Below are 55,624 nucleotides of genomic sequence, written 5' to 3'. Positions count from 1 at the left end.
ACCGGCATAGGAAGCCCCACCTCTGCCAGGAAGCGGCCACTTACCTCAGCCCCGGATGGCAACCATGCCGGCGGTTGCACCTGGGTGAACGTGCGGGCGTAGTCGGCGTCGCCGGGGGCCGGGAAAATGGCCTGCACCATGTAGGAACGCCCGGGGTCGAGGCCCGGAATGGCCACGCGGCCGGGTTGTTCGGCGAATGACGTCCGGGTGCTGACGACGGCGAACAGTGCGGACCCGCCGTCGTCGGACACGACGCCGTGCAGCATCAGCGAGTCGTCCGGGACGTCCGCGCGGACCATCCGCCCGCTGTGGATGAGCCCGCGGTGCTCTTTGTAGAGTTCGATGAAGCGTTTGAGTTCCTCGCGTTCGGCACCCTGCACCTGGCGGACATCCCATTCCATGCCGAAGTGCCCAAACAACGCAGTGATGGCGCGGAAGGAGAGATCGTGGGTGCGGGCCGTGGTGTGTGAGGTGGTGGGGCCGATGTGCCCGCCCACTAGTTCCGGTGGAACCACGACGCCGGTCCAGCGTTGGATGGTCTGCCTCTCGAGGGCGTCGTTGCAGTCCGATCCCCAGATCCGGTCGGTTCGCTCAAGGATGCCGAGGTCCACCCGGGCCCCACCGGAAGAGCAGCTTTCGATCTCGACGCCGGGGTGGGCCTTGCGGAGCTCGTCGAAGAGCCGGTAGGCGGCCAGGGTCTGCGCGTGTACGGATGCACGGCCTGCATGGCCGTGCTCGCTGAGGTCCCGGTTCTGGTCCCATTTGAGGTACTTAATGTTGTTTTCCCCAAGCAGGGCGTCGATCCGCTCGAAGACGTACTGCCAGGCCGCGGGGTTGACGAGGTCGATGATGTGCTGGTGGCGCCATTCCAGGGGGAGGCGGCCGCCGTCCTTGTGGGAGAGGGCCGCGGGGCCCACGATCCAGTCGGGGTGCGCTCGGGCAACATCGGAATCCAGGTTGATCATTTCCGGTTCCACCCAGAGCCCGAATTCCATGCCGTGGGAGTTCACGGCCTCGACGAGCGGCGTCAGGCCATCGGGCCAAAGGGTTTCGTCGACGTACCAATCGCCCAAGCCGGCATGATCGTCGCGGCGCCCGCGGAACCAGCCGTCGTCGAGCACGAAGCGCTCAACGCCCAGCTCCGCCGCGGACTCCGCGAGCTCGATCAGGGTGTCCAGCTTGTGGTCGAAGTACACAGCCTCCCAGGTGTTGAGGACCACGGGACGGGGCTTGCCGGTGGGGAGGCCCGTGGAAGCCGCGGGAAGGACGTGATGCGGGCGGGACCGGAACCAGCTGTAGAAGGCTTCGCTGATGCCATCCAGGCCGCGGTCCGAGTAGGCGGCAAAGAGTGCGGGCGTGGTGTAGCCCTCGCCGGGCTCAAGCACTACTTCGGCCGGGCCCAGGAGCTCAGAGCCGCCGATCATGGTGCGGCCATCGGCCACGGTGTCGGCGAATTGTTCGTGGTTGCCGCTCCAAGCCAAGTGGGTGGCCCAGACTTTCCCGTGGCGGTTGCCGAATCCGGCTGTACCCGCCGCGAAAAGCAGCGAGGAATCGTGCCCTGTGCGGCCGTGGCGTCCCGTGCGTACCCAGGTGCCTTGCTGGACGGGCCGGCGCTGCGGGTGGCGTTCGCGGCACCAGCGCCCGGTGAGGTCGAGGAGTTCGACGGCGTCGGGCCCCACCGGGAGGACGGTGGCCAGTTCGTCGAGCTGGAAGGGGGACGTGCCGTCGTTGACTGCCGTGTGGCGCAGTTCGAGAAGGCCGCCGGGGTGAAGCGTGAGGTTGGACGTCACGGTGATTCCGGCGTCGGGATCCCTCTGGACAATCGCTGCAGAGGCGACGCCGGAGCTGCCGTCAGCCTGCACTTCCACGACGCGAAGCCGGACCGAAAAGTCCAGTCCCGGGACGCCGTCGGCGATTCGCTGGCCTCGCAGGCCCGGGCGGCCCTGCCATGCGGAGGAACCTTGCGGGAGGAGCGTCGCCGGTACGTTGGCGTCGGCGGCGGAGTGCGGGATGGGTTCGCCCAGAATGGCGAGGTCCGGGAGGGTGCTGCCGAGATCGGCACCCCAGTGGATGACTTCGGCCTCTCCGTTATCGAAACTGACCACCAGGCTTGTGCCGGCGGAACGGAGGTGGAGCGGGTCCATGGGCTGGTTCTCTTTTCAAGGGAGTCGTTGTGTCGCGTTACGGGGAAGTGGAGAGTCCGGGCGCCGCCGTCAAAGGAGTGAAGCGGCGGCGTCCGGACTGGTTCGGAGGTCTGCAGCGTGAAGAACTTGCTGATCAGGATAGCGGGAGCCCGGCCGCTGCAGGGCTCCCGCGGGGGACTATTTCGAGAAGAGGGCGTTGACCTGGTTGTTGGCGTCGGTCAGTGAGCTCGCCGGGGACTTGCCCGCGATGACGGCGTCCATGGCCGGCTTCATGATGCCCGCAACCTTGGCGGCGTTGTCCGTGATGGGTAGCAGGAAGGTGGACTTGTCCTTGACGTGCTCGGTGAAGGCGGAGACGTCAATTCCCTTTGCCGCGAAGGCCGCGGCGGCCTTGTCGGTGGAGGTCTTGATTGCGGGGAAGACGACAGCCTTGGAGGCCACGACGTCCTGGCAGGCCGAGGAACCGAGGTACTCGACCCACTTGATGGAAGCGTCCTTCTTCTTGGTCCCGGCCCAGATGGAGTCGGCCAGACCGTTGAACATGGAGGCGTTCTTGCCGTCAACTCCGGTTGGGGTTGGGGCGATGCCGAGGTCGATGCCCTTGTAACCCTTGTACTGGCCGATCATCCAGTCGCCATTGGCGTTGATAGCGGCCTTGCCGGCGCCGAAGGCGTCAGGTGCGTTGGCACCCACCGTAGTCTCGAGCTTGGGCATGTAACCCTTCTGGGCGAGCGAAGCCCACCAAGCGATGGTGTCCTGGACGCGCTTGTCATCGTAGTTGAAGTGCGAGCCCCAGGGGGTCTTGTCCGTGGCGCTCCAGCCCGTGGTGGCTGAGAGGAAGCTCCACTGGGTCTGTCCGGCGTTTTCGGCATCAGAACCCGGCAGGCCGAGCCCGAACACCGCGACGTTGTTCTTGTCGAAGCCTGCCTCGTCGCCGCGCTTGCCGTTCTTATCGACGGTCAGGTGCGCGATGGCCTTCTCGTAGCTTCCGCCGTCCTGCGGGTTCCAGCTCAGGGAGGCCATTTGCGCAGGCGAGAGGCCGGCGTCGGCGGCCATCTTCTTGTTGTAGAAGAGGCCAACGGTGTCCCAGTCCTTCGGGAGGCCGTAGCGCTTGCCATCTTGGCCCACCCAGAGGTTTGCAAGGCCGTCGTTGTACTGGGTGAGGTCCACCTTGTCCGTGGACACCGCGTCATCGAGCGGGACGAGCTGTTTGGTCTTGATGAAGTCCGGGAACTTGGAAAGGTGGTCGGTGAAGACATCCGGGGCGGTGCCGGAGGCCATCCCGTTGGTGATCTTGCCCCAGTAGTCATCCCAGCCCGTCTGGGTGATCTTGACGGTGATATCCGGGTTGGCCTTGTGGAAGTCATCGGCGCACTGCTGGTAGGCGGGAAGCTGGTTGGAGTCCCAGAGCCAGTAGCTGATCTCGCCCTTGGCGGAATCGGCACTGCTACCTCCTCCGCTCCCGCAAGCGGTGAGGGCGAGGGTGGCCACAGCGGCCGCGGCGACGGCGCCGAGTACTTTCTTTTTCATGGTGGGTCCTTTCGGGTGGGGAGGGCTGGGCACACGGCATGAGCCAGCCCGTTGGGGACGTGATGGAGGGAAGGATTACTTGGTACCGCTGAAGCCGATCGAGTTGACGATCTTCTTGCCGAAGATCGAGAACAGGATGAGGACCGGAAGGGCGGAGATGAGGGTCGCGGCCATGAGGCCGGACCAGTCCGGGGCGCCCTGCGGGGACTGGGACTTGAACACGCCCAGTCCCACCGTGAGCACGCGCGATTCCTCGGAGGTCCCGACCAAGAGCGGCCAGAAGTATTCGTTCCACTGGCCCATGAAGGTGAGCAGGGCGAGGGTTGCGATGGGGGCGGCCGCGTTGGGCATGACGATTTGAAAGAAGATCCGCCAGTGCTTCGCGCCGTCGAGCATTGCGGCTTCCTCCACCTCGCGGGACATGTTGAGGAAGAACTGGCGCATGAAGAAGATCGCGAATGGGGTCATGAACAGGTAGGGCAGGACCAAACCGAGCATTGAGTTAAGCAGGCCGAGGTTTTTCACGAGGAGGAAGTTCGGCAAGGCCGTGAAGATCGGCGGGACCAGCATGGTGCCGAGGAAGAGGGTGAAGACGCCGTCGCGGCCTTTCCAACGCAGCCGGGCGAAGGCGTAGGCGGCCATTGAACTGAAGAACACGGCACCCGCGGTGGTGATGCTTGAGAAGAGTAGGGAGTTCAAAAGATATTGAAAAAAGTTGATGGAAGCGCCGGAGCCGCCCTCGGCGATGGCTTCGGAGGCGGTCTGGAGGCCGAAGACGCGTTTGAAAGCACCAAGGTTGAAATCGGCGGGGAGGATGCTTGCCGAGTTGGCGGCAAGGGATCCGTTGGTGGAGAAGGCCGTGCGCAGAACCCAATAGAAGGGCAGGACGCTCACGGCAATGGCGAGGGCAAGCAGCACCCAGGCGCTTGTGCGGCGCCAGTTGAACGGACGACGGCGGGCGCCCGCCTTGGGGGAGGAAATGGTGGTCATGGAGTGTCCTTAGTCCAGGTCCGACTGGTTGCCGCGCAGGAACTTCATCTGGATGAAGGCCACGATCGCGAGGATGAGGAAGAGGATCACGGCGAGGGCCGAGCCATAGCCGAAGTCTTGCTCGTTGAAGGCACGCTGGTAGATGTAGTACTGCAGCACGCGGGTTGCGTTGATGGGGCCACCCTGGGTGGTGACGGCAACGGTGTCGAAGACCTGGAAGGAACCGATGACGGTAACGACGAGCACCAAGGCGAGAACGGGGCGCAGCAGCGGGAGGGTGATCCGCCAGAAGGTGCTGACCGCCTTGGACCCGTCAATGCTGGCGGCTTCGTACACCGTGTTGGGGATGGCTTGCAGACCTGCGAAAAGTAGCAGCGCGGTGTAACCCATATGCCGCCAGGTGTTGATAAGCGCCTGCGTGGGGATGGCCCATTGCTCACTACCGAAGAAGGCTACGCGGGGCAATCCGACCCACTCGATGAACTGGTTCACGATGCCGATCTGGTAGTCGAGCATCCAGAACCACAGGAGTGCAGCGATGACGTTCGCCATGAGGTACGGAAGCAGGAGCGCACCGCGGATCAGGGTGGACTTGGCGACACGGTGCATGAGGATTGCGAGGCCAAGGGCCAGGACCGTCTGGAGCACGATGTTGATCACGACGTATTCCGAGGTCACCCCGAGTGCGTTCCAGAAAAGCGGATCCTTGGCGATCTGTTGGTAGTTCTTGACGCCGATCCATTCCGGGTCTCCGAGGATGCTGTACTCGGTGAAGCTCAGATAGATGCCGCGGATGGTCGGCACCAGATAGAAGAGCACGAAGCCGATCATCGCCGGGAAAATGAAGAGCAACGCGATCTTGAGATCGCCGATGCCGCGGAAGCCGGCACCAGGCTTTCCCCTTTTTTGCGATTTCCGTGACTTCCGCGACCGGCCGGTTGCGGAGAGCTCCGGATCAGGATGTTTGGTGAGCGTGGTCATCTTCGACCCTTCTTGAGTGTGACATGGCTAACATCTGCCCTGAATCTACACGAGTAGATCTGAAGGGGTCAAGTAAGTCTGTGAAGTTTTGTTCGATTATTTTGGATTTATTGCGTTTTGTTGACTCGAGTAGATCCCAGTGATTCACTGGCATGAGCCACTCGTCGAGCCCCTTCCGGCCCAGCGAGGGCATTCTGAAGCCACCCACCTGAATCGAAGGGCTAACAATGACGTTTTCAATGGGAGTAGTAGGCCTTGGCCAGTTCGGCGGCCAATTTGCCCACCTCTTCAAGCTCCACCCCGGGGTTTCCGCGGTCTACGCAGTGGACGAGCTCCCTGAACGGGCGTCCAAAGCTGTTGAACAGCTGGGGCTGGACGGCACCATGGAAAGCTTCGACGAGTTGCTGGCCTCCGACGTCGACGCCGTCGCCATCTTCACGCAGCGCTGGACCCACGGGCCGTTGGTGATCAAGGCGCTGCGCGCCGGAAAGCACGTCTATTCGGCCGTTCCCATGGCAATTTCCGAGGACCAGATCGCCGGAATCATCGACGCCGTGCGTGAAACCAAGCTTGTCTATGCCATGGGCGAGACCAGCTTCTACAACCCCGCCACCGTGTATGCCCGCAAGCAGCACGCCGCCGGCAAGTTCGGCCGCATCTTCTACACCGAAGGCGACTACGTTCACGACATGGACCTGGGCTTCTACGAGGCCTACCAGTACAGCGGCGGCGAAAACTGGAAAGCAACCGCCAGCTACCCGCCCATGCTGTACCCGACGCACGCCATCGGAGGCGTGCTGGGCGCCGTACCGGGCCATGCCGTGAGTGTCAGCTGCATCGGCGTCAAGGACGATCGCGGCGACGGCGTCTTCGACAAGGAAGTCAGCATGTTCGACAATGACTTCTCCAACGCCACGGCCCTGTTCGAAATGAACGACGGCGGCGTGATGCGCACCAACGAGATGCGCCGCGTGGGCTACCCCTCGCATATCCGCGAATCGCGCTTCCGCTTCTTCGGCACCGAGGCAAGCTTCGAACAGCTGGCCACCACCACACTGTGGCAGGACAAGAAGGGGGTCTTGGATGTCTCGGACCAGGTGGAGACCAAGCCGAGCATGTCGGCCGATGACCCCTCGTTGGCGGACGTCGCGCCCGAACTTCGCGGCGCTTTCATCTCCGGCCTCGCTCCGGTGCACGACGCCGGCCGGCTCCCTGTTGAATTCGAGGGGGCTCCCACAGGGCACGAAGGCAGCCACCAGTTCCTGGTGGACGACTTCGTCACGGCCGTGAACAAAGGAAGCCTTCCGCCGGTCAACGCGTGGGTGGCGGCCCGCTTCACGCTCCCCGGCGTCGTGGCCCACGAGTCCGCGCTCCGCGGCGGCGAACGGCTCCCCATCACGGACTTCGGAGATGCACCCGAGGCTTTGTAGCTAGCATGATCCAATGACTACTTCGGCAGTGCACACCCCGCGCGGACCGGTAACGCGCAAAGACGTGGCCCGGTACGCCGGGGTGAGCACCGCCGTCGTGAGTTACGTGGTGAACGGTGGTCCCAAGAGAGTGGCGCCGGCGACGGAAGCGAAGGTCCAGGAAGCCATCCGGATCCTGGGGTACCGGCCGAATGCCGCCGCGCGTGCGCTCAAAATGGGGTCCAACCAAACCCTCGGCCTGGTGATTCCGGACTCCAGCAACCCGTTCTGGGCGCTGCTGGGACACGCCGTGGAAGTGGCTGCCGCCGAGCGCGGATATGCCCTGTTGCTGACGAATTCCGACAACAATCTGGACTCCGAACGCCGCCACATCCGCAACCTCGCCGCCCGGCAGGTTGATGGAGTGGTCCTGGCAAGCGTCATGTTTGAACCCGATCTACTGGAGCTTTTTGGCGCGGAAATCCGCTCGGTCCTGCTGAACCATGCCTCGATTGCTCCTGGATTCAACAGCGTAGGCGTGGACCTAGAGGCCGGAGCCCGCCTGGCCGTGGAACATTTGATTGGGCACGGCCACACGAACATCGGACTGGCCATGGGGATCACGGCGGACAACGAGGCCGACGGGCGTGAGGAGGGTTGGCGGCGGGCGCTCGAAGCTGCCGGCCTGGCGGTTGGGCCGCTCGCCCGCGACGGGTTCGACCGCCCCGGGGGCTATGCTGCCGGACAACGCCTCCTGGCCGCGGACAACCGTCCGACGGCGATCTTCGCCAGCTCCGATATGCAGGCAATCGGGGTTCTGCGGGCAATCCGCGAGGCCGGCTTGTCCGTTCCTGACGATATTGCCGTGGCGTCCTTCGACGGTTCGGTTGAGGCCGAGTACAGCTGGCCGGCGCTGACCACTGTGGAGCAGCCGGTATGGGAGATGGCAGAGGCCGCAGTATCCGCGCTGGTGGGCGAGAATCGAAACGAACCCCCGCAGCACAGGCTCTTCCCCACCCAGTTGCGGATCCGGCAATCGTGTGGGTGCCCTTAGCGCTCTCCCATGCCCAACTGGCTCGCATTTGTTGTCGTTTTCATGGCTCATAACGACAACAAATGCGAGTCAGTTGGGCCTCCGACCCTATGCTGCGGCGATCCTGAGCTTCCCGACGCCATCGGCGAGAATGCGCCGGGCATCCTCGCCGAGATGCGAGTCCGTCACGAGCACGTCGGCTTCTTCCAGCTGGGCAATCGAGGCGATGCCCACCGTTCCCCACTTGCTGTGGTCCGCCAAGACCACCACGTTGCGGGCCGCACTGATGAAGGCCCGGTTGGTTTCGGCTTCCTGCAGGTTCGGCGTGGTGAATCCGGCGTCCGCATCCATGCCGTGGACACCCAGGAACAGGGTGTCCAAGTGGAGTTGCTTCAGCGCAGCCGTGGCGATGGGACCCACCAAGGCGTCCGACGGCGTGCGCTCGCCACCCGTCACGATGACCGGGAAACCCTCGCGGGAACCCGAGGCATTGTGGAAGAGGTCCGCGATCCTGATCGAGTTCGTCACCACCGTGATCCGTGGGCCTTCCAGGAGTACCTTGGCGAGCTCGTAAGTGGTGGTTCCGGCACTCAGGCCCACAGCCATGCCTTCATGGACCAGGGTGGCGGCGTCGACGGCGATCGCGTGCTTTTCCTCGATCAGCTGGGTGGATTTCAGCTCAAAGCCGGGCTCGTGGGTCCGGGCATCACCGGGTATCTTGGCCCCGCCATGGATACGCTCGACGAGCCCGGACTCCTCGAGCGACTCGATGTCGCGCCGAACGGTCATGGCTGAGACGCCCAGCAGTTGCGCGAGATCCGAGACACGGACAACCCGTTCGCGCTGGACGGCGTCGACAATGGCGGTGTGGCGGGCTGCCTGAAGCATCGGAGCCTTTCTGGAGGGACGGCGGGTTGTTAGGCGGGAGTGGCGACGACGGCGACGCCTCCGGCAGTAAGGTTTAGCGTACCTCCGGTGGGTGTCCCGCTCAGGAGCTCGACGCCGTCGAGCGGCACCTCCGCGTCCTGCGCGCTGTGGTTGATGACGAAGGTCCAGTCCTTGGTGCCGTTGCTCCTGCGGACGATTTCCACGTCTTCCGGAGGCTGAACGCCGAGGACCGGCTCCACCCCGGCGTCCGCGCAGAGGAGCTGGACCAGTTCGGCCAGCCCCTCGCGGCCCAAGCTGGTGGCCACGTAGTAGGCGGCACCGCGTCCGGCGGATCCCGCCCGGCGGGTCACTGCCGGCGAGCCGTCGACGCCGGACCCGAGCAGGTCTGCGCCGGCGTCGAACGTGGCAAGAACCTCCGCCCCGGTTGCCTTCCCCAGCTCGCTCCAGACCGTCCCGGAGCCGAAGCGGCTCAAGCCCACGGCATCGCCGGAGCGCAGGGGGAAGAATTCCTCCATGCTCACGCCCAGCAGTTCCGAGAATGCCCCCGGGTAGCCGCCGCCGTTGACCGGGTCCATCCGGATGTGGTCGTTCTGGTCGACGATCCCGGAGAAATACGTGATCACCAAGGTTCCGCCGGACTCCACGAAACGATGGAGCTTCGCGGCGGCCTCGTCCGTGACCAGGTACAGCATGGGCGCGATCACCAGTTTGTAGCCGGAAAGGTCATCGGTGCTTTGCCGGATATCCGTGGTGACGCCGGCCCGGTAGAGGGCGTCGTGCCAACGCCGCGTTTCCGGGAGGTTCCGGGCGTCCTCACTGGGGTGCGAGTCCAGTTCGGTGCCCCAGCGGGCGTCGGTGTCGTGGATGATGCAGGCTTCGGCCTGGACGGTGGAGCCGGCCACCTCCGAAATGCTCTCGAGCGCACGGCCCAGCTCCACCACTTCGCGCCACACTTTGCTGTCGCGGCCAGCGTGGGGGACCAGTCCGGAGTGGTATTTTTCGGCCCCGGCGCGGGATGCGCGCCATTGGAAGAACAACACGCCATCGGTTCCGCGGGCCACGTGCTGCAGGGAGTTACGCAGCATTTCGCCCGGCGCTTTGGCCACATTGCGGGGTTGCCAGTTGACTGCAGAGGTGGAGTGTTCCATCAGTAGCCATGGTTTGCCCTGTGCCCAGCCGCGGGTGAGGTCCGCCGTCATGGCCAGATCCTGGAAGTTCCGTTCATCGGCGGCAATCAGATAGTGGTCATTGGACACGACATCCATGTGTCCGGACCAGCGCCAATAGTCCACAGGGGCGTTCAGACCCATGTTGAAGCCCATGAAATTGGTGGTCACGGGGTGCTTCGAATGTGCCTTGATGATGTCTGCCTCTGCGTTGAAGCACTCAAGGAGGGCGTCGGAGGAGAACCTCGCGAAATCCAGTTGCTGTGTGGGGTTCACCCACGTCCCGGAGCGGCGCGGCGGCAGGATTTCGGCCCAGTCGTAGTAGTGCTGGGACCAGAAGGCCGTGCCCCAGGCTTCATTGAGCGCGTCCAGGCTCCCGTACCTGGCCTGGAGCCATTCCTGGAAGCCACGCTCAGCATGGGGGCCGAAGTCCGGCTGGTTGTGGCAGCCGTACTCGTTGTGGACATGCCACATCACGACGGCGGGGTGCCCCGCGTAACGCTGCACGATTGCCGTCGTCAGGGCTGCTGCAGCCCGGCGATAGTCCGGCGAGCACGCCGCGAAGGCTTGCCGCGAACCGTAACTTTGCCGGACGCCGTCGGCATCCACCGGGAGTGAATCGGGGTACTTGCGGCTGAACCAGGGCGGGGGAGAAGCACTCGCGTTTGCGAGATCCACACTGATGCCGTTGCTGTGGAGCAGGTCAAGGATCCTGTCCAGCCAGCCGAATTCGTACCGGCTTTCTTCGGGCTCCAGAAGGGCCCAACTGAAGATGCCGACACTGACCAGGTTCACCCCTGCTTCCTTCATGAGGGCGACGTCGTGTTTCCAGACCTCTTCGGGCCATTGTTCGGGGTTGTAGTCGCCGCCGAACGCGATCCGGCCGCCCAGCTTGTCGACGATGTAGTCCATGGTCATGCGTTTTTATCCTTTGCTGGAACCGAGCGTGAGACCGGCCACGAATTGGCGCTGCAGCACGAGGTAGATGATCAGGGTGGGTATCACGGTGATGGTGGCGCCCGCCGCCAGCAGGTTGTAGTTGCTGAGGAACTCGCCCTGCAGGTTGTTGATGGCCGTGGTGATTGGCAGCCGGCTTCCGCTTTGGATGAAAAGCAACGGCCAGAAGAAGTCGTTGTAGATGAAGATGACTTGCAGGGTTCCGAGCGCCGCGAGGGCGGGCCTGCACAGCGGCAGGATGATGTTCCAGTACTGCCGCCAGATCCCGGCGCCGTCCACCAGCGCGGCCTCCGTCAGGTCGGACGAGAGGGCCTTCATGTAGTTGGAGAGCACGAAAGTGCAGAACCCGATCTGGAACGCCGTGTCCACGGCGATCACCGAGATGTAGGTGTTGAGCAGGTTGCCGGAATCGCTGAAGGAGTAGGGCAGCGTGACATGTTTGAACATCTCGAACAACGGGGCTGCAAGGACCTGCGGGGGCAGGAGGTTGCCGGCCGTGAACATGATCAGGAGCGTGATGTTGAATTTCCAGCTCACCCTGGAGACGGCGAACGCCATCATCGAGGCAAAAAAGAGGGTCAGGAGTACCGAGGGGACGGTGATGATCACCGAGTTCAGGAGGTACTTCGAGAATCCGCCTTGGGTCCAGGCCTGGATGAAGTTGTCGAAATTGAAGGTGCCGCCAAGGCTGAAGTAGCCGTACTTGTCCGTATCCGCCTTGGGACGCAAAGCCGTGAACAAGGACCAACCCAGCGGAATCAGCCACATTATTGCCATGACGGTCAGGAAGATATGGGTCCCGTAGTGGCGCTTGCCGGAGTTCCGGGTTGAGCCTGCGGCTGCTGTTGTGCGCGGGATGGGGTTGGCGAGGGTGCTCATGCCTTGCTCTCCTTGCCGAAGGTGCGGATGAGGTAGAAGACGATCGGGATCAGCGAGATGACCAGGAGGATCACCGCGAGGGACGAGCCGACTCCGATCACCTGGCCTTCGCCGATCAGGTTCTGGATCACCAGGGCGCTGATCAATTCAAGGCCGTTGGTCCCTCGGTTGATGACGTACACAATGTCGAAGGCACGTAGCGACTCGATGATCGTGATCACCACGATCACGATGTTCACGGGGCGCATTGCCGGGAAGACAATGCGGAAGAACGTCTGCGCCGCGTTGGCACCGTCGATCGAAGCCGCTTCCCTTAGCGAGGGGTCCACGCCCTTGAGTCCGGCCAAATACAGGATCATGACGTAGCCCGCGTGACGCCACGTAGCTGCAACCAGGGCCGCCCAGATATTGACGTTGGAATCTCCAAACCAGTCCACGGCCTGCGGTGTGCCGGCCGTGCCCAGGAGGTAGTTCAGCAGCCCGCTGTCCCTGTTGTAGAACAGCTGCCAGATGATGCCGATGAGGGCCAGCGACAACATGACCGGTGTAAAGAAGATGCTCTGGTAGATCTTGCTGCCGCGGATCTTCTGGTCCAGGAGCACGGCCAGCAGCAGGCCCAAGGGCGTTGCGATAACGGCCAGGAAAACGAGCCACAGGATGTTGTGTTGGATGGCCGGCCAGAACGGGGGATAATCCTGGACCACGAAGCGGTAGTTGTCCGTCCCCGCGGCCTTGATGTCCTTCAGGTCCAGGCCGTTCCAGCGGGTGAAGCTCAGCGCAATGGAGAAGAGCGTGGGCAGCCAGACCAGCAGAAGCTGGATCAGCGTAGGCACGCCCACCATGATCGCGAGGATGAATTTGTCACGGCGGGTGAGGCGGCGGACCTTGCCGGCTTTGCCGGTCCGCCTGCCGGCGCTGGGCTGGCTCTTGCCGGCCGTGGTTCGCCCGGCCGCACCTGGTTCGCTGTCCGGTGCGGCCGGTTTCTCGGCGGTAGTACTCATGGGGATTCCTTCAGCTACTGGGCTGCGTAAAGGGTTTTGGCCTGTGCTTCAAGGTTCTTGACGTCCACGGTGCCGTCCTTGATGAAGGTCTGCAACGCGGGGATCATCACGTTGTTGGCCATGGCGGGGAGGGCATCCCGGTCCAGGAACTGGCTGATGTACTTGGCATTGGCGATGGTGTCCGCGCACTTCTTGTTCAACGGCGTGAACTTTGACGTGTCGGCGCCCTTGACGGTGGCGATGTTGGACGTGTCCACGGCTGCGTAGGCGTTCTGGCCTTCGGCGGATCCCATGAAGGCCAGGAAATCGTGGGCTGCCTTGTTGTCGCCGCCCTTCTTGGAGAGGAGCAGCCCGTCGATGGGGGCTTCGACGGCGTCGGTGCCTTCCATGGCGATTTCCGGGAACGGGAAGAAGTCGATGTCCGCGAGCACCGCGGGATCCGTGAATTGCTGGGTCACGAAGGAGCCCAGGAGATACATGCCGGTCTTCTTGGCTTCGAGCGCCTTGGCCGCATCCTGCCACGTCTGACCGAGGGCAGCGGGGTCCTGGAATGGTAGGAGGGCCTTCCAGGTGTCGAAGACGTCGCTGACTTTCTTCTGGTCCCAGCTTTCCTTGTGGGCGGTCAGGTCCACGTGGAATTGGTAGCCATTGAGGCGCATGTTGATGTAGTCGAAGGTGCCCATGGCCGGCCAGCCGTCCTTGTCCGCGAAGCCGATGGGGATGATGCCGTCGGACTTCATCTTGGTGGCCAAAGTCTTCAGGTCATCGAACGTCTTGGGGACTGCGTAGCCCTTTTCGGCCCAGAAGCTCTTCCGGTAGAAGAAGCCCCACGGGTAGTTGTAGTTGGGGACCAGGTACATCTTGCCGTCCGGCCCAGTGGAGGCCTTCTTCATGGCGTCGGAGAAGTTGCTGCCGATCGTTGCCCATACATCATCCACGGGAGCCAGGAGGCCCTTGCCCGCGTAGTACTGCATGCGGTAGCCGGCGAACCAGGTGAAGGCATCGTCCGGGCTGCCCTGGAGGTAGGAGTTGATCTTGTTCTGGAAGTCGTTGTGCGGGACCACGTTGGTGGCCACCGTGACGCCGGACTTCTTGGTGAAGGCATCGGTGACGGCTTTGTAGGCGGCCTTGGGAACGTCGTCCGAAGAACCCGAGCCGAAGGTCAGGCTGTTCGAGGAGGCTCCGGGAGCTGGTCCGGAGCCTCCGGTGCAAGCAGCCAGCAGCGGAATGCCGGCGAGCCCCGCAGCGCCGATTCCGAGCGTTTTCAGGATGGTGCGGCGTCCAGGGCCAGCATTGTGGGCTGCCTGGAACGGGTCAAGATTCGCTGCCATGTTCTCTCCCTTGAAAGCGTGGTGCTTGTGAGTTTTCTCACGTAGAACTCGACTATAACCGCTCAAAAGAGAACATGAAAGAACTAAATATAACATTCTTGCGACGGAGGGTTTTAAGACAAAAGCGGCGGTCCTCTTTGGAGAGAACCGCCGCTTTAGCCTGCTGGCCATAGGGGCTTTGCTTGGTTGGGCAGAGCCTACTTCTTCAGCGACTCCGCGATCTGGGCCATGATGGTGGGGTCGGAGAGGGTGGTGGCGTCGCCGACTTCGCGGCCTTCGGCGACGTCCTTGAGGAGGCGGCGCATGATCTTCCCGGACCGGGTCTTGGGCAGTTCGGGGACCACGAGGATGTGCCTGGGTTTGGCGATGGGACCGATTTCCTTGCCGACGTGGTTGCGCAGTTCCTGAACGGTTGTGTCGCCGTCGTCCTGTCCCGACGGGGCGGATTCGCGCAGGATGACGAACGCGACGACGGCCTGGCCGGTGGTTTCGTCGGAGGCTCCGACGACGGCGGCCTCCGCCACCCAGGGGTGGGAGACCAGGGCGGACTCGATTTCGGTGGTGGAGAGCCGGTGCCCTGAGATGTTCATGACGTCATCCACCCGGCCCAGGAGCCACACGTCGCCGTCTTCGTCCTTCTTGGCGCCGTCGCCGGCGAAGTACATGCCCTCGAAGCGGGACCAGTAGGTGTCCTTGAACCGCTCCGGGTCGCCCCAGATGCCGCGCAGCATCGCGGGCCAGGGTTCGCGGACCACGAGGTAGCCGCCGTGCCCGTCCGGGACGGACTCCCCGGCCTCGTCCACGACGTCGATCGCGATGCCCGGCAACGGAACCTGCGCCGATCCCGGCTTCGTCGCCGTGACCCCGGGCAGGGGTGCGATCATCTGGGCGCCCGTCTCGGTCTGCCACCAGGTGTCCACGATCGGCGCCGGGTGTTCTTTCTTCTCGCCGTTCTTGCCGGCGTTGGCGCCGATGACGTCGCGGTACCACATCCAGGCCTCGGGGTTGATGGGCTCACCCACGGAGCCCAGGACCCGGATCGAGGACAGATCGTATTTGGCCGGGATGTCCCGGCCCCACTTCATGAACGTCCGGATCGCGGTGGGTGCGGTGTACAGGATGGAGACCTTGTACTTCTCCACGATTTCCCACCAGCGGCCCTGGTGCGGGGAGTCGGGGGTGCCTTCGTACATGACCTGGGTGGCGCCGTTGATGAGCGGGGCGTAGGCGACGTAGGAGTGGCCGGTGACCCATCCGACGTCGGCGGTGCACCAGAACACATCCGTTTCCGGGTGCAGGTCGAAGACCGCCTTGTGCGTGTACGCGGTCTGGGTGAGGTAGCCGCCGGTGGTGTGCAGGATGCCCTTGGGCTTGCCCGTGGTCCCGGAGGTGTACAGGATGAAGAGCGGGTGCTCGGCGTCGTGCCCGACGGCGGTGTGCTCACCGGAGGCGGCGCCGACGGTGTCCTCCCACCACTGGTCCCGGCCCTCGTGCCAGTCCACGGGCTGGTTGTTGCGCTTGACGACCACGACGTTCTGCACGCTGTGGCCGGCCGCGGACAGGGCCTGGTCCACGGCGGGCTTGAGCGGGCTGGGCTTGCCGCGACGGTAGGTGCCGTCCGCGGTGACCACGAGCTTGGCCTCGGCGTCATCAATGCGGGAGCGCAGGGCGTCGGCGGAGAAGCCGCCGAACACCACCGAATGCACGGCCCCGATCCGGGCGCAGGCCAGCATCGTGATGACCGCTTCGGGGATCATGGGCAGGTACACGGCCACCCGGTCGCCCTTGGCGACGCCGAGGGACTCGAAGGCGTTTGCGGCCTTCTTAACCTCTTCGGTCAGCTGGGCGTAGGTGTAGGTGCGGGTGTCGCCGGGTTCGCCCTCGAAGTAGATGGCCACACGGTCCCCGAGCCCGTTCTCCACGTGCCGGTCCAGGGCGTTGTAGGCGGCGTTGACCTGGCCGCCGACGAACCACTTGGCGAACGGCGGGTTGGACCAGTCCAGGGCCTGGTCGAAGTCCGTGTCCCAGTCCAGCAGTTCCCGGGCCTGCTTTGCCCAGAACGCGGGACGGTCCGCATCCGCTTCGGCATAGACTCCGGCGCCGACTACCGCGTTCGCGGCGAACTCAGCGGTGGGCGCGAACTTCCGGTTCTCATGGAGAAGATTTTCGAGGGCATCGCCGTTGCCTGCCCCGTCAGATCCGGGTGCAGCGGTGGTCGTCGATCCATTGGCGTCCTGGGACATGTGAACCTCATCATTCATCGATCTCTGCCGCGCGGTTGTCCCGTAGCGGGGCCGCCCCCCGCGCCAATTCGTGCACGGCGTTGGGCAGCGGCACCTTACGGGATTCCGCAAAGAGCTTTTCCGGAACCCACCTTAGCGTTTTGAGCCGACAACAAGTGTCTGCGGTCACAATCTGGACCGTGAGCGGCGGGTGATTCGCGTTGAACGGCGCCGAAGGCTCTGGGCTGGCTCCCGACGTGGGGAATATTACGCTGCGGAATCCCTGCCTCCGCGCTCGTGCCAACTAGTGGACTGTCAGACGGGTGGCATAGGCTGAAGAGGTCTCGAGACGCGAAAACTTGCCGCCAGTCCGGCCCGGAAAATACCGGGTGCAGGCTTGGGCAGCAGCGTCCGGAGCACCGCCGTACTAAGGAGATTTGCACATGAACCAGACGAGCCTAGGTCCGAAGAACGGCGCGCAGGCGCCCGGATCGGCCCCCGAAGCAGCAGCTGGATCCGGGGCGCCAAAGCCCGGCAGCATGACCTCCCCGAAGTACCAAGCCGTGCTGGGTCCGTTCACTATCCGGGACGTGACCGTTTTCGGCTCCACCTTGCTGATGTTTGTGGGGTCCCTCCTGCCAATGTTTGGCGGGCGCTACAACCTGTGGAACCTGGATAACCTCTTCTTCCTTGCACTGGGCGTCATTCTTCCCCTCGTTGTCGCCGCTTTGTTCGTTGCCCGGCGCCTGCAGCCCGGGAACATTGTGAGGATCGGCTCCCTCTCGACTGACCAGTTCGCTTCCGTCGTGGCGTCGTTCGCCCTGACCCTGTTCTTCCTGTCCGCAGCAGGCGCGTTTACCGTTTTCGTGCTCGTCGGACTTATCGGCTCGGTGGGCCTTCTGGCTGCGACGGTCCTGGCTCCGCACTTGCCGCTCCTCCGCGACGATTTCAAGGACCGGGCCGAACAGCCCGCGCACGTTGTGGCCCGCGAATCGGCCATTCCAAGCCGCAAGCCTGCCGCGCCGAAGCCGCCCAAGCCGGAGCCGGTAGCGCCGGTCGCCGCTTCCGTGCCTGACACTTCTGTACCCGCCGCTGCGGCGCGCTGGGCTCCTGCGGCTGCGGTCCCGACGTCGTTCGGAGCCTCAGGCGATGCGCCATCCAGCCCGGCGCCAGCAGACGCCCCTGCCGAGACGGCCGCTGCCCCCGCGGCTGCTCCCGAACCCGTGGCGGCCCCTGAAGCCGCCGCCGTCGTACCTGCCGAACCCGCCGAAGCACCGGTAGCCGACGCCGAGCGGGCGCCGGCGCCCACCCCCGAGGAGCCCCGGCACATGCCTGCTGCCACCATGGCTACGCCGATCGTCGGAGGCGTAGACGCCGGCGCGGGGCCTGCCACCCAGCACATCGGCACGGTCAATGAGGCCAACCCTGATCAGACCCGGGTGCACCAGACCATCGGCGCCACCGTTGATCCAGCCACGCGAAGGGATGAATCCCAGTACGACTCCGGGCACGAGGCATTCTGGTTCGCCGTGGCCCATCCCCGCGTCGTTGTCGACGAGCACACAGGAATGCCCGCGTTCACCATCGAACCGGGCGCGTGGGTCCTGGCCCTCGAAGACCGCGGCGAGGAATTCCTCGTACAGGATGCTGGCGGCAAAGTGGGCGTCCTGCGCGATCTCAGCCACATCGAACGCGGCTAGCCGGGCCGGCCGTGGACACCGTCGTCGAAACCCCGCTGGCTTTGAAGCGGCGTGCGCGCAAAATCAACAAAGAGCTTGCCGAGCTCTATCCTTACGCCCACGCTGAGCTTGATTTCCGGAACCCGTTCGAGCTGGTAGTGGCCACCGTGCTGTCGGCCCAGACCACGGATGTGCTGGTCAACCAGGTCACCAAGATCCTGTTCGCACGCTATCCGGACGCCCGGAGCATGGCGGAGGCGGAGCTTGCCGAGCTGGAGGCGATCCTGCAGCCCACAGGTTTCTTCCGTGCCAAGGCGAAGAACGTCCTGGCGCTCAGCACGCGCTTGGTGGACGAGTTCGACGGCGAGGTTCCCGGCCGGCTGGAAGATCTGGTGACGCTTCCCGGCGTCGGGCGCAAAACGGCAAATGTGGTGCTAGGCAATGCGTTCGGCGTTCCTGGAATCACTGTGGACACGCATTTTGGCAGGCTGGCGCGCAGGTTTGGCTGGACGACGTCCGAGGATCCTGTGAAGATCGAGTTCGATGTCGCGGAGCTGTTCGAGCCCAAGGACTGGACCATGCTGTCCCACCGCGTGGTTTTCCACGGGCGCAGGGTTTGCCATGCGCGCCGGCCGGCGTGCGGAGCATGTGCGGTGGCCAATTGGTGCCCGAGTTACGGCGAAGGCGAAAAGGATCCCGTCAAAGCCGCGAAGTTGCTCAAATATGAACTGGCGCCGGGCAACGAAGCGCTTCTGGCAAAGCTGCTTGCCGAGACCCACCGCGCTGCCGAGATCCGGATGGAATCACAAAGGAGACCGGGATGACCGCGCTCGAGGACTTAGTCTGCCTGATCACCAGGATTGATTCCGGCCTGCATCCCGGCCCTGATCCGCGGATTGCCGCTGCAACCGTAGATCCGGACAAGGCGCGAAAAGCGGCCGTGCTCATGCTCTTCGGCGTCTTGGACGACGTCCCCGCCCACTCCGGGAAACCCGTGGCCCCGGCGGACTTGGACGTGTTGCTTCTGGAACGCGCCCACACCCTGGACGATCATCCGGGACAGGTGGCGTTCCCCGGTGGCAGTATCGATCCCGGGGATGAGTCAGCCGTAGCGGCAGCCCTCAGGGAAGCGGTGGAGGAGACCGGCCTGGACAGCGGGGGCGTGCAGGTGCTGGGTGTCATGCCGGAACTCGGCCTGATCCGCAGCAATTTTGTGGTCACTCCGGTCTTGGCTTGGTGGGCGTCGCCCTCGCCTGTCAGGGTGGTGGACTACGCCGAATCCGCCCAAGTGTTCCGGGTTCCGGTGCGTGACCTCTTGGATCCCGGCAACCGATACACCGGGACGCTCACGCGACTCGGCCGGACATTCTCAAGCCCGGTCTTCCAGGTCAACGAACTCGTGGTCTGGGGTTTCACCGGGATGGTGCTTAGCGGCCTGTTCGACGCCTTGGGGTGGACCGTCCCGTGGGACGCGGAGCGCCTGCTTGAGATCGAGATTTAGCCCGCGCCGGCGTTCTGCTTGCAGGCCCGCTGCGCCGCCGCCTCGCTAAGCTGCGCGTCGGGCTGGTTGTGAGTGATCCACGACGATGCCCGTGGCTGCATTTTCCCGCACGGCGTTAATGCCGGCCACTACGGCTTTCAGGTGATTGAACCGCGGCGATTCCGCCACCAGGGTTCCATCGGCTGCCGTGAGACGAAACCGGTAGCCATTTTCGCCGTCTCTGAGAATTTCGAATCGTCCAGCCATCGTTGCTGTTCCCCCTTGAATGCTGCATCGCTGAGTGACTTGCACAGTGAGTGCGTCTTTGCACTGTGGCGCTCCTCACTTCGAACGCCATGAGACGAGACTATCCAGAAGGAAGAGGAGGGCTGAAGTTACTTCGGGGTACATTACTTGCCCGGGTCATGCAGGGTTCGTTTCCGCCATATGACTCGCTTTCGAGCCCGCCTGCGGCTATGGTTCCGAACTTCAAAAGATCAGTGCGCGCCTCGGCGCCGGCACAGGGTATTCGGCGATCGCCATCCGGAACTCTTCCTCCGCGTTGAGTCGCCGCCGGACTTCCATCGATTCCAGCCTTTGGACATCTTCCGCGTCAATGCCGGGGGTTTTTGCCAGCTCCCTGATCCATTCGCCGGCCACGACGGCGTCATGCTGCTCACCCAACAACCGTTGCAAGCCGATCGCCGGCTGGATCACTCCGTAAGCATGATGGCTGAAGGCGTCAGCCACTGCCTCCACCGAGTAACGGAGGCACTTGACGTCTTTGCGAGCCTGGTGGAGCGCAGCGTTGCGCACCTCCGGGTCGCTGCTGCCCGCCTGCTCAGCGAGGCTGTGCTGCAAACGCTCCCACCGTGCCTGCAGGCGCTCCGCAAGGTCCGCTGTCGGGTGTTTGTATTCCCTGGCAGCAGGGACTTCCAATAGCGCAGCCCTTGCAGCCCGCACCGTACGCTTGCTGCGCTTGTGCCCGCCCAGGGCAGCCGCCAGCCGGGCGCTTGACCCTTCCAGTTCCTCCAAGGCCAGGCGCACGGCCTCGGGGCTCTTCCAGGAATCCTTTGTGTCAAGGGATAGCCGTATCCTCTGCGCCAGGACATAGGCATCCCTGGACTCGCCGAGCGAAGTTGCCAGCCAACTGACTTCCTCGCGGGCAGGCCGGGGGAGTTTCGGGATCATGCCGCGATAACAGCTGAGCACTGAACGGAGCCGGCGAAGGGCAAGCCTGGCGTTGTGCACGGCTTCCGGATCAGCCGCTGCGATCAGCGGCAATTGGCCCTCCAGCTCTGTCAGTTGGAAGGCGATGTATGCAGCCAATGACGCGCGGCCTTTGTTTCCCACGGGGCAATCGTCCTCTGCTGTTGCGCCCGGGGCAATAGCGCCGCTCACTTCGCTTTGTCGTAAGAATCGACGACGGCGATACTCACCGGAAACTCCACAGGAACCCGCCCGAACAACAGTTCCTTCGCGGCGGCTGCGGCCTCCTCGATGGCATTGATGCACGCTTCTACCGACTCGGTAGGCGCGTGGACCATGACTTCGTCGTGCAGGAAGAACACGAGTTCCCCGGCAGGCAGGCCATCGGCACGCGCGGTGCGCAGCCGCCGTCGAAGTTCGGCAAGCCAGCACGACGCCCAGTCCGCCGCGGAACCTTGCACCACAAAGTTTCGCGTGAAACGCCCCCGCGAGCGGGCGATGCTGTCCGCGCGCCGCTGTTCTTCCGCCGTCGTGGATTGCTGGCTGCGGATCCAGCGTGCCGACGGCGGTGGGCTGCTACGGCCCAACCTTGAGGTCACGGTGCGGCCGCCTTCGCCGTCGCGGGCTGCCTGTTCGACGAAGCCGACTGCCTTGGGATAAGTGCGCGTCAGCTGAGGCATGAGGCGCCCGGATTCTCCCGTGGTAGCGCCGTAAATTGCACCCAGCAGGGCGATCTTGGCCTTTGAACGGTCGCCGCCGAAGCCCTGCGCGGCGATGCCGGCGTACAAGTCCTTGTCCCGCGCGGCCTCGGCCATCTTCGAGTCCTGCGCCAGCGCCACGAGAACCCGGGGCTCGAGCTGGGAGGCGTCTGCGACGATCAATTTGTGCCCCGGGTCGGCGTGCACCGCGCCCCGAATCTGGCGGGGGATCTGCAACGCCCCGCCTCCCCTGGACGCCCAACGGCCGGAAACCACGCCCCCCACCACGTACTCGGGACGGAACCGTCCTTCGCTCACCCACGCGTCCAGCCACGACCAGCCGTTGGCAGCGAACAAGCGCGAGAGCTTCTTGTATTCCAGGAGTGGCTCGATGGCCGGATGCTTCGATTCCTTGAGTTCCCACTGGCGAGTGGTTTTTACTTCGATCCCGTTCCGGTGCAGGGCACGCATGAGGTCCTGGGGTGAATCCGGATTCAGCTTCGGAGACTGGAGAATCCCGCGAAGCTCATTGCAGAGCGCCTCCAGCCTGGCTGGCCGGTGGCCGGATGGAGGCCGGGGACCCAGGTGGCCTTCCAGGATTTCTTCGTGCAACGTCTGCTGCCAGGGCACACCCGTGAACTGCATTTCGGCGGCAATCATGGCGCCGGCGGATTCCGCAGCCAGCAGCAGTTTCAAGCGGTGCTGCCGGCCTTCTTCCTTGGAGGCCTGGCCGAGCGCGTGTTGCTGGGCTGCAAACTCTGCGCGGATTTCGTTCAGGCCGGGCTGGGTGATGCGCGGGACCAGGTCGTCGAAGAGCGCGTCTTGCTCGGCGGGGGGTGGGGGAGGCTGGAGGACACGCGGCGGAACCGGCATTTCGTCGTCTTGCGTGAGCTTTTCCGCGCTGCGGGCATAGTCCGTGTGAGCCGTGAACTCAGAATGGACCAGGATGGCGCGGCAGAGCGTGAGGTCATGGCAACGCTCCAGTTCCACCCCGGACTGAAGCATCGCCGGGTACCAATCCTGCGTCCGGTTCCAGACCCAGCGCGGACGGCTCTTCTCCAACACGCTTACGACGCCGGCGAGATCGGCCTTTCGTACGAGGCGCGGCTCCGCCACGGCTACCCCGGCCGCATCGCTTTCCTGAATAGCTGCGCCGTCTGGATGGGCGGCGAGCAGCAGGTACATGCTGACAATTCTGCCCTGTGATTCCGTGGAACCTTGCACTTTGCGGACAGCTGCCGTCCGCGATGCTTTCGCGCTGCTTCGGTCGGCAACGCTTCCGTCGATGCTGCTTCCGTCGGCAACGCTTCCGTCCGCAACGCTTCCGTCGGCGCTGCCGTCCGCAACGCTTCCGTCGGGGCTGCGTACTCGTCCTCCACAGGGGTTGTTGTGGTTGCTTATCCACATACGCCGATACGGGCCTTCAATGCCCGCGACAAAGCGGAGAGAGTGGCTTCATGAGCGGGCAACATCTCAAGCGGTACCTCAACAGCGGTGGAAGCGGGTTCGACCCTGACGGCGCTGGCACGGGAGCCAGCGCTGGTGCCGGGGTGCGGGCCGGGCGTCGCGGCGCGCACGGCCCAACGGCACTTCAACGTGGCCGCCCCCGGCCCGAAAGATCCGGTCCTGGGTCCGGACCGGGGCCAGAACCGGCGTCTGGAGGGCCGTGGCTTCCTGCCAGCTCCGGCGAAGTCCTTTTGGTGACAGGAAACATCCGGCTGCAAGCTGAAACAGAAAGGATCGCGGCCGCCGTGGGTGCAAGTCTCCGGACAGTCGTCGATTCCTCCAGTGCCTTGCCCATGTGGGACACCGCGGCGATGGTGCTTCTTGGCAGCGATGTCCGCGAACTGCCGCCCCGTCGTCGTGCACCCTCCGTCTTGCTAGGCCTCAACGGTGAAGGGGACACTTTGTGGCAATTAGGAGCGGCGCTGGGGGCCGAACGCGTGGCCGTATTACCGGAAGCTGCAGCCTGGTTGGCGGAGCACCTCGGTAGGTCCCACGATCCGGACCCCGGAGGACTCGTGCTCGGGGTGACAGGAGGATGCGGCGGTGCGGGCGCGTCCACGGCTGCGGTCTGGCTGGCTCAGGAAGCGGCTATCCACGGCGTGCGGACGCTGCTGGTTGATGGCGATCCCCGGGGAGGGGGCCTCGAGCTTTGCCTCGCCGCTGAAGATGCGCCAGGGTTGCGCTGGCCCGATCTTGCAGGTGCCAGCGGCAGCATCGGCACCGGGCAGCTAGGCGACTCGCTGCCTATGGCGGGAGGATTCTCCTTCCTGTCTTGGCCGGGCAGTCGCGACCGTTCCCTGGAAGTGGAGCCCGGCGCCGTCGCGGCTGTCCTTGATGCGGCGAGGCGGGGATTTGAGCTGATTATTGTCGATATCGGCCGCGGAACAGAATCGCTTGGCAGCTTCGCCTGGGACTGCGACAGGATCCTTCTTGTGGCACCGGCCCAACTCCGCGCAGCAGTCGCGGCGGCCAGGCTTCTCCAGGAGCTGCCGCCCGTGGACGCAGCCTTGGTGATCCGCGGAAATGCCGGTTCGGCCCTGGACGGACCCCTCATCGCCGAATCGCTTGGACTGCCCCTTCACGGCGTGCTTCCCGAACTCCGCGGTACCTCTCGGGCGGCTGAGCTCGGACGCCTTCTGGAATTCGGTAAGCGCAAGGCCGTGCGTCGCTTTGCGGAATCCGTCCTTCAACTACTCGACGACGGAGCAGTATGAGTGCCCCTGCATTCCCAAGCGGCGAGCGCCGACGCAAGACCAGGCTCTTGGACTCGGCCCTCCTTGAAACCGTCCGGGAAACCGTGATGGCGGACGCCGGACCCGTCACTCCCTCGCGCGTGGCAGCCGCCGTCCATGCCACGGGGAGGCTACTCGGAACCGCGGGGGCGCTTGCCGCCGTCGATTCGATCAGCGCCGAACTGAGCGGATTGGGACCTCTCCAACAGCTTGCACGCGATGCCTCAGTGACGGACATCTTCGTGAATGGCCCGGACTCGGTTTGGTTCGACCGCGGCAAGGGGCTGGAACGGGCCCAGCTGCACTTCGACGGCGAACCTCAGATCCGTGCTTTGGCCTCCCGGCTTGTGGCGGCCGGTGGGCGTCGCTTGGACGACGGTTCGCCGTGCGTCGATGTCCGCCTCGACGGTGGATACCGGGTACACGCCGTATTGCCTCCGATTTCCACCGCCGGAACCTTGTTGTCCGTGCGGATTCGGCGCGAGGAGGTTTTCTCCATGGACGAGCTGCGTGCAGGAGGCATGTTTGGGGCACCCGTCCAACAGGTGCTGCAGGCCATGGTTGACCGCCGGTTGAGCTTCCTGATCAGTGGTGCCACCGGTTCCGGGAAGACCACATTGCTGTCCACGATGCTCGGCTTGAGTAGCCCCCATGATCGGCTTGTCCTGATTGAAGACGCTTCGGAGCTGAACCCGGTACACCCCCACGTAGTGTCCCTTGAATCCAGGCACGGAAACCTTGAAGGCTGCGGCGCACTCGACCTTGGAGAACTCGTTCGGCAGGCGCTGCGGATGCGGCCGGACCGGTTGATAGTGGGTGAGTGTCGCGGTGCCGAAGTCCGCGAGCTGTTGACGGCACTCAATACCGGCCATACAGGTGGCGGCGGCACAATCCACGCCAACACTGCCGCCGCAGTCCCGGCCAGGCTCGTGGCCTTGGGCGCGCTCGCAGGCTTGAGCCGGGAAGCCGTTCAACTGCAGCTTTCAACGGCATTGGACGCAGTGGTCCACGTCGAGCGAACGCCTGCCGGCAGAAGAGTTTCCTGCATTGGATGGTTGGCGGAGGACGGATCCGCCCAATCTATCGTTCCTGCTGTTGAACTGCGGGCCGGTGCCGCCGTTGCCGGTCCCGCGTGGAGGGACCTCGCAGCGCGCCTTGAGCTGGACCCTGGGCTCCTGCCTGGGTCCCAGGCTTCTGCCGAGTTGCCCGGGCGGCAGGGGTTGGCTGGGAATAAGGAGCCGGCCGGGCCCCAGGGGCCGAGCGGACCGCGGGGACCGATTTCCCTCGCAGATCACCTTGGAGCGGTCGCGTGAGCGGATTCCTCATTCTCGTCCTTGCAGCCGCTGCGTGGGTGATCTTCCAACCGTCCCGGCGACTTGGCAAACGGGTAGTGCGCGCTCTGCCTCGTGCTCCTTCGGCTGGGCCTTTGGCTGTGGCTGGGGCCGCCGCGCGTATGCCGCGGAGACGCTCTCGCGCGGATACATTGCCGCTCACAGTACTCGTACAGCAGTTGGCCGCTCTCCTTCGGGGAGGCCGTTCGAGGCTCTGGGAGGAACTCTGGATGGTGCATGGAGGCAGGGATCACCGCGTTGGTCAGGGCGACTCCGAGGTCCTCACGGCGCGAGGGAATGACCCGGGATTGCCCAAGCTGTCGTCCGGGTCTCTTCAAGTTCTCGCGGCAGCGCGGGCGGCCTCGATGATCGGGGCGTCGGTCGCCGAAGCGATCAGAACGTCGTCGTCGAAGGATCTTAAGGACGGGAATCCCGCGGAACGCCGAATCTGGCGAGAACTTGCCGCCTGCTTGGACGTTGCCGAGGCGAGTGGTTGTCCGTTAGCCGACGTGCTGACGCGGTTCGCCGCCCAGCTTGAGGCCGAGGACGACGCCGGTGATGCCCGGCAGACCGCCTTGGCCGGCCCGAAAGCCACTGTGCGCCTTCTGACGTGGTTGCCGGTGTTCGGCTTGGGGCTGGGCATGATGCTTGGTGTGGATCCCGTGGGGATCCTGTTGGCCAACGGTGTCGGATTGGCAGCGCTCGCGGCTGGGGGCGTGCTGACCGTCACCGGCAGAATCTGGTCATCGCGATTGGTGCACGCCGCGGTGGGCATTGACTGATGGTCTCGGCTTTCCCTGCCATCGCAGTGTCCATGGTGTTGATCGTCGCAGCACTCCTCGGGCTGGCGCATCAGGGAAGAACTCGGCGGCGCACAGCCTTGCGGATGCTTCGCGGCACGCCCGGGAGCAACGGCCCGCTGAAGAACGTCCGCAGGGGCGAGGCCGTGGGCTCTCTCCGTAATCCGGAGGGGCAGGAAGGCTTGCGCAATGTCCCCATGATCCTTGAATTGGTGGCTGCCATGCTCGACTCAGGGGCGGGGCTCGGACGGTCCCTTGAGTTGATCGCCGGATGCGCGTCCCCGCAGCTCAGCCGCTCCCTGCGAATCGTGGTTGCAGCCCTGGACATCGGAACGGACTGGGAAACGGCGTGGCGGAGTTCGGGCCAGCAGTGCGCTGAAGCGTGCAAGCTCAAGGACGCGCTCGCTTTCGCCGCCCTGACAGGCGCGCCATCCTCGGCCATCCTTTATGCTCAGGCAGCACGCCTGCGGCGCGAACAGTTCAGGATGGCGGAAAAGCGCGCTGCCGCGCTCGGAGTGAAACTCGTGATTCCACTGGGTCTGTGTTCCTTGCCCGCCTTCATCTGTCTTGGTGTCGTCCCGGTGTTGTTGGCAATGCTTCCGTCCGGGGGATAGCCGGCCGCGGGCCCGAGGCGGCGTGAGTTTCGCTCCACGCAGGCCAGTTTCCCTCCACACAAACAAGTTTCCCTCCACAGGGACGTTCAGGAGCGAGTTTTCCACTTAGGAGACTTGGGGCCTTTTGAAGCCCAAATGCCAACGGAAGAGTCGAAGTACAGCCGGCAGCCAAGCCGGCAAGCAGAAGGGAACTGAAATGAACGCAACCGTCGATACCCCCAAAGCCGCTCTGGCCCTCGCCCAGGCAGCCCCTTCTCGGCCGGTGGCCGAGGTCCTTGAACTGTTCCCGGGCTCGCCGGGAAGCAAGCCCGTTCGCTCGCCGATCCACCTGCGTTCCAAAGCTGAAACAGGCCGTGCACGGTCCAACGACGATACTTCCGCAGCGAAACGGTCGAAGAAGCGGCTCATGGGGTCCGAGCTTGGCATGGCAACCGCCGAGTATGCCATCGCCACGCTTGCCGCAGTGGGCTTCGCCGGGCTCTTGGTGGTCATCCTTCGCAGCGAGGAAGTACGTGGCTTCCTCCTCAACCTCATTCGCGGCGCACTTTCCCTGCCATGACACCGCGGCGGGGTTCAAAGCGCTGCGCTGAGAGTTCGGTGCGTCCGCGGGCATCGGCTTGGGGGCTCGCTAAGCGCTGCGGAGTCGTGCGGCAGTGGCCTCCTTCGATCAGACGGCCTCCTCCGGCGGAGAAGCTTCATGGCCCGCGGAGGGACCGCCGGCGAGAGGTTTTCCCTGGGAGGGACAACGGTGCCGTCACCGCGGAATTCGCCGTAGCCCTACCCGCTGTCCTACTTCTTTTGGCCTTACTTTTGGCAGGATCGGCCGCTGGAATTACGCAGCTTCGCTTGGAAGAGGCGGCTAGAGCAGGAGCCAGGGCCCTCGCCCGCGGAGATGGCCACGCGGCCGTGGACGGAATCGTTCGAAGGCTGGCAGGAGATACCGCCTCGGCTGTCGTTGCGGAAGACGGCGAATGGATCAAGGTCACAGTGTCCGCCCGGGTCGTCGGCCCGTTGGGCTCCCTCATCCCGTGGAGGCTTTCGGCGACGGCGTCGGCAAGGGGAGAGGCCCCGCAGTCGTCGGCGGCCAATATGCCCCTCCTCGCCGTCGGAGGGGGCGTTGTGGACTTCAAAGGTGCTGTGCCGATGGCGGGGCTCCAAGCCACTGTGGAAGAAGTCGCAGCATGAGGGCTGGTAGCGCCCGCGCGGGTGCCGGTTGTGGCGGGGCGAAGCGCGGCGTGAGGGCACATGGCGCTCGCGTGGACAATGGTCGTCGCGTTGCGGAACACGGCTCGGGAACCATCCTGGCCGTTGCCCTTGGCCTTGTTGTCATGATCTGCATGGCGGCGGCGTTCACACTGGCCCAGGCCATGGCGATGGCCCACCGCGCAGCATCTGCCGCCGATCTCGCCGCGCTCGCGGGAGCTGATGCGGCCCGCGGCCTGACAACCGGGAATCCTTGCGTGGTCGCCAGCGAAACGGCCGCGCGGCACGGAGCTTTGTTGTCGGCTTGCACAGTGGGCGGAGGCGGGATCGTGGAGATCCGCACTGAGCTGGTCCGCGGCGCAGCCTTCGGGACAGCGACCGGCCGCTCTCGGGCTGGGCCGCCGCCCTAGAGCCGTCCCAGAGCAGCCCGATACCCGCCTTAGACCGCGTCCCGCAGGAGCACATTGATCAGGGTGACCGCGGCGTCCTTGTCCAGCGGATTGTTCTTGTTGCCACATTTGGGGGACTGGACGCAGGAAGGGCAGCCGGTGTCACACTCGCATGCTTTGATGGCGTCCCTTGTGGCGGTCAACCACACTTTGGCTTTCTCGAAGCCACGCTCGGCAAATCCGGCGCCGCCTGGATGTCCGTCGTAGACAAAGATCGTGGGAACTCCGGTGTCGGCGTGGAGCGCTGTTGAGACTCCACCGATATCCCAACGGTCACTTGAAGCGACCAGCGGGAGGAGCCCGATGGCTGCGTGCTCCGCGGCGTGAAGAGCACCCGGGAACTGGGCCTCGACAAGGCCCGCGTCAGTCAGTGAACGGTTGTGAACCACAAACCATACCGCCTTGGTGAAGAGATCCCTGGCCCCGAGTTCCAGCGGTTCTTCCCCCAAAACCTCATTGGAAATCAGTGCCTTACGTTGGAAGGAGACCACCTGTGTTGTTACCTTCACTTCGCCGAAGTGGACCGCGATATCCCCCCATTCCATGGTCCGGAGAGTTTGCAGGACCTCGATTTGGGTCACGTCCCGTGCTGTTGTGTAGTAGTCCGGGTTGGTTCGACGAACCACCACGCAATGGTCCTCTTCGTTCAGTTCCTCGACGAAGTAGCTGTCCCCTTGGTGCACATAGATCGCACCCGTATGCGCCTGGTAATGCGTCTGTGGCGAGTCCATGGTGCCCAACAGGGAGCCGGTCTCGGAGTCCACGATGCTTACGGGCCCGCCGCCATCTGCGCGCAGGTTCACCATGGCCGCGGCGCTCTCGGGATGGGTCCAGAACCAGCCCGCGGGCCGTTTCCTCAGGTACCCCTGTTCCACCAGCTGATTCAGCAGGGATTCGGACGTGGGCCCAAACAGGCCAAGTTCGGCCGTGCCGATCGGGAGCTCGGCCGCCGCCGCGCACAGATGGGGGCCGAGCACGTAAGGATTTCCGGGATCGAAGACGGTGGCCTCCACCGACACATCAAAGATTGCCTCCGGATGGTTGACGAGGTACGTGTCCAAGGGATCGTCGCTGGCCACGAACGCGGCAATGGCGTTTTGGCCCGCGCGGCCTGCCCGTCCGATCTGTTGGAACAGGGACGCCCTCGTCCCGGGCCAGCCGGCTACCAGAACTGCGTCGAGCCCGGAAATGTCGATACCCAATTCCAATGCAGACGTGCTGGAGACGCCAAGCAACTCGCCGGAACGTAGAGCCTTTTCCAAAGCCCGTCTTTCCTCGGGGAGATAGCCGGAACGGTACGCAGCAACCCGCTGGGGGAGGCTGGGGTCCACCTCATCGAGGAGGCGCTTGGTGATAGACGAAATTGTTTCTGCGCCGCGCCTGGACTTGATGAAGGCGATGGTCCGCACGCGGGAGGACACCAGATTGGCCAGCAAGTCCGCGGTCTCGGCCACGGCGGTCCTGCGGGATTTTGCCCCGTTTTCGCCCTTCAGCTCTGTCAGGGCAGGTTCCCAAAAAGCCACCGTGGTGGAGCCATGCGGGGAACAGTCCTCGGAAACTTCGCGGACGGGAGTGCCGATGAGCCGGGCAAAGGACGTGCCAGGGTCCGAAGCTGTTGCCGACGCCGCAATGAACACCGGTTCAGGAAAGGAGGTGCCAGCACCGTAGTAGGCGCAGATTCGCCGGAGCCTCCGCATGAGGTTGGCGACGTGGGACCCGAACACCCCACGGTAGCTGTGGGCCTCGTCCACGATGACGTACCGCAGCCTGCGGAAGAATCGGGCCCACCACGTGTGGTTGGGCAGGATCCCGAAGTGCAGCATGTCGGGGTTGGCGAGGATGAAGTTGGCATGATCGCGGATCCAGCGGCGCTGGGACTGCTCGGTATCGCCGTCGTACGTTTCCGCCCGGACCGTAGGGAGCTTGAGTGCGCGGATCGCTGCCAGCTGGTCGGCTGCAAGTGCTTTGGTGGGAGAGAGATACAGGGTGACGGCGCCGTCGTCGTGGATCTTGCCCGGCTCGGACAGCACCCGCAACTCGGAACGGTGGATCGCGTCGAGGGCAGGCAGCTGATAGGCAAGCGACTTCCCGGAAGCGGTCCCCGTGGCAATGACAACGTTGTGGCCCGAGTGGGCGAGTTCGGCTGCTTCGATCTGGTGCCGGTACGGTTCGTGGATGCCCAAGGTTCCGTAGGCGGCAACCACATCGGGATGGGCCCAGCCCGGCCATGCCTCGTGGATCGCCTGGCGCGCGGGAATGGTGCGGACATGTCGCAACTGCTCCGGGTCCGGGCTCCTACCCAGAAGGGAGATCATCGATTCAGTTGCGTTCACTTGAACATTCTGTCACCGCGCCGGAAACCGATGATTGTCGGCGTCGCTGCGGACCTGCTGCGGGCGGCTCCCGGCGCCGAATGTCGGCTACGCGAAACGAAGGTCGATTACGCCACAGACAGGTCAGTCTCGTCGACTGGCTTGGTAGACATCATGAGTACCTGGCATACATGCTTCCACCCCAGGTGGGAGTAGAGATGCTGTCCGTCCAAGGAAGCCAGGAGGAGACCACTATCAACATCGTGTTGAAATGCCTGCGAGGTGAGGGCTTTCATGATGAAACTGCCCAGCCCCCGGCGCTGGAAGTCGGGCTCGGTGATGATCTTGTCGAACACCGCTGTCTGCCTGACCACGAATACCTGGCCGCTGGCTGCCACCTTTTCGCCGGCATGGACCACCGCGTAGTGGACGCCCTTGCTCTCGGAGGTCGCGAGCTTGAGGTCGTCATCCGCGAGCCACGGGTCTTCCGCATCCTGCGTTCCCATGTCCACGATCATCATGGTCTGGGAATCCGAAGTGATGTTCAGCCCGTTCTCTCGAGCCAACTGGGTATAGCGTGCGACGTCGTTCGTGAGGATCGTCAGGATACGAGTGTCTGCTTGAGTGGTCTTGGCAGCGAGTTCGGCGAACTCGGCATCCGACGGGTCGTGTGCAAAATATTCCCAGTCGCCGGTTTTGTCCGCACGCAGGGCTGCCGGGAACCGGCCTTCCTTGCGTGTTGTGTAACTCCGGGACCCAGACCAGCCAGCCACCCAGACTTCGAGCAGCTCAGCGATGTCTTCAACCAAGGCGTCGTGACTCATGTAGAGAGACTATGCCAGTGGTCTGGGAATCAACAGGGCGCGTCAGTAACAGCTCCATTAACACTTTGGGCAGCCGGACGGCAGCTCAACACATGGGTTTGGGGCCACCAAGTACCCTTAAATACGTGGCTTTAAACAGAATTGTGCTCTTCTATGGCTTTACTCCGATCGCAGACCCGGACGCCGTTCGGCTGTGGCAGCGCGCCCTGTGCGAGAAGCTCGGCCTGACCGGGCGCATCCTTATTTCGCCGGACGGCATCAACGCCACAGTTGGCGGGGAACTGAACAACGTCAAGCAGTACGTGAAGACCACCAAGGAATACAAGGGCTTCCACGGTATCGACTTCAAATGGTCCGAAGGCGGAGCCGCCGACTTTCCAAGGCTCAGCGTCAAGGTTCGCGATGAGATCGTGTCCTTCGGTTCCCCCGGCGAACTGAAGGTGGATGAGAAGGGCGTCGTTGGCGGCGGCACCCACCTTCAGCCTGAAGAGCTCCACGCACTCCTGGAAGAAAAGAAGGCAGCCGGGCAGGATGTGAAGTTCTTCGACGGACGCAACGCCTTCGAAGCCCAGATCGGCAGGTTCAAGGACGCAATTGTTCCCGACGTCGCCACTACACACGACTTCATCAAGGAACTCGACTCGGGAAAATACGACGACCTCAAGGACCAGCCCGTGGTCACCTACTGCACGGGCGGAATCCGTTGCGAAGTCCTTTCCAGCCTCATGGTGAACCGTGGTTTCAAGGAGGTTTACCAACTCGACGGCGGGATTGTCCGGTACGGCGAAACCTACAAGGACCAGGGCCTGTGGGAAGGCTCCCTGTACGTTTTCGACAAGCGCATGCACATGGAATTCAGCGAGGAAGCCAAGACCATCGGCCAATGCGTCCGCTGCCAGGCGCCCACCAACAAGTTTGAAAATTGCTCCAATCTGAGCTGCCGCAACCTCACACTGTATTGCGCCGAATGTGCCTCGAGCCCGGAAACGTTGCGTTGCCCGGAAGGCTGCGCAGCCTAGGTCCGGTCATTAGATCCGGCTCACCCGGTACGCGAAGTTCGCCGGTGCGTTGGCGGTGATCGTGATACCCAGGACGGCGTCGGTCTGCAGCTGCAGGACCTTGACCCGTGTGGTGCCGCACCGCAGCATCAATTCGATGAGGACTTCGCTCCCGTTTCGCACAGTGAATTCGGCGCTGCGGGCACCACGGCACGCCAGCGTCACCGCATGCGTTCCCCCGGGAAGCTGGGTGGTCTCTTCGTCGCGGGATTCTCCAGCCGACAGCAGGCCGAGGCTGCTATAGAAGGACAGCCCGTTCACGTCTGGAAGCACGTCCTGCGCCCAAGCCTTCAGCGCGTCGCCCGTGACGGTCTGTCCCAGCGCCGGGTCGCGGGTCAGCACCGGATCCGTGATGACCGCCGACGGCGCAGTGCTCGCCGGTGCACGGCCGTCGTCGTAGGTGTATTCGCACGACGCCATGGTGCCGCACGCGAGCACACCCCAAAGCACGACGGCGGGAATCGCCGACCGCCTCGTCGGTACCTTCAGGGCGCGTGCCCACCCCATAATCCGACTCTACGCCCGGCTTCAACCGAGGACGAGGGGACTGTTACGAAGCCGGTACCAGTTGGTACGCGTAGATGACAGGCGCATCCACGCTGCTTGCGCTGATGCTCAGCGGACCGGTCGAGGGAACCTTGATGCGGGACGTTTCGCGGCTGCCATTGCACGCCGCCCCGGCCACGGTGATCCGCGTACCGGCCGAGGAAACGTCGAAGAATGCCTTGCCGCCGCCGTCGCACGCCACAGTCAAGACGTAGCTTCCCGCAGCGACGCCGGCGAAGCTCTTGACCAAGGGGTCGCGGTTCGGGATTTTCCCGGAGTCCTCCACGACTACCCCGGCCGCCGAAGGCATGGTTGTCGCCTTCCACGCGGGGACGTCGGCGTTGGAGACAGACCCTCCGGAGGAGCACGCCGTCACTGCCAGGGTGCCTGCGCCAATGAGCAGGAGTGCAGCGCGTCGCCAAATGGAGGGGTGAAATACCATGATTCAACGCTACCTGCTCGAAAGCCTCCCCGCCGACGCAGGCGCCGGCACCGGGCCCCAATAGACTTGCACGGTGACTGATCCCGCAACGCCCACCATCTTTGGGACCACCCCGAAAACCCCCGACGCTCCCCGCAGCGACCTTCCAGAGCTGCTCACAGCGCTCGCCGACGACCTGCGAAACGTTGGCTACACCGTGGACGGAGTGGCAGGACTTCTGGGAGAGTCCGCCCATGCGGCCCTCGCCCGGGATCAGCTCATCCCTGCACTGATCATCACCGAACCGGCTGCCTTCACCGGAGATCCGGCGACGGACCGCGCGAAGGCGGCGCTCGCCGTCGTCGTGCGCTTGTGGCTTCTCGCTGTCCCGCAAACTGAAGGCGACGTCGACGCCGCCCTGCCGCGCGTCCGCACCTCGGGTCTGGTGGAGCTTGGCCTGGTGGAGAAGAACGACGGCGGTGCTGTCGCCGCCAAAGTGGATCTGCGGCCGTACGGCTGGGATTCGAATGAGGATGGGAGCGGCGGCGCTGAACTGTGGGTTTCCAGCGATCTCGCCGCCCATCAGCAGCCCGGCGTGCTCCGGCATGACCATGTGCTGGGCATCGGGCAGGCCTCCACCACGCTTGTCCAGACCACCATCCGGCGGCACTCGAAACGCGCCCTGGACCTCGGCACGGGCTGTGGAATCCAGACTTTCCACCTCCTGCACCACAGCGAGCACGTCACGGCCACGGACATCTCCGAGCGGGCCCTCGCGTTCACCCGTTTTAATCTGATGCTCAATGCCGAGGTCCTGCACCTTGACCCGTCCGATCTCGAGTCCCGGGTGAGCTTGCGGCTAGGCTCGCTCCTGGAACCCGTCGCAGCTGAGACTTTCGATCTGGTGGTGTCCAATCCGCCTTTCGTCATTACCCCGCGAAGTGCCGGCGAGCACTCTTCGGATCAGTTCACCTACCGCGACGGCGGCCTGCCCGGCGACGACATCGTCGCCAACCTCGTCCGCACGCTGCCCGGCGTTCTCGCGCCCGGGGGCACGGCGCAGATGCTCGGCAACTGGGAGATCCCGGCGGGCGCCGGATGGAGCGAACGGCCGGCGTCGTGGCTGGCAGGGTCCGGCACGGAGGCGTGGTTCATCCAGAGGGAACAGGTTGGCCCCGAGCTGTACGCGGAGACCTGGCTGCAGGACGCCTCCGAGGGCCGCGATCGCGAGCTCTACCGTGATGCCTACGCCGCCTATCTGGAAGATTTCGCTTCCCGCGACGTGGAGGCCATCGGCTTCGGAATGATCTGGCTTCGCCGGCCCGAAGACCCGCGTCCGGGAGCCGCGCCCGCGCGCTTCGAAGAAATCACCTACCCCATCGAACAACCGATCGGTCCGCACCTTGCCGCCGCGGTCGAACGCGCCGACTGGCTGGACGCCCACGAGCTCTCCGGCGCCCACTTGGTGGTGGCCGACGACGTGACCGAGGAACGCCACCAGCGGCCCGGCGCCGAGCATCCCGGCGTCATCTTGTTGCGCCAAGGTGCGGGGCTGCGCCGGACGAATCTGTTGAGCACCGAGCTGGCCGGCTTCGTGTCGGCATGTGACGGCGAGCTGTCCGTCCGCCAGCTGATCGGTGCCTTGGCCGCCCTGCTCGGTGGAGGGGACGACTTCGACGACGACGCTTTCCGCGCCGGGTTGCTCTCCGATGTCGGGAACCTGGTCCGTGATGGTTTCCTGCTTCCCGCTGCTTAGGACAGCGGCATAGGACAGCGGGATAGGACATTTGCGGCGGCACCGGCGGATAAACTGTTCCGGTGAATGAAGACAATGGGGTACCCACCGGGCTGGCATCCCCGAAGCGCCGGAAACGGCCCGAGAAGACGGTGGAGATCACCGACCCCAAAGCGATCCGTGCGCTTGCGCATGCCGCCCGGCTTGAGGTCATCTCGGAGCTGTATTCCACGCAGCTGAGCCGCACGGCCACCGAGCTCGCCGCGCAGACTGGGCTTACGCCGAGCGCCATGAGCTACCACCTCAGGGCCCTCCAGAAATGGGGGATTGTGACTGCTGCGGACAACGAGGGCGATGCACGCGAACGCCGTTGGAAGGCCGCAGGTTCGGACTTCACCATCAAATCCGGCGGCAACGCTCCGAGCCCGGAGATCGCCGTCGTCGAACTCGAACTGGACGCCTTCCGGCGTCGGGCCACCGCCTTCACCCGCGCCCGCGGTGAGCGGCGCCAGCGCGGCGAGGCCGCGAACGAGGCAGCCGCCATGGTGTTGTCCAGCGATCTGCTGTACTTGACTCCGGATCAGCGGACGGATCTCAAGGCCAAATTCCAGGACCTCATCAGGTCATATGAGCTCGAAGATCCCACGCGGATTCCCGAAGGAGCGGTGCGAATCGCTACGATGTGGTCGATGATTCCGGACGATCGGACGCCGTCTTCAAGCTAGTCCCCACCGCCACCCTAGCCTCGCAAGTCCCCACCGGCTCCCAGCCTTCGCAAGCTCAGGCAGGGCCCCTCGCCGGTGGGGCCCCACGGCCAGGTAACCCTGGCGGCGTGGGCCCAACGCACCGTTCCTCTACAGCACTTGTGCACATAGAAACGCACGATTCTGCAAAATATGGTGAACTAGGCCAATATGGGCACGAGCCCAAGCAATTCATTTTTCTGTAGGAGAACCGTGCCCAGCAAGGCAAAAACCGGCAAGAAACTCGTGATCGTGGAGTCTCCGGCCAAGAGCAAGACCATCGCCAAGTACCTGGGCGAAGGCTTCATTGTCGAGGCCTCGATCGGCCACATCCGCGACCTCCCGCAGCCCTCGGACCTCCCTGCAGAACTGAAGAAGACCTCGGTGGGCAAGTTCGCCGTCGACATCGAGAACGACTTCAAGCCGTATTACGTGGTGTCCCCGGACAAGAAGAAAAAGGTTGCCGAACTCAAGGCCCAGCTGAAAGACGCTGACGCGCTCTATCTCGCAACCGATGGGGACCGCGAGGGCGAGGCCATCGCGTGGCACCTCCTGGAGGTCCTGAAACCCAAGGTTCCGGTCTACCGCATGACCTTCGGTGAAATCACCAAGGAAGCCATCCACCGCGCCATGGACAACCTGCGCGACGTCGACAGTGCCCTTGTGGACGCCCAGGAAACGCGCCGCATCCTGGACCGCCTGTACGGTTACGAAATCTCCCCGGTGCTGTGGCGCAAGGTGGCCCGTGGCCTGTCGGCCGGCCGTGTGCAGTCCGTGGTGACCCGCATGGTGGTTGACCGCGAACGCGAACGGATGGCGTTCAAATCCGCATCGTACTGGGACCTGACCGGCCAGTTCGGTACCGGCTCCGCGACTTTCAAAGCGAAGCTCGCTGCCGTGGACGGCGCGAAGGTAGCCAGCGGCCGTGACTTCAACGACGACGGCGTCCTCACCTCCGCGAACGCGGTGCACCTCAACGAGGAACTCGCGACGTCGTTGGCCGCCGGGCTGGAGAGCGCGGACTTCCGCGTCCGCTCAGTCGACACCAAACCGTACACCCGGCGTCCCGCGGCGCCGTTCACGACGTCAACCCTTCAGCAGGAAGCCGGCCGCAAGCTGCGCTTCTCCTCCAAGAGCACCATGCAGATCGCCCAGCGCCTGTATGAAAACGGCTACATCACCTATATGCGTACGGACTCGTCCGCCTTGAGCGACGAAGCCCTCACGGCCGCGCGCCGCCAGGCTGCCGAGCTGTACGGTCCCGAGTACGTGCCGCAGTCTCCCCGCGTCTATGCCAACAAGGCAGCCAATGCGCAGGAAGCACACGAAGCCATCCGCCCCGCGGGTGACTCCTTCCGCACTCCGGCCCAGGTTGCCAGCCACCTGACCGGCGACGCTTTCCGCCTGTACGAACTCATCTGGAAGCGCACCATTGCCTCCCAGATGGGCGACGCCAAGGGCTCCACCGCCACCATCCGCCTCGGCGCGGTGGCTACCGATGGGCGCGATGCCGAATTCTCGGCCTCCGGCACGGTCATCACCTTCCCGGGCTTCCTGGCGGCCTACGAAGAAGGCAAGGACGAGAGCCGCGGCGACGACGACTCCGACGAAGCCCGACGCCTGCCCAACGTGGCCAAGGACGATTCCCTCACCGCTTCGGAAATCGTTGCTGTTGGCCACGAGACCTCGCCGCCGCCGCGGTACACGGAAGCATCGCTGACGGCGGAGCTGGAAAAGCGCGGCATTGGCCGCCCGTCCACCTACGCGTCCACGATCTCCACCATCCAGGACCGCGGCTACGTCCGGAAGCAGGGGTCTGCACTGGTTCCCAGCTGGATCGCCTTCTCGGTGATCCGTTTGCTGGAGCAGCACTTCACCGACTACGTCGACTACGAATTCACGGCCGACATGGAAGGCGACCTGGACAAGATCGCCAACGGCCAGGCAGTCGGCGCCGCTTGGCTCAAGCACTTCTACTACGGTGAAGACGCCGATCCCGGCCTGCTGAGCATCGTCAACAACCTCGGTGAAATCGATGCGCGCGAGATCAACTCGGTGCCGATTGCCGAAGGCATCACGCTCCGCGTTGGCAAGTTCGGCCCGTACCTGGAAAGCTCGATCCCCACTGTCGACCCCAAGACCGGCGAGGTCGTGGAGTCGGCGCGAGCAAATGTCCCCGAAGACCTCGCACCGGACGAGCTCACTGCGGCCAAGGCCGTGGAGCTCATGGAAACGGCTGCCCCCGAGGAACGCGTCCTGGGCGCGGACCCGCACACCGGGCACACCGTGGTTGCCAAGAACGGCCGCTACGGCGCCTATGTCACCGAGATCATCCCGGAGATGACGGAAGAGCAACTGGCAAACCAGCCGGTGGAGTACTACAAGAACGGCAAACCCAAACCGCCGAAGAAGCCCGTCAAGGCCAAGCCACGCACAGGCTCGCTGTTCAAGTCAATGACCGTTGACTCGATCACGCTCGACGAGGCCATTCAGCTCATGAGCCTGCCCCGCGTCCTCGGCGCGGACGCCGAAAGCAACCCCATCACGGTGCAGAACGGCCGCTTCGGGCCTTACCTGAAGAAGGGCACGGACTCGCGGTCCATCGGATCCGAGGAAGAGATCTTCACCATCACCCTGGAACAGGCATTGGAGATCTACTCCCAGCCGAAGCAGCGTGGTGCACGCGCTGCCGTACCGCCCCTGGCTGAGTTCGGTCCGGACCCTGTCTCGGAGAAGAACATCGTGGTGAAGGAAGGCCGTTTCGGACCGTACATCACCGACGGCGTCACCAACATCACCGTTCCGCGAGCCACGTCCCTGGAGGAGCTGACCAGGGAGCAGGCCATCGAGCTGCTTGCCGAGAAGCGCGCCAAAGGCCCGGTCAAGCGGACAACCACGGCCCGCAAGGCGCCGGCGAAGAAGGCTGCGGCGAAGAAGTAATTCCTGCTTGGGGACACGCAAACCCGTTAGCGATACGCATATTCCCTGAGGACACCCGAATTCCGGTGTCCTCAGGCAATATGCGTATCCCGGGGAATTATCTGTGTCCTCAGCGCGGGCTTAGGGCGGGGCGGGAACCACCTCTGGAATTGCTTCCGGCATGGAAACCATGATCGAGTGGAACCATGACAGATCAGCCCGCAGCCCCGGAATCCCTGCCTTTGAACGACCTTGAGTCCAAGCTCGCAAAATCCGGGCAACCTGACGCGAACCCGGTGGACGTCATTCTGGCCTTCCTGAACAACGAGGTCTACATCCTGAGCACCGACTCCTTGGATAAGCCTGACGCCGCCGTGGAGCCACTTGTCCTTGCCAACTCCGAGGGCCAGCCTGTCCTCGCAGTGTTCAGCCACCCGAGCCGGGTGGAATCGCACTTCCTCGAGGCCGCGCCCAACGTCCTGGGCACCCACGGCGCGGCGATTCTGGACAGCATCGGTGACGAGCTGGGCCTGGTGATCAACCCCGGCAGCGAGCACGGCTTCGAGATGGGCCCGGAAGGCATCGCCAACGTCCGCCGCGACTTCACCCGCGCCGACGAAGCTGCCGACGAAGCCGCCGCCCCAGCCGATCCAGCCGCAGATGCGGCCGTGGAAGCGGACACCGGCGGACCCCGGGACTAATTGACTGGCTGGCGGCACGAATCGGCAGTCGTACTTGCTTCACACGCTTCGAATCGGGGAATAATGGCAGAATGCGTCTTGGCGTCCTAGACATCGGTTCCAACACCGTCCATTTGCTTTTGGTGGACGCGCATCCGGGCGCACGCCCGGTCGCGTTTGCCTCCCATAAGCGACCACTTTCGCTGGTTCAGTTCCTGGACGCCGAAGGTAACATCAACGACGCCGGACAACACGAGTTGATCGAGTTCGTCCTTGAAGCGTGGGAGTTCGCAGCCCGCCACAAGGCCGAGGACCTCTTGGCTTTTTGTACCTCGGCTATCCGCGAAGCGACCAACGGCGTCGAGGTCCTTGCCCGGGTGAAGCACGAGACCACTGTGACCCTGCAGGAACTGACCGGCAGCGAAGAAGCCTCCATGACCTTCTTCGCGGTTCGACGCTGGTACGGCTGGGGGGCCGGTCCGATCCTGGACCTTGACATCGGCGGCGGCTCCTTCGAAATGGCGTTTGGCCAGGACGAACTGCCCGAGCTCGCGGTGTCAGTACCGCTTGGCGCCAGCCGTTTGACCAGGGACTGGCTCCACAATGATCCGCCCACGGCCAAGAGCGTGAAAGAGCTGCGCAAGTACATCCGCCACACACTCAAGCCCGTCGTACGTGAATTCAAGCAATTGGGCCGGGCCAACCTGGTGGCCGGAACTTCCAAGACCTTCCGTTCCCTTGCACGCATCGCGGGCGCGGCCCCCAGTGGCGCCGGTCCGTACGTCAAGCGCGAACTCCACGCCACGGACTTGGGACTCTGGGCGCAGCGGATCTCGGCCATGACCGTCGAGGACCGGCTGTACCTCCCGGGCGTCTCGGATGCACGGGCAGCGCAGATCCTTGCGGGTGCCCTTGTGGCCGAGGCCGCATTGGAAATGTTCGAGTTTCCCAGCATGGAGATCTGCCCTTGGGCCCTGCGCGAGGGATTGATCCTGCGCCGGCTCGACCAGCTGATCTTCGATGGCCCGCTGGCCCCGGCCCCGCATGTCGGGCTCGGAGGCGCGGTACCGGTACCACGTCTGGGCGCGAACACCGGAACGGCCGCGCCCGCGGCAGTATCCATACCGATCCCCACCGCTGGGAGGCAGGCCAACTAACATGAGCACCGACGTCGAGCACTCCGAAGAAGACACGCCGAGGATCCCGGTGGCGCTATCCAGCGCTTCTGTCTATCCGCTCAGCGTCCACGACGCCTTTGCCGTGGCCCAGGACCTGGGGTACGACGGTGTCGAGGTGATGGTGACCAACAATGCCACCAGCCAGAACCCGGATGCCCTCATCCAGCTAAGCCATCGCTACGACCAGCAGATCGTTTCGATCCACGCGCCCACCCTGCTGCTGACCCAGCAGGTTTGGGGTCCGGCGTGGAACAAGATTGAGATGTCCTGCCAGATGGCGCGCGAGGTCGGTTGCAACACTGTGGTGGTCCATCCGCCGTTCCGGTGGCAGTCGAACTATGCGGAGAACTTCGCTGCCGGAGTGCGCGAGATCGCGGCGATGTACCAAGTGCACATCGCAGTGGAGAACATGTACCCGTGGCGTGTGCGCGGCCGGGAGGCGCTCGCGTACCTTCCGCACTGGGATCCGCTGGGCCAGGATTACGACGACGTCACCTGGGACTTCTCGCACGCAGCCACCGCGGGTGCCAACAGCCTTGAGGCGATACGGGCGCTCGGGAGCAAACTGCGCCACGTCCACCTCACGGACGGTTCGGGCTCGGGCAAGGACGAGCACCTGATCCCCGGTTACGGGACCCAACAGTGCGCCGAGGCGCTGCAGCATCTCGCATCCAACGGATTCGAGGGCACAGTGGTTGCCGAGATCTCGACGCGCAAGGCCAAAGCTGCGGGTGAACGCGAGGAATGGCTCGCCGAAACACTGCGCTTCGCACGCCAGCACTTGGGGGCGCCGCTCGTGGGAGCCTTCGAGATCTAAGTTCCCCGAGATTCAGGGCCCGACGACGTCGGGCGGCTGGGTCGCGCCGTCGCTGGGCTACCTTCGGACGCGTTTCGGTCCGGCCACGCGCCCTGCCCGTATCCGCCAACGCCCCTTAAACGAGAAAGCACCGGCGGTCGATACGGGAAAATGGGGGGAAACCCGTTCGACCACCGGTGCTTGTGGCGGACATCCCCATGCCCGCCTCATCACTCGCACCCTCAATGAGGTAATTACTAAGTTACGGAGCGATGTTGGGCGCAGCCTGCAATAACCTTGGGAACAAGCTGGGAATCCTGGCTCCTCTGCCGGGCCTGGCAACTGGTTCTGCAGTGGCGCAGCTGAACTGGCATCATGGAGCCATGAGCAACCGAATCGCATTCCTTGGCTGTGGGTCCATGAACGAGGCCATTCTGGGTGGCTTGCTTGCGGCCGGAACAGATCCGTCGGACGTCGTCGCCACCGTACGTCGCGCAGAACGCGCAGCCGAACTGGCAGAGCGCCACCATGTCATGACCATCGCCGGAGCCGAGGAACCCGACAACAACAAGTTGGCTACGAAGGGCGCTTCGGTTGTCATCCTGGGCGTCAAGCCTGTGGGCATTGCCGATCTCGCCCGGGAAATCTCACCGTCGCTGGGTAAGAACACGATTGTGATCAGCGTTGCCGCGGCCGTGTCCATCGCCCAGCTGGAAGCTGCCCTGCCGGCGGGCCAGCCGGTCATTCGCACGATGCCCAACACGCCTGCCAAGCTCGGACGCGGGGTGGTCTCCGTTTCGCCCGGAACTAACTGCACCCCCGCGCAGCTCCAGCAGGCCAAGGACATCCTCGCCGCCGCAGGCACCGTGGTGGAAATCCCCGAGGAACAGGTGGATGCCCTGTCCGCCATCAGCGGTTCGGGCCCCGCGTACGCGTTCTACCTTGCCGAAGCCATGGCTGCCGCCGGCGTCGAACTCGGTCTGGATCCCGAGCTGTCCCTCATGATTTCCCGCGAGACCGTGGCAGGTGCCGGTTTCATGCTCGCCGAGCCCGGAGCGGACCCCACCGCACTACGCATCGCCGTGACCAGCCCCAACGGCACCACGGAACGCGCCATCGCGGCGTTCAACGACGGCGGGATACCCGCGATCATCGCCGACGGAGCCCGCGCAGCAGCGGCCCGGGCCGCGGAAATCACGCAGCAGCTCGCCTAGTTCCGCGGCCACAGCGAGGGAGCTACGGCCGCGCCGCAAACCGTTCCAGCAGGTCCACGTGCCCGGACACAATGAGCATGTCGCGGCCGGAAACCTTCGTGTCGGGTCGAGCGTAGGTGAAGTCTTCGCCCGGGGATTTCACGCCGACAATTGTCACGCCGTACTTGGAACGGACCTTGGATTCATCCAGCGTGAAGCCCACGGTTTCCTTGGGCGGGTACATTTTCACGATGGCGAAATCGTCGTCGAACTCGATGAAGTCCAGCATGCGCCCGGAGACCAAGTGCGCCGCACGGACGCCGGCGTCGGCCTCGGGGTAGATGACGTGGTTGGCGCCGATGCGGGTGAGGATCTTGCCGTGCGAGGCAGTGATCGCTTTCACCCAGAGGTGTTCGATGCCCAGATCCACGAGGTTCACCGTGATGAGCACCGAGGACTCGATCGACGTTCCCACGCCCACCACGGCAGAGCTGAATTCCTGCGCGCCGAGCTGGCGGAGGGCATCGATGTTGGTGGCATCCGCCTCCACTACGTGGGTCAGCACGGAAGCCCAATTCTGGACGAGCGTTCGGTCCCGCTCGATGGCCAGGACTTCGCGTCCCTGCTTGACGAGCTGCTCGGCGGTGGCTGCACCGAATCGGCCCAACCCGATCACCAGAACGGGTGCGTTGTGCGCCGGCCGGTTGGGGTCGCCTGTTGAATTAGCCAATGATCGGCCTCTCTTCCGGATAATGGAATAGCTGCCTGCGCTGGCGGAGGGCCAGTGCGGAGGCAAGGGTGATGGTGCCGATGCGGCCGGCGAACATGAGGGCAGCTAGAACGTAGACCCCAGCCGGCGGCAGTTCGGCGCTGAGGTTCGTGCTGAGGCCCACGGTTGCAAAGGCCGAGATGGTTTCGAAGAGCACCCGGTCCAGGCTGGCCCCGCTGATGGCCAGCAACAAGAATGCGGCTGCGCACACCAACGTGGCACCAGCGACGATCACCGAGATGGCCACCCGCATGGTGCCCTCGGGGATCGTGCGGCCGTAGACCTTGACGTCGTCGTCGCCACGTGCCTCGGCGACGATGGCGAGGAACATGACCGCGACGGTTGTCACCTTGATGCCGCCCGCCGTCGACGCCGAACCGCCGCCGGCGAACATGAGCGCGTCCGACAGCAGCCTGGTGGTGGAATCCATATGGCTCTGGTCAACCAGGTTGAAGCCTCCGGAGCGCGTCATGACCGAGGCGAAAATGGAATGCGTGATCTTGTCACCAACGCTCATGTTGGCGATGGTGTTGGTGTTGTCCCACTCCATCAAGGCCCAGAGGACTGCGCCGGCTACGAGGAGGATCAGGGAAACCTGGATGGTCAGCTTGGTGTGGAGGCTCCACTTCTTCCAATGGAGGCCGTGCCGTCGGAGCACCAGCATCACCGGGAAGCCGAGGCTGCCGAGGAACACGCCGAGCATGAGCGGCACAAGAATCCACAGATCCGTCTCGTACGGCACGATTCCGTCGGAGTGGGGTGTGAAACCGGCATTGTTGAAGGAAGAAATCGAGTAGAAGATCCCGTGCCAGACGGCCTGCCAGAAGTCCTCTCCGAGTGTCAGGAACCGGGGAATCATCGCGATGGCCAGTACGGCCTCGATGGTCACGGAGGTCGAGATGACGATCCGCAACAAGGTACCCACTTCGCCCAAACGTCCGGCGTTGTTCATGGCCTCCTGGGCAATGAGCTTTCCCCTCACGCCCAGCCGTTTGCTGACCATGAGTGCCAGGAGCGATGCGAGTGTCAGGGTTCCCAATCCACCTACGAAGATGCCCACGAGAATCACGAGCTGGCCGAAGAAGGTCCAGTGCGTCGCCGTCGACACAACGGTCAAACCGGTCACGCAAACGCTGGAGACAGCGGTGAACAAGGCCTGGTAGATGGGAGTGACCGCACCGTCGGCCGATGCTGCTGGCAGGGAAAGCAGGCCGGTGAACAAGAGAATCGCGAAGACGTAGGCCGTCAGCGCCAATCGGGCCGGTGAAGTGTTGGCGAGGTTGTCGATGAAGTCGCGGATACCCGTGAAAATCCACAGGCCTCCCCGCTCCGGCTGGACGGTTTGCCAGCTGGCCGGGTCTATGGACCTCGACTGGCTCTGAGTCATGGCAGTGCTGTTCGCTTCTGGTCGATTGATTCTGCTTTCTTGAGTAGTAAACCACTAATCTCCCGCTGTAACGGGGCAGTTGCCTTCCCGCCGCTCGGGTAGCCTGTCATTGATGACTTCCTGGGCAGGCCTCCGTCCGTCCGCGCTGCCAACGGTGGTGGCGTGGGATCCCGCCATGACCGCATACAATTTCGGTCCCTCGCATCCGATGGCCCCCGCGCGGCTGGAGCTGACGGCCAGGCTCGCCGCGGCGCTCGGACTCTTCGAGCTGGAGCATGTCTCCGTCCAGGCGCCCGGGCTCGCGTCCGACGTCGAACTCCTGGCAGTGCACAGTGCCGAATATGTCGCCGCAGTGCGGCGTGCAAGCGAAGACCCGACGACGCCGGACCCGGAACGCGGGCTCGGCACCGAAGATGATCCCGCTTTTGCGGGGATGCACGAAGCCAGCGCCCGGCTTGCCGGAGGGTCGTTGCTCGCGGCTGAGGCGATCCTGTCCGAGACCGCGGTCCGGGCCGTCAACTTCGGCGGCGGCATGCATCACGCCTCCCGTGAGCGGGCCAGCGGCTTCTGTATTTACAACGACGCCGCACTCGCCGTGCAGAGGCTGCTCGACGGCGGTGTCCGGCGGGTTGCGTACATCGACGTCGATGCTCACCACGGTGATGGCACCCAGAGCATCTTCTGGAACGACCCCAGGGTCCTGACGATCTCCCTGCACGAAAGCGGCCTCTCGTTGTTCCCCGGAACGGGATTCGCCAATGAGATCGGCGGCCAGGACGCCCTAGGTACGGCCGTCAACGTGGCGTTGCCTGCGTGGACGGGCGACGCCGGGTGGTTGCGGGCCTTCCATGCCGTGGTACCCCAGCTCGTTCAAGCCTTTGAACCGGAAGTCATCGTGAGCCAGCATGGCTGCGACTCCCACAAACTCGATCCCCTCACGCACCTCAACCTCAGCGTGGACGGCCAACGCGAGGCGGCCACCGCCGTCGCGGGCCTCGCCGCCAGGTTCTGCGAAAACCGTTGGATCGCCACCGGGGGAGGGGGTTACGACATCACGGGAGTGGTACCGCGCACGTGGAGCCATTTGATAGGCATCGTGGCCCAACATCCCGTCCAGCTGACGGCTCCTGTCCCGGAAGCTTTCCGGGACTATGTCATGGAGAAGTACGGGGAATCGGTTCCGGAACTCATGGGCGACGGCGTGGACACCTGGTGGCGTTGGTGGGAGGTCGGGTATGACCCCGCCGACGCCGTGGACCGCACCATCATCGCCACCCGCAAGGAAATCTTCCCGCTCTACGGACTGGATCCCTGGTTCGACTGACGCGTGTTCGGCTAGGAGGAGCGGGACTGGGTCAACGCCGTGAGCATACGCGAAATAGTTGATGCCTTTTGGCGTATATGTCGCTAGGGTGGGAGGCATGGTGACTGACGACGTATTTGCCGTCATTGCGGAGGCAACCCGGCGTGACATTCTGGTTTCCCTCCGCTCTGGGGATAAGGCTGTGGGGGAACTGGTGGAGGAGCTCGCAGCGAGCCAGCCCACCATTTCAAAGCATTTGAAGGTGCTCCGCGAGGCGGATCTCGTCAGCATGCGCGCGCAAGGGCAGAAACGCTATTACGCGTTGAACCCGAAGCCGCTCGCCGGGATTGCCAGCTGGCTGGAGACGTTCGACGTCGGACCCGCCAAGCCCGCGGTCGAGGCCGCCACGCCGGCCCGTAGCCCCGGACCACGTACGGCTGGGCAGCCGGGTGCAGGCGCCGCGAAGAACCAGCTCACGCGGCCCGACGGCGCCACGCTCGTCCCGTCGTCGGCGAGCACCGACGTCGTACGCTCGCCTGAAATCGTGCCTGCCTCCGGAGCTGTTGCCTCTGTCGCGGGTATTGACGACACCATGCCGCAGCAGATCGGCCGCACGGTTGGCCGTGCCGCCACCAAGGCTGCCGACCTCTTGGCGAACCTGCCGAACCTACCCAACCTGCCGAAGTTCGGTCGGAAGAAGTAGCGGCAATGTGAGGTGATCCCGGTCACGCCGTGATTGGCTTCTGCCCGATGACTTCCTTGACCTGCAGGCCGCGGCGGTCGAAAAGAGTCCGCCCGGTTGCATTCTGGACGGCGAAGCTGTGGTGTGGTCGGGCGGGAGACTGAACTTCGAAGACCTGCAGCAGCGAGTCGCGGCCGGAAGAGCCATGCTCGAGCGGTTGGTTCGGGAAGTCCCTGCAACCTTTGTGGCCATGCGCGATTCCCGCCACCTTTCAGAATCGTGCACGCTGGCCCCGGCTGAGTGGTGAAAAGCCGAAATTGAGTACTTAGAAACTATGTTTTGAGTGATGTCGAGCGTGAATTGAGTGCTGACAAATTCACCAGATGCTTTGCCGCGATGGCGAAGGTTTCGAAGGCAATAGTTGGCCGACCGAAGTCGATTGTGGGATTTCTCAAAAAGTCCTCTGACCTGTTTGTTAAGAGATCTTGTCAGCACTCAGGCCATCATCTATTCTCGGTAGTCCAATTCGTCTTTACTATCGGGGGTAGGTATGACCTTTTTGGCATTTTCGAAGTTCCAGGACTGTAAAAACCAAGTGGCGGCGGTTGCACCGAAATCCCGTCCGGACGCTCAGGGGGAAGCATTGAAACTCGAAAAGTCGGCGCGATCGGCATTTGTGCGGCAATGGCATTGGTAGCGGCATCCGCGCTGCCCGCGCAGGCAGCAACGACGAGCGTCAGCGGCTCGCTCAGCTGCCCCGCGGGTCAGGTCGTGAGCGACTGGTGCGGAAGTAACGTGAACCGCCCAAGTGAATGAATCCATCCAGGCTGAGGTCGAGCGCACACTCAGCACGATTCCAGTTCGTGCGTCTCGCCAAATGACCTCCACCGAGTATCAGTTTCGCGTGAGCGAGATTCTCAGGCTTTTTGACATCGATGCAGTGGGCAGCGAAACGGGCGTAGTTTACGGGGACAAAGGCGTTGAGCTAGAAGATCAGCCTTTAGTTTGGGCCATTCGCGTACTCGTTGGGAGGCGATTCGACATCCCGGAAGCAATAATGTGAATGGGCTCGGCCGGAGGCCCGCATAAGGGGTCCTTCGGATCTAGTGTCGCTTTTCTGAAGTTGTGGGACGGTTGATTTTCGCGAGGATCTGTTCCTGGGTCTTGGTCCAGACGAAGGGGTATCGGTCGTTCCGGCCGGTGATGATGAGCAGAGCTGGTTGCTCCGGGTGAAACCCGTAGAGCTCGACATCGACATGTGGGCAACTTCGAACGTGTTCCTTCCCGGCCACAGGATCCGTCTTGAAATCTCCAGCCTGGAAACCCCGGGCTTTTCGACGGCCGCTGCCTCGCGGGCTGCCTGGTCATAATCGGTTCGGATGGAGACTGCTTCAGGTCTGATGCGAGCATGGCGGGATTGTACGCAGACCCGCCTTTCGGCGCAGAAGTTGTAGGGAGTCACATGGATTCGAGGCTGGAAGCAGTCCGGGACACCGTCTTGGCGCGGAACCCGGGCGAGCTGGAATTTCACCAGGCCGTCACCGAGGTCTTTGAAAGCCTCGGCCCGGTACATGACAGGCACCCGGAATTCCTCGAAGGGGCTGTCCTTGAGCGCCTGTGCGAACCGGAGCGCCAAATCATCTTCCGCGTACCGTGGACCGACGACGCTGGCCGCGTGCACGTCAACCGTGGTTTCCGCGTTGAGTTCAATTCAGCCTTGGGCCCCTACAAGGGTGGACTGCGCTTCCACCCCTCGGTCTACTTGGGCATCGTCAAGTTCCTCGGCTTCGAGCAGATCTTCAAGAATGCCCTGACAGGCATGCCGATCGGTGGCGGCAAGGGCGGCTCGGACTTCGATCCCCGAGGCCGCTCCGACGCCGAAGTCATGCGCTTTTGCCAGTCCTTCATGACCGAGCTGTACCGCCACATCGGCGAATACACGGACGTTCCTGCCGGCGATATCGGCGTGGGAGGCCGCGAGATCGGCTATCTGTTCGGCCAGTACAAGCGCATCACCAACCGCTATGAGTCGGGTGTGCTGACGGGCAAGGGAATGTCGTGGGGCGGCTCCTTGGTCCGTCCGGAAGCCACCGGTTTCGGCACGGTCATCTTTGCCCAGGAGATGCTCAAGACCCGGGGCCAGTCCTTCGATGGCCAACGCGTCGTGGTCTCCGGTTCGGGCAACGTGGCCATCTACGCCATCGCCAAAGCCCAGGCCCTTGGCGCCACCGTGGTGGCATGTTCCGATTCCGCGGGTTATGTGGTTGACGAGGCCGGCATCGATGTCGCGCTGCTCCGCCGGATCAAGGAAGTCGAACGGGGCCGCCTCACTGAATACGCGGAGCGCCGCGAGGGTGCCAACTATGTGGCCGGCGGCTCGGTCTGGGACGTGAATGGCACCGTTGCGCTGCCGTGCGCGACGCAAAACGAGCTCGACGGCGACGCCGCAGCCAAGCTCGTCAGCAACGGTCTGCTGGCAGTCGCCGAAGGCGCCAACATGCCCTGCACCCGTGAAGCGGTTGCGGTGTTCCAGGACGCAGGCATCCTGTTTGCCCCGGGCAAGGCAGCCAACGCCGGTGGTGTGGCGACGTCGGCGTTGGAGATGCAGCAGAACGCCAGCCGCGATTCCTGGTCCTTCGAACACACGGAAGCACGCCTTACGGAAATCATGGTGGGCATCCACGATCGTTGTGCCGAAACTGCGGAGGAATACGGGGCGCCGGGCAATTATGTCCTGGGCGCCAACATCGGCGGCTTCGTGAAGGTCGCGGACGCCATGTTGGCGCAGGGCCTCATCTAGCGCGCCCCCCTTCCCGCCTACCCACCCCAACTGACTCGCAGTAGGTGTCGTTTAGAGGGCTCTAAACGACACCTATTGCGAGCTACTTGCTCAGCAACCGAACGTGGTCCGGGTTCAGTTCCGAAATCTTGGTGACTCCGAGCAGGGCCATGGTGCGGGCCATGTCCTTCTCGAGGATCTGGATGGTGCGGTCCACTCCCGCGCGCCCGCCGGCCATGAGCCCGTAGAGGTAGGCCCGGCCGATCAACGTGAAGTCGGCGCCGAGGGCCAGGGCTGCCACGATGTCGGCACCGCTCATGATGCCCGTGTCCAGGATGACGGCCGCCTCGCTGTCTTTCAGTGCGGCGGAGACCTCCGGAACGAGGTGCAGCGGAATCGGTGCCCGGTCCAGTTGGCGTCCGCCGTGGTTTGAGATCACGACGCCGTCCGCGCCGTGGTCCACCACCTTGCGGGCATCTTCGACAGTCTGGATGCCCTTGACTACCAGCTTGCCCTTCCAGGTTTCGCGCAGCCAGTCGAGGTCGTCGAAGGTCAGGGTGGGATCGAACATGGAGTTGATGAGGTCGGCCACGGTTCCGGTGTAGCGGGAGAGCGAGGCGAAGGTTAGCGGCTCGTGCGTGAGGAAGTTGAACCACCATGCGGGCCGGTACGAGGCATCCAGAACGGTCTTCACGGTGAGCGCCGGCGGAATGGTCATGCCGTTGCGGACGTCCCGCAACCGGGCGCCCGCGACGGCGGTGTCCACCGTGACCATGAGGGTGTCGTTTCCGGCCCTGGCGGCGCGCTCGATCAGTTCCAGGGAACGGTCCCGGTCTGTCCAGAGGTAAAGCTGGAACCAATTGCGGCCGTTCGGAGCCGCCGCAGCCACGTCCTCGATGGAAGCCGTGCCCATCGTGGAGAGAGTGTACGGAATACCAGCTGCCTCGGCGGCCTGCGAGCCCGCGTACTCACCCTCCGACTGCATCATGCGCGTGAATCCCGTAGGCGCGATGCCGAACGGAAGCCGGGATTCCTTGCCCAGGATCTCGGTGCCGAGGTCGATGCTGGAGACGTCGCGCAGGATTCCCGGCCGGAACTCGATGTCCTGGAACGCCTGGCGGGCCCGGCGAAGGGTGATCTCCGCCTCCGCTGCGCCGTCTGTGTAGTCGAACGGTGCCTGGGGAGTGCGTCGCTTGGCAATGTCCCGCAGTTCCCAAATGGTGGATGCGCGGCGCAGCCTAGCCGCGTTGCTGAACTCGGGCTTCTTGAACTTCATCAGCGGCGCCAGGTCCGCGTATTTGGGAACCCGGCGCTTGAGTGCTGCGGGGCGCCCGACGGCGGTGGGGACGTTCGTGGGCACCTCAAGGGAAGGCGCGTTGCTCGGCTGGACGGTCTGCGTCATGGTGCTGTCTCCAGTGTGCTTGATGTGGTTAGACCACACTCTATGTCATGTGGTCCAACCACATCAACTACTATTTATCCATGCGAACGCACGAGCTCGTCCTGGGTTGGATCGAAAAGCAATTGTCCGACGGCCATTTGGTGCTTGGTGGGCGGCTTCCCGCCGAGCGGGCGCTGGCCGAACAGCTGGAAGTTTCGCGGACGTCGGTCCGCGAAGCCATCCGGATCCTGGAAGCCATGGGCTTGGTGCGGGCAGGTGTCGGTTCTGGTAAGGACGCCGGGACGGTGGTCATCGCGGAACCAGCCACGGCCCTCGGCTCCGCGCTCCGCCTCCATGTGGCCACGCAGCATTTGCCGGTCGCCGACATCGTGGAAACACGGGTCCTGCTCGAATCATGGGCGGTGTCCCGCGCCAAAGCCGACGCCCCCGAACTCAAGGAAGCAGCGAGGCTGCTGGGCGAGATGGACGCGAGCCCCGCCGTCGACGACTTCCTCGCACTGGACGTCGCCTTCCACTTGGCGCTGGCGGAAGCCGCGGGAAATGCCGTGGTGAGCACCATCATGGGTTCACTGCGTGAGGCGATTGAGGGTTACGCCGCGGCGCTCACGGCAAACCTGCCGGATTGGGATAGCACCGCCCATCGCCTGAGGTCCGAGCATCGCGCCATTTTGGAGGCAGTGAACGACGGCGACGGTGGCCGGGCAGCGACGCTCGTGGCCGCACACATCGAGGGGTACTATCGGGAGGCCGGGCTGGGACAGGCCCCTGCGGAAACTAGGCCTTGACGGGGCCGGTGCTGCCCCTGAGCTCAATCCGCGGCGGGAAGTAGTTCGTGGGGGAGGCGGCGTCGTTGGTCTGGATCTGCTCCCGCATGCGGCGCCACGCAAGGTCTCCGAGCTCGGAGATCGGCACGGCCGCGGTGGTCAGTGGAGGCATGGTGTACCGGGCAAAGGGCATGTCATCGAACCCGGTGAGCGACAAGTCTTCCGGCACGCGGATCCCGCGCTCGCTTAGTCCGCTCAAGAGGCCCATCGCCGCGACGTCGTTGAAGACGAGGATGCCGGTGGCACCGCACGAGGCGACTGCATCGCTCGACTCGAATCCGGCGTCGAACGTGTTGCCGCCAGGAATGAACTGCAATTCGACGTTCGGGAATTCGGCCGTGAACTTCTCGAGCCCGCGGAGGCGCTGCACGTTGGACGCGCTGCGGTCCGGTCCCGTCAGATAGGCCAGTTTGCGATGGCCCAGCCCAACCAGGTGGGCGGCAAGTTCCTGGATGCCTTGGCCGTAATCCACCACGAGGCTGGGAGTCGGTACCGACTCGGTGGTCCGGTTGATGAGGACGAGCGGATAGAGCGTGGGGGCCAGTTCTTCCAGTTCTGCGTCGCTCATGCGGGGGGCGCAAAGAACGACGCCGTCGCATCGCCTCCGGGCTTCCCCGGCGAGGATTGCTTCCTCACTGGAGACCTCGGACGAGTCGGCGATCAACACGCGGTAGCCATCGCGGGCGGCGGCAATACTCAGCCCGCGAAGAATGGCCTGGAACGTGGGATTGGACAGGTCCGGCACCACGATTCCGATAGTGTCCGTCTTTCCCAGGGCCAGGCTTCGGCCTACCGGGTTTGGCTTGTATTTCAGCTCGGAAGCGGCTGCGCGCACGCGAGCCGCAATGTCCGCGTCCACGGTGGTGTTACCGTTCATGACGCGGGAAACCGTGGCATGCGAAACGCCGGCCATGGATGCCACATCTGCGATGCCCACCCGCCGGGTGTTTCTTCTGCCTGGCATGGTTTCCTTCCTGGAGCGCTGCCGCCGTGTTCCAAAGCGGCAACATTTCTTCTGAGGTGAAGTTTATAGTGCGTGGGGAAGCGGTTTCCCTTGATGTCGTTGCATTTCGATTTGCGGGCATCCGGAGCCTGACGCTATGGTTTGGCTATGACTAACCGTTGGTATGCGTATTTTTCGTTGGCTCTGGAGGGGCCCGCGTCTAACTGACACGCATCCAACTTTCCTTCAGAGCCAACAGGGCAGAGATCATTCTCTGCCCTTCGCCATTTCCAGGCGGGCTCTGAGTAGGGTCCGCTCCTCTCCGGAACAGGACACCTTTCATGACCAGCATCGCCGCAGAGCCCACCACACTAAACGTCGACGTCGAGAGTGCCGGCGCGCACTCGACGTCGAACCTGCGCGTCAGCCGCTTCGAGCCGCTCCCCACGCCGCAGGAAATCAGCGCGGAACTGCCGCTTGACGCGAGGGCCTCCGCCGTCGTCGAGCGCGGGCGCGATGGAGTCCGCGCCATCATGGACGGCGTGGACGATCGCCTCCTGGTGATCGTGGGCCCGTGCTCCATCCACGATCCAAAGGCCGGCCTTGAATACGCACGCCGGCTGGTCAGCCAGGCGGAGAAACACAAAGAAGACCTTTTGATCGTCATGCGGGCCTACTTCGAGAAGCCGCGGACCACGGTGGGCTGGAAGGGCCTCATCAACGATCCCCACCTGGACGGCAGCCACGACATCGCGGCCGGACTCCGTGCAGCGCGTGGATTCCTTCAGCAAGTCACGGCCCTGGGCCTGCCGACCGCCACCGAGTTCCTGGAACCTATCAGCCCGCAATACATGGCAGACCTCGTGGCGTGGGGCGCCATTGGTGCGCGCACCACCGAGAGCCAGATCCACCGTCAGCTCGCCTCCGGGCTGTCCATGCCGATCGGGTTCAAGAACGGGACCGACGGCGACCTCCAGGTAGCGATCGATGCCTGCGGTGCCTCTGCCGCACCGCAGGCGTTCTTGGGGATCGACGGCGATGGCCGCGCCGCCCTGGTGGCAACCTCGGGAAACCCGGACACACATGTGATCCTGCGCGGTGGCCGAAAGGGTCCGAACTACGCTGCCGAGCATGTCGCTGCTGCGTCGGAGAAGCTTTCGGCGAAGGGGCTGAATCCGCGGCTGATCGTTGACGCGAGCCATGCCAACAGCGGCAAGAGCCATCACCGCCAGGCCGAAGTCGCCCTGGAGATCGGTGCGCAGTTGGAAGATGACGTTGCTTCGCCGATTGCCGGCGTCATGCTGGAGAGCTTCCTTGTTGGTGGGGCGCAGAACCTGGATGTGGAGCGGCAGCTGGCTGGCGAACAAGAGTTGGTGTACGGCCAGAGCGTCACCGACGCCTGCATGGAATGGGACGTCACGGTGTCCGTCCTGAACCAGCTGGCGGCCTCGGCCCGCAAGCGTCGGGTGGCAACTGCCGGCTAGCGAAACCCGCGCTCTCAGTTGGCCGAAAGACTTTCACTTTGGTACCAGCAGCCTCTAGAGTATCTAGCACATGGTTGTTTGATGGCTCAGCATCGGCACACCAGGTAATGAATGCTGGGGTTCGCCGCTAACCGCTGAGAGCAAAGGAATATGGAGAAATGTCCGCAGAGACTAACTTCTCGAACGCGCGTTTCATGACAGTGGCTGAAGTTGCCGAAGTCCTCCGGGTTTCCAAAATGACCGTGTACCGCCTGGTCCACTCGGGAGAAATGCCAGCCGTCCGTTTTGGACGATCATTCCGTGTCCCCGAAGAAGCTGTGAGCCAGTACCTCAAGGGCGCGGTCGTCGACGGACACTCGGAGACAGCTTGAGTCTTGCTTGGTTCCCTCGGGGCCAACGGTCATTGGGTGCCCCCGATAGGCGGTACCCTGTTAAGGAACGTTTTACGTCATTGTAAGAATCTGTCAGTTGTAAAGTCTGTTGCTCAGTTCAAGGACCTCACCCAGCAGACAGAATCTCAATCTAGTTTGGTAAGGAACTTACGTGGGTTCAGTTATTAAGAAGCGCCGCAAGCGTATGGCCAAGAAGAAGCACCGCAAACTGCTTCGTAAGACCCGCCACCAGCGTCGCAATAAGAAGTAGAGATACTTCCTACAGCGTGAATGCCCGTTGCCTCCCGAGGCGGCGGGCATTTTTGCGTCCGCGCCCCCGACGACGCTCGCTCACTTATGCATGGTGTTTCGATGACGCTCGCTCACGTATGTCGGGTGTTTCGATGACGCTCGCTCACGTATGTCGGGTGTTTCGATGACGCTCGCTCACGTATGTCGGGTGTTTCGGAATTTTTCAAGCTGAACGGTACCAGCGGGAGTTAGGCGGCTAACTGTTCGGTGGTTTCCTTGGGTTGGTTGATC

General features: G+C 63.9%; 51 protein-coding genes (1 of these 51 cut by a window edge). 29 read left to right on the top strand and 22 right to left on the bottom strand.

Going from position 1 to position 55,624, the window contains the following annotated elements:
* The 4 genes from NFJ07_RS19665 to NFJ07_RS19650 form a co-directional block, all read right to left on the bottom strand.
* On the bottom strand, positions 1 to 2,144 hold the 5' portion of the coding sequence (locus NFJ07_RS19665; protein ID WP_269997118.1) for an alpha-galactosidase. 46 nt of this gene lie to the left of the window's left edge; only the first 2,144 of its 2,190 coding nucleotides appear in the window; its start codon is at positions 2,142 to 2,144; its stop codon lies off the left edge, out of view.
* Positions 2,145 to 2,321: 177 nt separating this feature from the next.
* Positions 2,322 to 3,674: an ABC transporter substrate-binding protein gene (locus NFJ07_RS19660; protein ID WP_269997116.1), complete on the bottom strand. Its 1,353-nt coding sequence runs from the start codon at positions 3,672 to 3,674 to the stop codon at positions 2,322 to 2,324.
* A gap of 75 nt (positions 3,675 to 3,749) precedes the next feature.
* Complete coding sequence (locus tag NFJ07_RS19655) at positions 3,750 to 4,664, bottom strand: carbohydrate ABC transporter permease (RefSeq protein WP_269997115.1); 915 nt, start codon at positions 4,662 to 4,664, stop codon at positions 3,750 to 3,752.
* 9 nt (positions 4,665 to 4,673) lie between these two features.
* A complete protein-coding gene (locus tag NFJ07_RS19650) occupies positions 4,674 to 5,645 on the bottom strand; it encodes a carbohydrate ABC transporter permease (protein ID WP_269997114.1) in 972 nt (323 codons plus the stop codon).
* Positions 5,646 to 5,872: 227 nt separating this feature from the next.
* On the opposite strand from NFJ07_RS19650, the gene NFJ07_RS19645 reads away from it, so the two are divergent.
* Together NFJ07_RS19645 and NFJ07_RS19640 are read left to right on the top strand one after the other, a co-directional pair.
* Positions 5,873 to 7,075, top strand: coding sequence for a Gfo/Idh/MocA family protein (locus NFJ07_RS19645; RefSeq protein ID WP_269997113.1), 1,203 nt, complete (start codon positions 5,873 to 5,875; stop codon positions 7,073 to 7,075).
* Positions 7,076 to 7,088: 13 nt separating this feature from the next.
* Complete coding sequence (locus NFJ07_RS19640; protein ID WP_269997112.1) at positions 7,089 to 8,108, top strand: LacI family DNA-binding transcriptional regulator; 1,020 nt, start codon at positions 7,089 to 7,091, stop codon at positions 8,106 to 8,108.
* 87 nt (positions 8,109 to 8,195) lie between these two features.
* Here the strand turns inward: NFJ07_RS19640 and NFJ07_RS19635 are convergent, their stop codons facing one another.
* The 6 genes from NFJ07_RS19635 to acs form a co-directional block, all read right to left on the bottom strand.
* Complete coding sequence (locus NFJ07_RS19635; RefSeq protein WP_269997110.1) at positions 8,196 to 8,975, bottom strand: DeoR/GlpR family DNA-binding transcription regulator; 780 nt, start codon at positions 8,973 to 8,975, stop codon at positions 8,196 to 8,198.
* A 29-nt stretch (positions 8,976 to 9,004) separates the two neighbouring features.
* Positions 9,005 to 11,059, bottom strand: a complete 2,055-nt coding sequence (locus NFJ07_RS19630) for a beta-galactosidase (protein WP_269997108.1) — start codon at positions 11,057 to 11,059, stop codon at positions 9,005 to 9,007.
* 6 nt (positions 11,060 to 11,065) lie between these two features.
* Complete coding sequence (locus tag NFJ07_RS19625) at positions 11,066 to 11,977, bottom strand: carbohydrate ABC transporter permease (RefSeq protein ID WP_269997107.1); 912 nt, start codon at positions 11,975 to 11,977, stop codon at positions 11,066 to 11,068.
* Positions 11,974 to 12,978 (bottom strand): carbohydrate ABC transporter permease, encoded by a 1,005-nt coding sequence (locus NFJ07_RS19620; RefSeq protein WP_269997106.1) that lies wholly within the window; start codon positions 12,976 to 12,978, stop codon positions 11,974 to 11,976. Before NFJ07_RS19620 ends, NFJ07_RS19625 begins: the two co-directional genes overlap by 4 nt.
* 14 nt (positions 12,979 to 12,992) lie before the next feature.
* Positions 12,993 to 14,309 (bottom strand): ABC transporter substrate-binding protein, encoded by a 1,317-nt coding sequence (locus tag NFJ07_RS19615; protein WP_269997105.1) that lies wholly within the window; start codon positions 14,307 to 14,309, stop codon positions 12,993 to 12,995.
* 197 nt (positions 14,310 to 14,506) lie between these two features.
* Positions 14,507 to 16,552 carry an acetate--CoA ligase gene (acs, locus tag NFJ07_RS19610; RefSeq protein WP_269997104.1) on the bottom strand — a complete coding sequence of 682 codons (2,046 nt, stop codon included), beginning with the start codon at positions 16,550 to 16,552 and terminating at the stop codon, positions 14,507 to 14,509.
* A 422-nt stretch (positions 16,553 to 16,974) separates the two neighbouring features.
* Here acs and NFJ07_RS19605 point away from each other — a divergent pair, with 422 nt between their 5' ends.
* The 3 genes from NFJ07_RS19605 to NFJ07_RS19595 are packed head-to-tail and all read left to right on the top strand — an operon-like array spanning position 16,975 to position 19,711.
* A complete protein-coding gene (locus NFJ07_RS19605) occupies positions 16,975 to 18,231 on the top strand; it encodes a hypothetical protein (protein ID WP_269997102.1) in 1,257 nt (418 codons plus the stop codon).
* A gap of 11 nt (positions 18,232 to 18,242) precedes the next feature.
* Positions 18,243 to 19,034, top strand: a complete 792-nt coding sequence (gene nth, locus NFJ07_RS19600) for an endonuclease III (RefSeq protein WP_269997101.1) — start codon at positions 18,243 to 18,245, stop codon at positions 19,032 to 19,034.
* Positions 19,031 to 19,711, top strand: a complete 681-nt coding sequence (locus NFJ07_RS19595) for an NUDIX hydrolase (RefSeq protein WP_269997099.1) — start codon at positions 19,031 to 19,033, stop codon at positions 19,709 to 19,711. Before nth ends, NFJ07_RS19595 begins: the two co-directional genes overlap by 4 nt.
* A gap of 45 nt (positions 19,712 to 19,756) precedes the next feature.
* Here the strand turns inward: NFJ07_RS19595 and NFJ07_RS19590 are convergent, their stop codons facing one another.
* The 3 genes from NFJ07_RS19590 to NFJ07_RS19580 form a co-directional block, all read right to left on the bottom strand.
* A complete protein-coding gene (locus tag NFJ07_RS19590) occupies positions 19,757 to 19,957 on the bottom strand; it encodes a YegP family protein (protein ID WP_269997097.1) in 201 nt (66 codons plus the stop codon).
* Positions 19,958 to 20,179: 222 nt separating this feature from the next.
* A complete protein-coding gene (locus tag NFJ07_RS19585) occupies positions 20,180 to 21,043 on the bottom strand; it encodes a CHAD domain-containing protein (RefSeq protein WP_269997096.1) in 864 nt (287 codons plus the stop codon).
* Between the two features lie 44 nt (positions 21,044 to 21,087).
* Positions 21,088 to 22,782: a bifunctional 3'-5' exonuclease/DNA polymerase gene (locus NFJ07_RS19580; RefSeq protein ID WP_269997158.1), complete on the bottom strand. Its 1,695-nt coding sequence runs from the start codon at positions 22,780 to 22,782 to the stop codon at positions 21,088 to 21,090.
* Positions 22,783 to 23,054: 272 nt separating this feature from the next.
* Here NFJ07_RS19580 and ssd point away from each other — a divergent pair, with 272 nt between their 5' ends.
* The 7 genes from ssd to NFJ07_RS19545 all read left to right on the top strand — a co-directional run bounded on the left by ssd (position 23,055) and on the right by NFJ07_RS19545 (position 28,693).
* Positions 23,055 to 24,317 carry a septum site-determining protein Ssd gene (gene ssd, locus NFJ07_RS19575; protein WP_269997095.1) on the top strand — a complete coding sequence of 421 codons (1,263 nt, stop codon included), beginning with the start codon at positions 23,055 to 23,057 and terminating at the stop codon, positions 24,315 to 24,317.
* On the top strand, positions 24,314 to 25,648 hold the full coding sequence (locus NFJ07_RS19570) for a TadA family conjugal transfer-associated ATPase (RefSeq protein ID WP_269997093.1): 1,335 nt from the start codon (positions 24,314 to 24,316) through the stop codon (positions 25,646 to 25,648). Before ssd ends, NFJ07_RS19570 begins: the two co-directional genes overlap by 4 nt.
* A 248-nt stretch (positions 25,649 to 25,896) precedes the next feature.
* Positions 25,897 to 26,448, top strand: a complete 552-nt coding sequence (locus NFJ07_RS19565) for a type II secretion system F family protein (protein ID WP_333482073.1) — start codon at positions 25,897 to 25,899, stop codon at positions 26,446 to 26,448.
* Positions 26,448 to 27,080, top strand: coding sequence for a type II secretion system F family protein (locus tag NFJ07_RS19560; RefSeq protein ID WP_269997091.1), 633 nt, complete (start codon positions 26,448 to 26,450; stop codon positions 27,078 to 27,080). Before NFJ07_RS19565 ends, NFJ07_RS19560 begins: the two co-directional genes overlap by 1 nt.
* A gap of 196 nt (positions 27,081 to 27,276) precedes the next feature.
* On the top strand, positions 27,277 to 27,639 hold the full coding sequence (locus tag NFJ07_RS19555) for a DUF4244 domain-containing protein (RefSeq protein ID WP_269997089.1): 363 nt from the start codon (positions 27,277 to 27,279) through the stop codon (positions 27,637 to 27,639).
* Positions 27,636 to 28,265, top strand: coding sequence for a TadE family type IV pilus minor pilin (locus NFJ07_RS19550; RefSeq protein ID WP_269997088.1), 630 nt, complete (start codon positions 27,636 to 27,638; stop codon positions 28,263 to 28,265). The genes NFJ07_RS19555 and NFJ07_RS19550 overlap by 4 nt, the downstream gene beginning before the upstream one ends.
* Positions 28,262 to 28,693 (top strand): Rv3654c family TadE-like protein, encoded by a 432-nt coding sequence (locus NFJ07_RS19545; protein WP_333482072.1) that lies wholly within the window; start codon positions 28,262 to 28,264, stop codon positions 28,691 to 28,693. The genes NFJ07_RS19550 and NFJ07_RS19545 overlap by 4 nt, the downstream gene beginning before the upstream one ends.
* A gap of 29 nt (positions 28,694 to 28,722) precedes the next feature.
* Here NFJ07_RS19545 and NFJ07_RS19540 read toward each other — a convergent pair whose 3' ends face one another.
* Positions 28,723 to 31,047: a DEAD/DEAH box helicase gene (locus NFJ07_RS19540; protein ID WP_442865376.1), complete on the bottom strand. Its 2,325-nt coding sequence runs from the start codon at positions 31,045 to 31,047 to the stop codon at positions 28,723 to 28,725.
* Positions 31,048 to 31,172: 125 nt separating this feature from the next.
* The gene (locus tag NFJ07_RS19535; protein ID WP_269997084.1) at positions 31,173 to 31,868 is read right to left on the bottom strand and encodes a GNAT family N-acetyltransferase; all 696 of its coding nucleotides are present in this window, start codon (positions 31,866 to 31,868) and stop codon (positions 31,173 to 31,175) included.
* Positions 31,869 to 31,993: 125 nt separating this feature from the next.
* Here NFJ07_RS19535 and trhO point away from each other — a divergent pair, with 125 nt between their 5' ends.
* Positions 31,994 to 32,887 carry an oxygen-dependent tRNA uridine(34) hydroxylase TrhO gene (gene trhO, locus NFJ07_RS19530; RefSeq protein ID WP_269997082.1) on the top strand — a complete coding sequence of 298 codons (894 nt, stop codon included), beginning with the start codon at positions 31,994 to 31,996 and terminating at the stop codon, positions 32,885 to 32,887.
* Positions 32,888 to 32,896: 9 nt separating this feature from the next.
* On the opposite strand, the gene NFJ07_RS19525 is transcribed toward trhO, so the two are convergent.
* Both NFJ07_RS19525 and NFJ07_RS19520 read right to left on the bottom strand, forming a co-directional pair.
* A complete protein-coding gene (locus NFJ07_RS19525; protein ID WP_269997081.1) occupies positions 32,897 to 33,433 on the bottom strand; it encodes a hypothetical protein in 537 nt (178 codons plus the stop codon).
* 43 nt (positions 33,434 to 33,476) lie between these two features.
* The gene (locus tag NFJ07_RS19520) at positions 33,477 to 33,914 is read right to left on the bottom strand and encodes a hypothetical protein (RefSeq protein WP_269997080.1); all 438 of its coding nucleotides are present in this window, start codon (positions 33,912 to 33,914) and stop codon (positions 33,477 to 33,479) included.
* A gap of 73 nt (positions 33,915 to 33,987) precedes the next feature.
* Here NFJ07_RS19520 and NFJ07_RS19515 point away from each other — a divergent pair, with 73 nt between their 5' ends.
* The 7 genes from NFJ07_RS19515 to proC all read left to right on the top strand — a co-directional run bounded on the left by NFJ07_RS19515 (position 33,988) and on the right by proC (position 43,158).
* On the top strand, positions 33,988 to 35,649 hold the full coding sequence (locus NFJ07_RS19515) for a DUF7059 domain-containing protein (RefSeq protein ID WP_269997079.1): 1,662 nt from the start codon (positions 33,988 to 33,990) through the stop codon (positions 35,647 to 35,649).
* A 62-nt stretch (positions 35,650 to 35,711) separates the two neighbouring features.
* A complete protein-coding gene (locus tag NFJ07_RS19510) occupies positions 35,712 to 36,353 on the top strand; it encodes an ArsR/SmtB family transcription factor (protein WP_269997077.1) in 642 nt (213 codons plus the stop codon).
* 231 nt (positions 36,354 to 36,584) lie between these two features.
* The gene (gene topA / locus NFJ07_RS19505; protein WP_269997076.1) at positions 36,585 to 39,311 is read left to right on the top strand and encodes a type I DNA topoisomerase; all 2,727 of its coding nucleotides are present in this window, start codon (positions 36,585 to 36,587) and stop codon (positions 39,309 to 39,311) included.
* A 185-nt stretch (positions 39,312 to 39,496) separates the two neighbouring features.
* Positions 39,497 to 39,991: an SseB family protein gene (locus NFJ07_RS19500; protein WP_269997075.1), complete on the top strand. Its 495-nt coding sequence runs from the start codon at positions 39,497 to 39,499 to the stop codon at positions 39,989 to 39,991.
* Between the two features lie 71 nt (positions 39,992 to 40,062).
* Positions 40,063 to 41,127 carry a Ppx/GppA phosphatase family protein gene (locus NFJ07_RS19495; protein WP_269997074.1) on the top strand — a complete coding sequence of 355 codons (1,065 nt, stop codon included), beginning with the start codon at positions 40,063 to 40,065 and terminating at the stop codon, positions 41,125 to 41,127.
* Position 41,128: 1 nt separating this feature from the next.
* Positions 41,129 to 41,965 carry a sugar phosphate isomerase/epimerase family protein gene (locus NFJ07_RS19490; protein WP_269997073.1) on the top strand — a complete coding sequence of 279 codons (837 nt, stop codon included), beginning with the start codon at positions 41,129 to 41,131 and terminating at the stop codon, positions 41,963 to 41,965.
* Between the two features lie 362 nt (positions 41,966 to 42,327).
* A complete protein-coding gene (proC, locus tag NFJ07_RS19485; RefSeq protein ID WP_269997071.1) occupies positions 42,328 to 43,158 on the top strand; it encodes a pyrroline-5-carboxylate reductase in 831 nt (276 codons plus the stop codon).
* A 22-nt stretch (positions 43,159 to 43,180) separates the two neighbouring features.
* Here the strand turns inward: proC and NFJ07_RS19480 are convergent, their stop codons facing one another.
* Together NFJ07_RS19480 and NFJ07_RS19475 are read right to left on the bottom strand one after the other, a co-directional pair.
* Positions 43,181 to 43,867, bottom strand: a complete 687-nt coding sequence (locus NFJ07_RS19480) for a potassium channel family protein (RefSeq protein WP_269997069.1) — start codon at positions 43,865 to 43,867, stop codon at positions 43,181 to 43,183.
* Positions 43,860 to 45,293, bottom strand: a complete 1,434-nt coding sequence (locus NFJ07_RS19475) for a TrkH family potassium uptake protein (RefSeq protein WP_269997067.1) — start codon at positions 45,291 to 45,293, stop codon at positions 43,860 to 43,862. The genes NFJ07_RS19480 and NFJ07_RS19475 overlap by 8 nt, the downstream gene beginning before the upstream one ends.
* A 112-nt stretch (positions 45,294 to 45,405) precedes the next feature.
* Between NFJ07_RS19475 and NFJ07_RS19470 the strand changes: the two genes are divergently transcribed.
* Both NFJ07_RS19470 and NFJ07_RS19465 read left to right on the top strand, forming a co-directional pair.
* Complete coding sequence (locus tag NFJ07_RS19470) at positions 45,406 to 46,617, top strand: acetoin utilization protein AcuC (protein WP_269997065.1); 1,212 nt, start codon at positions 45,406 to 45,408, stop codon at positions 46,615 to 46,617.
* Between the two features lie 97 nt (positions 46,618 to 46,714).
* Positions 46,715 to 47,299 (top strand): ArsR/SmtB family transcription factor, encoded by a 585-nt coding sequence (locus NFJ07_RS19465; protein ID WP_269997063.1) that lies wholly within the window; start codon positions 46,715 to 46,717, stop codon positions 47,297 to 47,299.
* Positions 47,300 to 47,321: 22 nt separating this feature from the next.
* On the opposite strand, the gene NFJ07_RS19460 is transcribed toward NFJ07_RS19465, so the two are convergent.
* A complete protein-coding gene (locus tag NFJ07_RS19460) occupies positions 47,322 to 47,546 on the bottom strand; it encodes a hypothetical protein (RefSeq protein ID WP_269997062.1) in 225 nt (74 codons plus the stop codon).
* 540 nt (positions 47,547 to 48,086) lie between these two features.
* On the opposite strand from NFJ07_RS19460, the gene NFJ07_RS19455 reads away from it, so the two are divergent.
* The 3 genes from NFJ07_RS19455 to gdhA all read left to right on the top strand — a co-directional run bounded on the left by NFJ07_RS19455 (position 48,087) and on the right by gdhA (position 50,078).
* Positions 48,087 to 48,341: a hypothetical protein gene (locus tag NFJ07_RS19455; protein WP_269997061.1), complete on the top strand. Its 255-nt coding sequence runs from the start codon at positions 48,087 to 48,089 to the stop codon at positions 48,339 to 48,341.
* An 88-nt stretch (positions 48,342 to 48,429) separates the two neighbouring features.
* Entirely contained in the window at positions 48,430 to 48,648 is a 219-nt protein-coding gene (locus tag NFJ07_RS26080) for a CocE/NonD family hydrolase C-terminal non-catalytic domain-containing protein (RefSeq protein ID WP_442865375.1), read from the top strand.
* 92 nt (positions 48,649 to 48,740) lie between these two features.
* Positions 48,741 to 50,078, top strand: a complete 1,338-nt coding sequence (gene gdhA, locus NFJ07_RS19450; protein WP_269997060.1) for an NADP-specific glutamate dehydrogenase — start codon at positions 48,741 to 48,743, stop codon at positions 50,076 to 50,078.
* A gap of 82 nt (positions 50,079 to 50,160) precedes the next feature.
* Here the strand turns inward: gdhA and NFJ07_RS19445 are convergent, their stop codons facing one another.
* Entirely contained in the window at positions 50,161 to 51,459 is a 1,299-nt protein-coding gene (locus NFJ07_RS19445; protein ID WP_269997059.1) for an alpha-hydroxy acid oxidase, read from the bottom strand.
* 80 nt (positions 51,460 to 51,539) lie between these two features.
* Between NFJ07_RS19445 and NFJ07_RS19440 the strand changes: the two genes are divergently transcribed.
* On the top strand, positions 51,540 to 52,244 hold the full coding sequence (locus NFJ07_RS19440) for a FadR/GntR family transcriptional regulator (RefSeq protein WP_269997058.1): 705 nt from the start codon (positions 51,540 to 51,542) through the stop codon (positions 52,242 to 52,244).
* Here the strand turns inward: NFJ07_RS19440 and NFJ07_RS19435 are convergent.
* Entirely contained in the window at positions 52,234 to 53,247 is a 1,014-nt protein-coding gene (locus tag NFJ07_RS19435) for a LacI family DNA-binding transcriptional regulator (RefSeq protein WP_269997056.1), read from the bottom strand. The genes NFJ07_RS19440 and NFJ07_RS19435 overlap by 11 nt on opposite strands.
* A 320-nt stretch (positions 53,248 to 53,567) precedes the next feature.
* Here NFJ07_RS19435 and NFJ07_RS19430 point away from each other — a divergent pair, with 320 nt between their 5' ends.
* From NFJ07_RS19430 to NFJ07_RS19420, 3 genes are all read left to right on the top strand, one after another.
* A complete protein-coding gene (locus NFJ07_RS19430) occupies positions 53,568 to 54,710 on the top strand; it encodes a 3-deoxy-7-phosphoheptulonate synthase (RefSeq protein ID WP_269997055.1) in 1,143 nt (380 codons plus the stop codon).
* Between the two features lie 158 nt (positions 54,711 to 54,868).
* Positions 54,869 to 55,081 (top strand): helix-turn-helix domain-containing protein, encoded by a 213-nt coding sequence (locus NFJ07_RS19425; RefSeq protein WP_269997053.1) that lies wholly within the window; start codon positions 54,869 to 54,871, stop codon positions 55,079 to 55,081.
* 172 nt (positions 55,082 to 55,253) lie between these two features.
* Entirely contained in the window at positions 55,254 to 55,352 is a 99-nt protein-coding gene (locus NFJ07_RS19420) for a 30S ribosomal protein bS22 (RefSeq protein ID WP_003792170.1), read from the top strand.
* Positions 55,353 to 55,624: the final 272 nt, after the last annotated feature.

The organism is Arthrobacter sp. B2a2-09, assembly GCF_027587375.1.
GTDB lineage: Bacteria > Actinomycetota > Actinomycetes > Actinomycetales > Micrococcaceae > Arthrobacter.
This window is presented reverse-complemented; position numbering and strand designations above follow the sequence as displayed.

What these genes read in the sequence shown, in the direction of transcription:
- NFJ07_RS19660 (WP_269997116.1), bottom strand. Translation starts at nt 3,674, where the DNA reads ATGAAAAAGAAAGTACTCGGCGCCGTCGCCGCGGCCGCTGTGGCCACC.
- NFJ07_RS19655 (WP_269997115.1), bottom strand. Translation starts at nt 4,664, where the DNA reads ATGACCACCATTTCCTCCCCCAAGGCGGGCGCCCGCCGTCGTCCGTTC.
- NFJ07_RS19650 (WP_269997114.1), bottom strand. Translation starts at nt 5,645, where the DNA reads ATGACCACGCTCACCAAACATCCTGATCCGGAGCTCTCCGCAACCGGC.
- NFJ07_RS19645 (WP_269997113.1), top strand. Translation starts at nt 5,873, where the DNA reads ATGACGTTTTCAATGGGAGTAGTAGGCCTTGGCCAGTTCGGCGGCCAA.
- NFJ07_RS19640 (WP_269997112.1), top strand. Translation starts at nt 7,089, where the DNA reads ATGACTACTTCGGCAGTGCACACCCCGCGCGGACCGGTAACGCGCAAA.
- NFJ07_RS19635 (WP_269997110.1), bottom strand. Translation starts at nt 8,975, where the DNA reads ATGCTTCAGGCAGCCCGCCACACCGCCATTGTCGACGCCGTCCAGCGC.
- NFJ07_RS19630 (WP_269997108.1), bottom strand. Translation starts at nt 11,059, where the DNA reads ATGACCATGGACTACATCGTCGACAAGCTGGGCGGCCGGATCGCGTTC.
- NFJ07_RS19625 (WP_269997107.1), bottom strand. Translation starts at nt 11,977, where the DNA reads ATGAGCACCCTCGCCAACCCCATCCCGCGCACAACAGCAGCCGCAGGC.
- NFJ07_RS19620 (WP_269997106.1), bottom strand. Translation starts at nt 12,978, where the DNA reads ATGAGTACTACCGCCGAGAAACCGGCCGCACCGGACAGCGAACCAGGT.
- NFJ07_RS19615 (WP_269997105.1), bottom strand. Translation starts at nt 14,309, where the DNA reads ATGGCAGCGAATCTTGACCCGTTCCAGGCAGCCCACAATGCTGGCCCT.
- acs (WP_269997104.1), bottom strand. Translation starts at nt 16,552, where the DNA reads ATGTCCCAGGACGCCAATGGATCGACGACCACCGCTGCACCCGGATCT.
- NFJ07_RS19605 (WP_269997102.1), top strand. Translation starts at nt 16,975, where the DNA reads ATGAACCAGACGAGCCTAGGTCCGAAGAACGGCGCGCAGGCGCCCGGA.
- NFJ07_RS19595 (WP_269997099.1), top strand. Translation starts at nt 19,031, where the DNA reads ATGACCGCGCTCGAGGACTTAGTCTGCCTGATCACCAGGATTGATTCC.
- NFJ07_RS19590 (WP_269997097.1), bottom strand. Translation starts at nt 19,957, where the DNA reads ATGGCTGGACGATTCGAAATTCTCAGAGACGGCGAAAATGGCTACCGG.
- NFJ07_RS19580 (WP_269997158.1), bottom strand. Translation starts at nt 22,782, where the DNA reads ATGTACCTGCTGCTCGCCGCCCATCCAGACGGCGCAGCTATTCAGGAA.
- ssd (WP_269997095.1), top strand. Translation starts at nt 23,055, where the DNA reads ATGAGCGGGCAACATCTCAAGCGGTACCTCAACAGCGGTGGAAGCGGG.
- NFJ07_RS19570 (WP_269997093.1), top strand. Translation starts at nt 24,314, where the DNA reads ATGAGTGCCCCTGCATTCCCAAGCGGCGAGCGCCGACGCAAGACCAGG.
- NFJ07_RS19565 (WP_333482073.1), top strand. Translation starts at nt 25,897, where the DNA reads ATGGTGCATGGAGGCAGGGATCACCGCGTTGGTCAGGGCGACTCCGAG.
- NFJ07_RS19560 (WP_269997091.1), top strand. Translation starts at nt 26,448, where the DNA reads ATGGTCTCGGCTTTCCCTGCCATCGCAGTGTCCATGGTGTTGATCGTC.
- NFJ07_RS19555 (WP_269997089.1), top strand. Translation starts at nt 27,277, where the DNA reads ATGAACGCAACCGTCGATACCCCCAAAGCCGCTCTGGCCCTCGCCCAG.
- NFJ07_RS19550 (WP_269997088.1), top strand. Translation starts at nt 27,636, where the DNA reads ATGACACCGCGGCGGGGTTCAAAGCGCTGCGCTGAGAGTTCGGTGCGT.
- NFJ07_RS19545 (WP_333482072.1), top strand. Translation starts at nt 28,262, where the DNA reads ATGAGGGCTGGTAGCGCCCGCGCGGGTGCCGGTTGTGGCGGGGCGAAG.
- NFJ07_RS19540 (WP_442865376.1), bottom strand. Translation starts at nt 31,047, where the DNA reads ATGATCTCCCTTCTGGGTAGGAGCCCGGACCCGGAGCAGTTGCGACAT.
- NFJ07_RS19535 (WP_269997084.1), bottom strand. Translation starts at nt 31,868, where the DNA reads ATGAGTCACGACGCCTTGGTTGAAGACATCGCTGAGCTGCTCGAAGTC.
- NFJ07_RS19525 (WP_269997081.1), bottom strand. Translation starts at nt 33,433, where the DNA reads ATGGGGTGGGCACGCGCCCTGAAGGTACCGACGAGGCGGTCGGCGATT.
- NFJ07_RS19520 (WP_269997080.1), bottom strand. Translation starts at nt 33,914, where the DNA reads ATGGTATTTCACCCCTCCATTTGGCGACGCGCTGCACTCCTGCTCATT.
- NFJ07_RS19500 (WP_269997075.1), top strand. Translation starts at nt 39,497, where the DNA reads ATGACAGATCAGCCCGCAGCCCCGGAATCCCTGCCTTTGAACGACCTT.
- NFJ07_RS19495 (WP_269997074.1), top strand. Translation starts at nt 40,063, where the DNA reads ATGCGTCTTGGCGTCCTAGACATCGGTTCCAACACCGTCCATTTGCTT.
- NFJ07_RS19490 (WP_269997073.1), top strand. Translation starts at nt 41,129, where the DNA reads ATGAGCACCGACGTCGAGCACTCCGAAGAAGACACGCCGAGGATCCCG.
- proC (WP_269997071.1), top strand. Translation starts at nt 42,328, where the DNA reads ATGAGCAACCGAATCGCATTCCTTGGCTGTGGGTCCATGAACGAGGCC.
- NFJ07_RS19475 (WP_269997067.1), bottom strand. Translation starts at nt 45,293, where the DNA reads ATGACTCAGAGCCAGTCGAGGTCCATAGACCCGGCCAGCTGGCAAACC.
- NFJ07_RS19470 (WP_269997065.1), top strand. Translation starts at nt 45,406, where the DNA reads ATGACTTCCTGGGCAGGCCTCCGTCCGTCCGCGCTGCCAACGGTGGTG.
- NFJ07_RS19465 (WP_269997063.1), top strand. Translation starts at nt 46,715, where the DNA reads ATGGTGACTGACGACGTATTTGCCGTCATTGCGGAGGCAACCCGGCGT.
- gdhA (WP_269997060.1), top strand. Translation starts at nt 48,741, where the DNA reads ATGGATTCGAGGCTGGAAGCAGTCCGGGACACCGTCTTGGCGCGGAAC.
- NFJ07_RS19445 (WP_269997059.1), bottom strand. Translation starts at nt 51,459, where the DNA reads ATGACGCAGACCGTCCAGCCGAGCAACGCGCCTTCCCTTGAGGTGCCC.
- NFJ07_RS19440 (WP_269997058.1), top strand. Translation starts at nt 51,540, where the DNA reads ATGCGAACGCACGAGCTCGTCCTGGGTTGGATCGAAAAGCAATTGTCC.
- NFJ07_RS19435 (WP_269997056.1), bottom strand. Translation starts at nt 53,247, where the DNA reads ATGCCAGGCAGAAGAAACACCCGGCGGGTGGGCATCGCAGATGTGGCA.
- NFJ07_RS19430 (WP_269997055.1), top strand. Translation starts at nt 53,568, where the DNA reads ATGACCAGCATCGCCGCAGAGCCCACCACACTAAACGTCGACGTCGAG.
- NFJ07_RS19425 (WP_269997053.1), top strand. Translation starts at nt 54,869, where the DNA reads ATGTCCGCAGAGACTAACTTCTCGAACGCGCGTTTCATGACAGTGGCT.